This window comes from Micromonospora sp. AKA38 (assembly GCF_027925725.1).
Lineage (GTDB): Bacteria > Actinomycetota > Actinomycetes > Mycobacteriales > Micromonosporaceae > Micromonospora.
On the sequence record NZ_BNEI01000003.1, the window covers coordinates 1 to 56925 of the forward strand.

General features: G+C 72.6%; 52 protein-coding genes and 2 pseudogenes (1 of these 54 only partly in view). 15 read left to right on the forward strand and 39 right to left on the reverse strand.

Translation table 11 applies throughout. The annotated features are described in order from the left end of the window. From TPA0908_RS08385 to TPA0908_RS08395, 3 genes are all read right to left on the reverse strand, one after another. The coding region (locus TPA0908_RS08385; RefSeq protein WP_281938480.1) for an ABC transporter ATP-binding protein at positions 1 to 1324 on the reverse strand (1324 nt) is incomplete at its 3' end. Between the two features lie 117 nt (positions 1325 to 1441). Continuing rightward, positions 1442 to 2209 (reverse strand): enoyl-CoA hydratase/isomerase family protein, encoded by a 768-nt coding sequence (locus TPA0908_RS08390; protein WP_281936313.1) that lies wholly within the window; start codon positions 2207 to 2209, stop codon positions 1442 to 1444. A gap of 46 nt (positions 2210 to 2255) precedes the next feature. Further along, positions 2256 to 2483, reverse strand: a complete 228-nt coding sequence (locus TPA0908_RS08395) for a helix-turn-helix domain-containing protein (protein ID WP_007072022.1) — start codon at positions 2481 to 2483, stop codon at positions 2256 to 2258. Positions 2484 to 2665: 182 nt separating this feature from the next. On the opposite strand from TPA0908_RS08395, the gene TPA0908_RS08400 reads away from it, so the two are divergent. After that, entirely contained in the window at positions 2666 to 3268 is a 603-nt protein-coding gene (locus TPA0908_RS08400; RefSeq protein WP_281936315.1) for a cadmium resistance transporter, read from the forward strand. Positions 3269 to 3295: 27 nt separating this feature from the next. Here the strand turns inward: TPA0908_RS08400 and TPA0908_RS08405 are convergent, their stop codons facing one another. Beyond that, a complete protein-coding gene (locus TPA0908_RS08405; RefSeq protein ID WP_281936316.1) occupies positions 3296 to 4903 on the reverse strand; it encodes an ABC-F family ATP-binding cassette domain-containing protein in 1608 nt (535 codons plus the stop codon). 247 nt (positions 4904 to 5150) lie between these two features. Here TPA0908_RS08405 and ypfJ point away from each other — a divergent pair, with 247 nt between their 5' ends. Then, positions 5151 to 6068: a KPN_02809 family neutral zinc metallopeptidase gene (ypfJ, locus tag TPA0908_RS08410; RefSeq protein ID WP_281936317.1), complete on the forward strand. Its 918-nt coding sequence runs from the start codon at positions 5151 to 5153 to the stop codon at positions 6066 to 6068. Positions 6069 to 6161: 93 nt separating this feature from the next. On the opposite strand, the gene TPA0908_RS08415 is transcribed toward ypfJ, so the two are convergent. The 11 genes and pseudogenes from TPA0908_RS08415 to TPA0908_RS08465 all read right to left on the reverse strand — a co-directional run bounded on the left by TPA0908_RS08415 (position 6162) and on the right by TPA0908_RS08465 (position 15871). Then, a complete protein-coding gene (locus TPA0908_RS08415; protein WP_281936318.1) occupies positions 6162 to 7373 on the reverse strand; it encodes an RCC1 domain-containing protein in 1212 nt (403 codons plus the stop codon). A gap of 161 nt (positions 7374 to 7534) precedes the next feature. Continuing rightward, positions 7535 to 8173, reverse strand: a complete 639-nt coding sequence (locus TPA0908_RS08420; protein ID WP_281936319.1) for an acVLRF1 family peptidyl-tRNA hydrolase — start codon at positions 8171 to 8173, stop codon at positions 7535 to 7537. Between the two features lie 18 nt (positions 8174 to 8191). Further along, positions 8192 to 8824: a LysE family transporter gene (locus TPA0908_RS08425; protein WP_281936321.1), complete on the reverse strand. Its 633-nt coding sequence runs from the start codon at positions 8822 to 8824 to the stop codon at positions 8192 to 8194. 263 nt (positions 8825 to 9087) lie between these two features. Beyond that, on the reverse strand, positions 9088 to 9489 hold the full coding sequence (locus TPA0908_RS08430) for a metal-sulfur cluster assembly factor (RefSeq protein WP_281936323.1): 402 nt from the start codon (positions 9487 to 9489) through the stop codon (positions 9088 to 9090). Positions 9490 to 9560: 71 nt separating this feature from the next. Continuing rightward, a pseudogene (gene sufU / locus TPA0908_RS08435) lies at positions 9561 to 10019 on the reverse strand (Fe-S cluster assembly sulfur transfer protein SufU); the annotation flags it as partial. A 42-nt stretch (positions 10020 to 10061) separates the two neighbouring features. Next, positions 10062 to 11369, reverse strand: a complete 1308-nt coding sequence (locus tag TPA0908_RS08440; RefSeq protein WP_281936325.1) for a cysteine desulfurase — start codon at positions 11367 to 11369, stop codon at positions 10062 to 10064. An 8-nt stretch (positions 11370 to 11377) separates the two neighbouring features. After that, a complete protein-coding gene (sufC, locus tag TPA0908_RS08445) occupies positions 11378 to 12151 on the reverse strand; it encodes a Fe-S cluster assembly ATPase SufC (RefSeq protein ID WP_281936327.1) in 774 nt (257 codons plus the stop codon). Beyond that, positions 12151 to 12477, reverse strand: coding sequence for a non-heme iron oxygenase ferredoxin subunit (locus TPA0908_RS08450; RefSeq protein WP_281936329.1), 327 nt, complete (start codon positions 12475 to 12477; stop codon positions 12151 to 12153). Before TPA0908_RS08450 ends, sufC begins: the two co-directional genes overlap by 1 nt. Beyond that, positions 12477 to 13622: a Fe-S cluster assembly protein SufD gene (gene sufD, locus TPA0908_RS08455; protein ID WP_281936331.1), complete on the reverse strand. Its 1146-nt coding sequence runs from the start codon at positions 13620 to 13622 to the stop codon at positions 12477 to 12479. The genes TPA0908_RS08450 and sufD overlap by 1 nt, the downstream gene beginning before the upstream one ends. An 84-nt stretch (positions 13623 to 13706) precedes the next feature. Continuing rightward, complete coding sequence (gene sufB, locus TPA0908_RS08460) at positions 13707 to 15137, reverse strand: Fe-S cluster assembly protein SufB (protein WP_281936333.1); 1431 nt, start codon at positions 15135 to 15137, stop codon at positions 13707 to 13709. Next, the gene (locus tag TPA0908_RS08465) at positions 15134 to 15871 is read right to left on the reverse strand and encodes a helix-turn-helix transcriptional regulator (protein WP_374709187.1); all 738 of its coding nucleotides are present in this window, start codon (positions 15869 to 15871) and stop codon (positions 15134 to 15136) included. The genes sufB and TPA0908_RS08465 overlap by 4 nt, the downstream gene beginning before the upstream one ends. Positions 15872 to 15969: 98 nt before the next feature. Between TPA0908_RS08465 and TPA0908_RS08470 the strand changes: the two genes are divergently transcribed. Further along, positions 15970 to 16932, forward strand: coding sequence for a COX15/CtaA family protein (locus tag TPA0908_RS08470; RefSeq protein ID WP_374709188.1), 963 nt, complete (start codon positions 15970 to 15972; stop codon positions 16930 to 16932). A gap of 79 nt (positions 16933 to 17011) precedes the next feature. Beyond that, positions 17012 to 18679 (forward strand): right-handed parallel beta-helix repeat-containing protein, encoded by a 1668-nt coding sequence (locus tag TPA0908_RS08475; protein ID WP_281936335.1) that lies wholly within the window; start codon positions 17012 to 17014, stop codon positions 18677 to 18679. A 32-nt stretch (positions 18680 to 18711) separates the two neighbouring features. Here the strand turns inward: TPA0908_RS08475 and TPA0908_RS08480 are convergent, their stop codons facing one another. The 3 genes from TPA0908_RS08480 to TPA0908_RS08490 form a co-directional block, all read right to left on the reverse strand. Further along, positions 18712 to 19629 carry an ATP-grasp domain-containing protein gene (locus TPA0908_RS08480; RefSeq protein ID WP_281936337.1) on the reverse strand — a complete coding sequence of 306 codons (918 nt, stop codon included), beginning with the start codon at positions 19627 to 19629 and terminating at the stop codon, positions 18712 to 18714. A 13-nt stretch (positions 19630 to 19642) separates the two neighbouring features. Next, positions 19643 to 19975 (reverse strand): hypothetical protein, encoded by a 333-nt coding sequence (locus tag TPA0908_RS08485; protein ID WP_281936338.1) that lies wholly within the window; start codon positions 19973 to 19975, stop codon positions 19643 to 19645. A 270-nt stretch (positions 19976 to 20245) separates the two neighbouring features. After that, entirely contained in the window at positions 20246 to 21205 is a 960-nt protein-coding gene (locus TPA0908_RS08490) for a heme o synthase (protein ID WP_281936339.1), read from the reverse strand. Positions 21206 to 21470: 265 nt separating this feature from the next. Between TPA0908_RS08490 and tkt the strand changes: the two genes are divergently transcribed. From tkt to pgl, 6 genes are all read left to right on the forward strand, one after another. After that, positions 21471 to 23609, forward strand: a complete 2139-nt coding sequence (tkt, locus tag TPA0908_RS08495) for a transketolase (RefSeq protein WP_281936341.1) — start codon at positions 21471 to 21473, stop codon at positions 23607 to 23609. Positions 23610 to 23625: 16 nt separating this feature from the next. Next, positions 23626 to 24807, forward strand: coding sequence for a transaldolase (tal, locus tag TPA0908_RS08500; RefSeq protein ID WP_281936342.1), 1182 nt, complete (start codon positions 23626 to 23628; stop codon positions 24805 to 24807). Positions 24808 to 24884: 77 nt separating this feature from the next. Further along, positions 24885 to 26456, forward strand: a complete 1572-nt coding sequence (locus TPA0908_RS08505) for a glucose-6-phosphate isomerase (protein ID WP_281936344.1) — start codon at positions 24885 to 24887, stop codon at positions 26454 to 26456. Positions 26457 to 26506: 50 nt separating this feature from the next. Next, a complete protein-coding gene (zwf, locus tag TPA0908_RS08510; RefSeq protein ID WP_281936346.1) occupies positions 26507 to 28021 on the forward strand; it encodes a glucose-6-phosphate dehydrogenase in 1515 nt (504 codons plus the stop codon). Between the two features lie 31 nt (positions 28022 to 28052). Further along, positions 28053 to 29069 carry a glucose-6-phosphate dehydrogenase assembly protein OpcA gene (locus TPA0908_RS08515; protein WP_281936348.1) on the forward strand — a complete coding sequence of 339 codons (1017 nt, stop codon included), beginning with the start codon at positions 28053 to 28055 and terminating at the stop codon, positions 29067 to 29069. A gap of 48 nt (positions 29070 to 29117) precedes the next feature. Further along, positions 29118 to 29888 (forward strand): 6-phosphogluconolactonase, encoded by a 771-nt coding sequence (gene pgl, locus TPA0908_RS08520; RefSeq protein ID WP_281936350.1) that lies wholly within the window; start codon positions 29118 to 29120, stop codon positions 29886 to 29888. Positions 29889 to 29953: 65 nt separating this feature from the next. Here pgl and TPA0908_RS08525 read toward each other — a convergent pair whose 3' ends face one another. The 11 genes from TPA0908_RS08525 to TPA0908_RS08575 form a co-directional block, all read right to left on the reverse strand. Then, complete coding sequence (locus TPA0908_RS08525) at positions 29954 to 30298, reverse strand: RNA polymerase-binding protein RbpA (protein WP_281936352.1); 345 nt, start codon at positions 30296 to 30298, stop codon at positions 29954 to 29956. Positions 30299 to 30426: 128 nt separating this feature from the next. Further along, positions 30427 to 30687 (reverse strand): preprotein translocase subunit SecG, encoded by a 261-nt coding sequence (gene secG, locus TPA0908_RS08530; protein ID WP_091420428.1) that lies wholly within the window; start codon positions 30685 to 30687, stop codon positions 30427 to 30429. Between the two features lie 95 nt (positions 30688 to 30782). Continuing rightward, positions 30783 to 31574 carry a triose-phosphate isomerase gene (tpiA, locus tag TPA0908_RS08535; RefSeq protein ID WP_281936356.1) on the reverse strand — a complete coding sequence of 264 codons (792 nt, stop codon included), beginning with the start codon at positions 31572 to 31574 and terminating at the stop codon, positions 30783 to 30785. Next, positions 31575 to 32774, reverse strand: a complete 1200-nt coding sequence (locus TPA0908_RS08540) for a phosphoglycerate kinase (RefSeq protein WP_281936358.1) — start codon at positions 32772 to 32774, stop codon at positions 31575 to 31577. Then, positions 32771 to 33775, reverse strand: coding sequence for a type I glyceraldehyde-3-phosphate dehydrogenase (gap, locus tag TPA0908_RS08545; protein ID WP_107162499.1), 1005 nt, complete (start codon positions 33773 to 33775; stop codon positions 32771 to 32773). The genes TPA0908_RS08540 and gap overlap by 4 nt, the downstream gene beginning before the upstream one ends. Before the next feature lie 267 nt (positions 33776 to 34042). Continuing rightward, complete coding sequence (whiA, locus tag TPA0908_RS08550; RefSeq protein ID WP_018788213.1) at positions 34043 to 35023, reverse strand: DNA-binding protein WhiA; 981 nt, start codon at positions 35021 to 35023, stop codon at positions 34043 to 34045. 55 nt (positions 35024 to 35078) lie between these two features. Further along, on the reverse strand, positions 35079 to 36077 hold the full coding sequence (locus TPA0908_RS08555; protein ID WP_281936361.1) for a gluconeogenesis factor YvcK family protein: 999 nt from the start codon (positions 36075 to 36077) through the stop codon (positions 35079 to 35081). Next, entirely contained in the window at positions 36074 to 36988 is a 915-nt protein-coding gene (gene rapZ, locus TPA0908_RS08560) for an RNase adapter RapZ (RefSeq protein WP_281936363.1), read from the reverse strand. Before rapZ ends, TPA0908_RS08555 begins: the two co-directional genes overlap by 4 nt. A gap of 166 nt (positions 36989 to 37154) precedes the next feature. After that, positions 37155 to 38054 carry a hypothetical protein gene (locus TPA0908_RS08565; RefSeq protein WP_281936365.1) on the reverse strand — a complete coding sequence of 300 codons (900 nt, stop codon included), beginning with the start codon at positions 38052 to 38054 and terminating at the stop codon, positions 37155 to 37157. A gap of 65 nt (positions 38055 to 38119) precedes the next feature. Next, positions 38120 to 38314: a DUF397 domain-containing protein gene (locus TPA0908_RS08570; protein ID WP_281936367.1), complete on the reverse strand. Its 195-nt coding sequence runs from the start codon at positions 38312 to 38314 to the stop codon at positions 38120 to 38122. 23 nt (positions 38315 to 38337) lie between these two features. After that, a complete protein-coding gene (locus TPA0908_RS08575; protein ID WP_281936369.1) occupies positions 38338 to 39192 on the reverse strand; it encodes a helix-turn-helix domain-containing protein in 855 nt (284 codons plus the stop codon). Positions 39193 to 39327: 135 nt separating this feature from the next. On the opposite strand from TPA0908_RS08575, the gene TPA0908_RS08580 reads away from it, so the two are divergent. Together TPA0908_RS08580 and recQ are read left to right on the forward strand one after the other, a co-directional pair. After that, positions 39328 to 39849: a hypothetical protein gene (locus TPA0908_RS08580; protein WP_281936371.1), complete on the forward strand. Its 522-nt coding sequence runs from the start codon at positions 39328 to 39330 to the stop codon at positions 39847 to 39849. A gap of 62 nt (positions 39850 to 39911) precedes the next feature. Further along, positions 39912 to 41753: a DNA helicase RecQ gene (gene recQ, locus TPA0908_RS08585; RefSeq protein ID WP_281936372.1), complete on the forward strand. Its 1842-nt coding sequence runs from the start codon at positions 39912 to 39914 to the stop codon at positions 41751 to 41753. Positions 41754 to 41798: 45 nt separating this feature from the next. Here recQ and TPA0908_RS08590 read toward each other — a convergent pair whose 3' ends face one another. The 5 genes from TPA0908_RS08590 to rsgA all read right to left on the reverse strand — a co-directional run bounded on the left by TPA0908_RS08590 (position 41799) and on the right by rsgA (position 50047). Continuing rightward, the gene (locus tag TPA0908_RS08590) at positions 41799 to 42443 is read right to left on the reverse strand and encodes a C39 family peptidase (RefSeq protein WP_281936375.1); all 645 of its coding nucleotides are present in this window, start codon (positions 42441 to 42443) and stop codon (positions 41799 to 41801) included. Positions 42444 to 43149: 706 nt separating this feature from the next. Further along, positions 43150 to 45087, reverse strand: a complete 1938-nt coding sequence (uvrC, locus tag TPA0908_RS08595) for an excinuclease ABC subunit UvrC (RefSeq protein WP_281936377.1) — start codon at positions 45085 to 45087, stop codon at positions 43150 to 43152. A gap of 75 nt (positions 45088 to 45162) precedes the next feature. Further along, the gene (locus TPA0908_RS08600) at positions 45163 to 45648 is read right to left on the reverse strand and encodes a Rieske (2Fe-2S) protein (RefSeq protein WP_281936379.1); all 486 of its coding nucleotides are present in this window, start codon (positions 45646 to 45648) and stop codon (positions 45163 to 45165) included. 200 nt (positions 45649 to 45848) lie between these two features. Then, positions 45849 to 48791, reverse strand: coding sequence for an excinuclease ABC subunit UvrA (gene uvrA / locus TPA0908_RS08605; RefSeq protein ID WP_281936381.1), 2943 nt, complete (start codon positions 48789 to 48791; stop codon positions 45849 to 45851). A 176-nt stretch (positions 48792 to 48967) separates the two neighbouring features. Beyond that, complete coding sequence (gene rsgA, locus TPA0908_RS08610) at positions 48968 to 50047, reverse strand: ribosome small subunit-dependent GTPase A (protein WP_281936382.1); 1080 nt, start codon at positions 50045 to 50047, stop codon at positions 48968 to 48970. A gap of 187 nt (positions 50048 to 50234) precedes the next feature. Here rsgA and TPA0908_RS08615 point away from each other — a divergent pair, with 187 nt between their 5' ends. Together TPA0908_RS08615 and TPA0908_RS08620 are read left to right on the forward strand one after the other, a co-directional pair. Further along, entirely contained in the window at positions 50235 to 50951 is a 717-nt protein-coding gene (locus tag TPA0908_RS08615; protein WP_281936383.1) for a maleylpyruvate isomerase family mycothiol-dependent enzyme, read from the forward strand. Positions 50952 to 50959: 8 nt separating this feature from the next. Beyond that, a complete protein-coding gene (locus tag TPA0908_RS08620) occupies positions 50960 to 51613 on the forward strand; it encodes an MBL fold metallo-hydrolase (RefSeq protein WP_281936384.1) in 654 nt (217 codons plus the stop codon). Between the two features lie 55 nt (positions 51614 to 51668). Here TPA0908_RS08620 and TPA0908_RS08625 read toward each other — a convergent pair. Beyond that, positions 51669 to 51836 (reverse strand): annotated as a pseudogene (locus tag TPA0908_RS08625) (DedA family protein); the annotation flags it as partial. A 90-nt stretch (positions 51837 to 51926) separates the two neighbouring features. After that, on the reverse strand, positions 51927 to 52601 hold the full coding sequence (locus TPA0908_RS08630) for a class I SAM-dependent methyltransferase (RefSeq protein ID WP_281936387.1): 675 nt from the start codon (positions 52599 to 52601) through the stop codon (positions 51927 to 51929). A 179-nt stretch (positions 52602 to 52780) separates the two neighbouring features. On the opposite strand from TPA0908_RS08630, the gene TPA0908_RS08635 reads away from it, so the two are divergent. Beyond that, positions 52781 to 52984, forward strand: coding sequence for a cold-shock protein (locus tag TPA0908_RS08635; protein ID WP_091059998.1), 204 nt, complete (start codon positions 52781 to 52783; stop codon positions 52982 to 52984). Between the two features lie 50 nt (positions 52985 to 53034). Here the strand turns inward: TPA0908_RS08635 and TPA0908_RS08640 are convergent, their stop codons facing one another. The 3 genes from TPA0908_RS08640 to TPA0908_RS08650 form a co-directional block, all read right to left on the reverse strand. Next, complete coding sequence (locus TPA0908_RS08640) at positions 53035 to 54336, reverse strand: MFS transporter (RefSeq protein ID WP_281936390.1); 1302 nt, start codon at positions 54334 to 54336, stop codon at positions 53035 to 53037. 76 nt (positions 54337 to 54412) lie between these two features. Next, a complete protein-coding gene (locus TPA0908_RS08645; protein WP_281936392.1) occupies positions 54413 to 55321 on the reverse strand; it encodes a hypothetical protein in 909 nt (302 codons plus the stop codon). 166 nt (positions 55322 to 55487) lie between these two features. Beyond that, positions 55488 to 56925: the 3' portion of a CocE/NonD family hydrolase gene (locus TPA0908_RS08650; protein ID WP_374709189.1), read on the reverse strand. Its footprint extends 218 nt past the window's final position; 1438 of the gene's 1656 nt are visible here — the last part of the coding sequence; its start codon lies beyond the right edge, outside the window; the stop codon is at positions 55488 to 55490.

Below are 56925 nucleotides of genomic sequence, written 5' to 3' on the forward strand. Positions count from 1 at the left end.
CCTGGCCGTCGCTGACGTCGTAGATCCGGGAGATGAGCATGGACAGCGTCGACTTGCCGGCGCCGGACGGGCCGACCAACGCCACCATCTGCCCGGGCTCGACGGCGAACGAGACGCCCTTGAGCACCGGCTCGGTCACCGTACGGTCCAGCGTGGCGACCTCCTCCAGCGAGGCCAGCGACACCTCCGCGGCGCTCGGGTAGCGGAAGCGCACGTCCCGGAACTCGACCCGGCCGTTGCGGGGCGGCACCGGCACCGCGTCGGGCTTCTCCGCGATGGCCGGACGCAGGTCGAGCACCTCGAAGACGCGGTCGAAGGAGACCAACGCGCTCATCACGTCGACCCGGACGTTGGACAGCGCGGTGAGCGGGCCGTAGAGGCGGGTCAGCAGCAGCGCCAGCTTGACGACGGTGCCCGCGCTGACCGCGCCGGTGACCGCGAGCCAGCCGCCCACGCCGTAGGTCAACGCCTGGGCCAGCGAGGCGACCAGCAGCATCGCCACGAAGAACGTGCGCGAATACATGGCGGACTGGATGCCGATGTCGCGCACCCGCTCGGCCCGGCGGGCGAACCGGTCGGCCTCCACCTCGGGCGTGCCGAACAGCTTGACCAGCAGCGCGCCCGACACGCCGAACCGCTCGGTCATGGTGGCGTTCATCTTGGCGTCGAGGTCGTAGGACTCGCGGGTGATCTCGGCCAGCCGGCGGCCGACCCGGCGGGCCGGGATGACGAAGATCGGCAGCAGCACCAGCGCCAGCACGGTGATCTGCCAGGACAGCACCAGCATCGCCCCGGCGGTGAGCACGAGCTGGATGACGTTGCTGACCACCCCGGACAGCGTCGAGGTGAACGCGCGCTGGGCGCCGAGCACGTCGTTGTTGAGCCGGCTGACCAGCGCGCCGGTCTGGGTGCGGGTGAAGAACTGCAGCGGCATCCGCTGGACGTGGTCGTAGACCTTGGTCCGCAGGTCGAGGATGATGCCCTCGCCGATGCGGGCCGAATACCACCGCTGGGCCAGCGAGAACAGCGCGTCGGCCACGGCCAGCGCGGCGATGATCAGGGCGAGCCGGACCACGGTGTCGCGGGCGTCGGGACCGCGGCCGGCGATCGCGTCGATGACGTCACCGGCGAGCAGCGGGGTGGCCACGCCGATCACCGCGGCGACGATCACGGTGAGCAGGAAGACGACGATGTCGCGCCGGTAGGGCTGGGCGAACGCGACGATCCGCCGGGCGGTGCCCCGCTTGAGCCGGTGGGCGGACACCTCGTCGCGGTTGCGCAGGGACCGGAGCATGCTCCAGCCGCCCATGCCGCCGCCGGCCATGGGGTTGGACACTCGTCACCTCCGGGTCGTCGGGCGGCGTGAACCGCCGGAGTCAATTCTCCCGACGCCTGTGACAACCTCGCGAGTAACCCAGATCTTCCCTCGGGGTCCTTACCGCTATTCGCCGCGCCCGGCCAGGTCCCGGATCCGGCGGGTCTGGGCCTCCCGCTCGGCGCGCTGCTGCTCGGCGTGCGAGCGCTCGGCCGCGCCGGCGAGCAGCGCCTTGATCTCCACGACGGCGTCCCGGCTGTTGGCCAGCAGCCCGGCGGCCAGGTCGCGCACCGCGGCGTCCAGCTCGTCGGTGGGCACCACGAGCGTGGCCAGGCCGATCCGGTCCGCCTCGGCGGCGTCCATCCGACGGCCGGTGGCGCAGATCTCCAGGGCGCGGGAGTAGCCGACCAGCTCCACCAGGCGGCGCGTGCCGGCCAGGTCGGGGACCAGCCCGAGCGTCACCTCGGCCATCGAGAGCTTCGCGTCGGCGGCCAGCACCCGCAGGTCGCAGGCGAGCGCGAGCTGGAGGCCGGCGCCGATCGCGTGGCCCTGCACGGCGGCGATCGAGACGACGTCCGGCCGGTGCAGCCAGGTGAAGCCGGCCTGGTAGGCGGCGATCCGGTCGGCGCACTCGGACTCGGAGAGCGTGGCCAGCTCGGCGAAGGAACCCGGCCCGGAGGCACCGGCGACCGCGAGGTCCAGGCCCGCGGAGAAGGCCCGCCCCTCGCCGCGTACGACGACGACCCGGACGTCACCGGGCAGGTCCCGGGAGAAGTCGCTCATGGCGCGCCACATCGCCGGGGTCTGGGCGTTGAGCACGTCGGGCCGGCACAACGTCACCGTCGCGACCGGCCCGTCGCAGTCGAGTCGAACTCCGGTCGTCTCGGTGGTCACCGGACCACCCGGAGCGCGACGCTGATGGACGACGCTGGGGGGCGGGTCACGCCTTCTTGCGGCGCCGGGCACCGCCGCGCTGCCGCAGCTGCACCCCGGACTCGGTGAGCACCCGGTGGATGAACCCGTACGAGCGGCCGGTCGAGGCCGCCAGCGCACGAATGCTCTCACCCCCGGTGTACCGCTTTACCAGGTCTTTGGCGAGCGTCTGACGCTCGGCCCCGACGATCCGGCGACCCTTCTCAGTGCTGGTGGCTGTGCCGGTGGCTGCCATGCTGATTCCTCACGTCCCAGACTGTGCGGTTCGGATACGGTCCCACCTATTAGACCGCCTCGAACGATCATGCGCCAGATATCAACTATTCGCCAACCGACACGCTACGCAATGTCAGCTTCCCGATAGAGTGATCCTCCCGGCCGTCCGATCCGTACCGACCGGGTCGTATCGTGCCCCCGGTGACCGATCTGATCGCCGTCGCGGCCGGTGCCGCCGGAGTGTTCGCCGCCACCAATCTGGACGACGTCGTCGTGCTCACCGTGCTCTTCGTGGCGTCCCGGACCGACGGTCGGCCGCGGCCCTGGCAGATCGTCGCCGGTCAGTACGCGGGCATCGGCGCGCTGGTCGCCGTCGCGGTGGTGGCCGCCGCCGGGTTGCTGGTGGTGCCCGACCCGTGGCCGGGGCTGCTCGGGCTGCTGCCGATCGCGCTCGGCGTCCGCGCGCTGCGGAACCGGGCCGGGGACGACGACCCGCCGGTGGTCGTCGGCACCCTGTTCGGCGTCGCCGGGGTCACGGTGGCCAACGGCGCCGACAACATCGCGGTCTACGTGCCGGTCTTCCGCGCCCTCGACCCGCTCACCGGCCTGGTCTGGTTGCTGGTCTTCGCCGTGCTGGTCGCCGTGTGGTGCGCCGTCGCCGCCGCGCTCGGCGGCCACCCCCGGGTGGTGTCGCTGGTCGGCCGCGCCGGCCACTGGCTGGTGCCGGCGATCTTCATCGTCATCGGCGCGACCATCCTGCTCACCTCCGGCGTCCTCCCCCGCCTCGCCGACCTGCTCGGCTGAACCGCGCCGCCGGCCGCCGGCCCCGGGTCAGGCCAGCTCGACCAGTTCGAGCAGGTCGTCGGACCAGGCGTCCTCGTCGCCGTCGGGCAGCAGGATGGCGCGGTCCGGCTTGAGCGCGCTGACCGCCCCCGGGTCGTGGGTGACCAGCACGATCGCGCCCGGGTAGCGGGCGATCGCGTCGAGCACCTGCTCCCGGCTGACCGGGTCGAGGTTGTTCGTGGGCTCGTCCAGCAGCAGCACGTTGGCCCCGGAGCAGACCAGCGTGGCCAGCGCCAGCCGGGTCTTCTCGCCACCGGAGAGCACGCCGGCCGGCTTGTCGACGTCCTCGCCGGAGAACAGGAACGCGCCGAGGATCTTGCGCAGGTCGGTGTCGGTCTGGTCGGACGCGGCGCTGCGCATGTGCTCCAGGATCGTCCGGTCCACGTCCAGCGTCTCGTGCTCCTGGGCGTAGTAGCCGAGCCGCAGGCCGTGCCCGGGGCGCACCTCGCCGGTGTCCGGCTCCAGCAGGCCGCCGAGCATCCGCAGCAGCGTGGTCTTGCCGGCGCCGTTGAGCCCGAGGATGGCCACCCGGGAGCCCCGGTCCACCGCGACGTTCACGTCGGTGAAGATCTCCAGCGACCCGTACGACTTGGACAGGCCGCTGGCGGTCAGCGGCGTCTTGCCGCACGGCGCCGGGTTGGGGAAGCGCACCTTGGCCACCCTGTCGGCGACCCGGACCTCGTCCAGGCCGGAGAGCAGCCGTTCGGCGCGGCGGGCCATGTTCTGCGCGGCGACCGTCTTGGTGGCCTTGGCCCGCATCTTGTCCGCCTGCGCCATCAACGCGCCGGCCTTCTTCTCCGCGTTGGCGCGCTCCCGGCGGCGGCGGCGCTCGTCGGTCTCCCGCGCCTCCTGGTACGCCTTCCAACCCAGGTTGTACGTGTCCACGACGGCCCGGGTGGCGTCCAGGAACCAGACCTTGTTGACCACGGCCTCCAGCAGCGACGCGTCGTGGGAGATCACGATCAGGCCGCCCTTGTGGTTGGCGAGGAAGCCGCGCAGCCAGGTGATCGAGTCCGCGTCGAGGTGGTTGGTGGGCTCGTCGAGCAGCAGGATGCCGCCGCCGTTCTCGCCGGCGTCCCGGAACAGGATCCGGGCCAGCTCGATGCGGCGGCGCTGACCGCCGGAGAGCGTGCCGATGGTCTGCGCCAGGGCGCGGTCGGGCAGGCCGAGGTTGGCGCAGATCCGGGCCGCCTCGGCCTCGGCCGCGTAGCCGCCCAGCGAGGCGAACTGGTCCTCCAACGCGCCGTAGCGGCGGACCAGCCGCTCGTCGTCGGCGCCCTCGGCGAGCTTGTCCTCCAGCTCCTTCATCTGCGCCATGAGCACGTCCAGGCCGCGTGCGGAGAGGACCCGGTCCCGGCCGGTGACCTCCAGGTCGCCGGTACGCGGGTCCTGCGGCAGGTAGCCGATGGCGCTGCGCCGGTCGAGCTGCCCGGCGTACGGCTGGCCCTCCCCGGCGAGCACCTTCAGCGTGGTGGTCTTGCCGGCGCCGTTGCGGCCGACCAGGCCGATCCGGTCGCCCGGCTGCACCCGCAGGGTGGTGTCGGACAGCAGGATCCGGGAACCGGCGCGCAGTTCCAGGCCGGTGGCAGTGATCATTTCGGAGTACTCGCTCTCGGGGTCCGGAAGGGCTGACTCAGGGCACGCGAAAGCGCCGGCGGGTCTCGTTCTCCCGTCGGCGCGGGGCCGTTCAGCCTTCGCAGCGCAGCACGGTTCCAGTGTACCGGGCGCGCCGTGGTCGTCCCGCCGGATTACCGCACAAGATCATCGGGTACCGAATTCGCCGTCCGGACCCGGTCCGGTACCGCAACCACCACACACGGACAGATCGGTGATCGGGGTCAACATGGAGCTGAATGAGAACGCGCGGGTCGACACCAGCCAGGTGGACGACCGGCGAGGGTCCGGCGGGGGAGGCGGGATGGGCATCCCGATCCCGACCGGCGGCGGTCGTGGCGGGATCGTGGGCATCATCATCGCCGTGCTGGTCGCCCTGGTGGGCGGCGGCTTCGGCCTCAACGCGGCCACCAACGGCGGCGACGACCCGGCGCAGGGCGACAACACCTCGCTGGAGCAGAAGTGCTCGGCGGACGACGCGTTGAAGCAGCTCGACTGCCGCAACGCGCTCTACGTCAACTCGATCCAGGCGTACTGGCGCACCGCCATGCCGGAGGTGTTCGGCGAGCAGTACAAGCCGTCCAAGACGGTCTTCTTCAGCCAGAACGTCAGCACCGGCTGCGGCGCGGCCGACTCCGGCGTCGGCCCGTTCTACTGCCCGGCCGACGACCTGGTCTACATCGACCTCACGTTCTACCGCCTGCTCGCCGACCAGCTCGGCGCCGAGGGCGAGTTCGCCCAGCCGTACGTGCTGGCCCACGAGTACGGCCACCACGTGCAGGACCTGCTCGGCACCGAGGCGCAGATGCGCCGCCAGCAGCAGCGCGACCCGGAGAGCGCCAACGCGCTCTCGGTGAAGCTCGAACTCCAGGCCGACTGCTACGCCGGCGCCTGGGCCAAGAACGCCACCGGCACCGCCGACGAGCAGGGCCAGAAGATCTTCACGAGCATCACCGACCAGGACATCCAGCAGGCGATCGACACCGCCGAGAAGATCGGCGACGACGCCATCCAGCAGCGCTCCGGCCGGCCGGTGAACCCGGACGAGTTCACCCACGGCAGCTCCGAACAGCGCAAGCAGTGGTTCACCAAGGGCTTCTCCACCGGCGACCCGAAGGCCTGCGACACCTTCGGCGCCGGCAAGTAGACCGCACCGCCGCTTCCCCCGCCGGGCCGTCGGCCGGCACGCTGGAACACCCAGCGGCGCCGGCCGACGGCCCGACGTCGTGTTTCCGGCGGATCAGGCCGGCAGCGTCACCTCGGCCGGGCTGGACCGCTCGACCGTGGTGCCGTCGCCCAGCTGGCCCCCGCTGTTGTCGCCCCAGCACCACAGGCCGCCGTCGGTCCGGATGGCGCAGCTGTGGTCGGTGGCGGCGAGGCCCCCCGTCCAGGTGGTGGCGGTACCGACGCGGGTCGGCGCGGACCGGTGGGTGGTGGTGCCGTCGCCCACCTGCCCGGTCGCGTTCTTGCCCCAGCACCACAGGCTGCCGTCGGTGCGGGACGCGCACGTCGCGTCACCGCTGGCGGCGACCCGGCTCCAGGTGGCGGCGGTGCCGACCTGCACCGGCGCGGTCTGGTAGCTGCCGCTCACGCCCAGTTGCCCGTACCCGTTCTCACCCCAGCACCACAGCGTGCCGGACCGGACGCCGCAGGTGTGCGCGTACCCGGTCGTGACGCCGGTCCAGGTGGTCGCGGTGCCGACCTGCGCGGGCGTCGTCTGGGAGCCCAGCGTGCCGAGACCGAGCTGACCGTCCGAGCTGAGCCCCCAGCACCACAGCGTGCCGTCGGTGCGGACACCGCAGGTGTGCGCGAAGCCGGTCGAGACGCTCGCCCAGTTGGTCGCGGTGCCGACCTGCAACGGGGTGGTCGCGGTGTACGGCGAGGTGCCGACGCCCAGCTGCGAGGTCCGGTTGAAGCCCCAGCACCAGAGCGTGCCGTCGGTCCGGACGCCACAGGTGTGCGCCGGGCCGGCGTCCACCCGGGCCCAGGTGGTGGCGGTGCCGACCTGCACCGGGGTGCTGCGGCTGGTGGTGGTTCCGTCACCGAGCTGGCCCCGGAAGTTCGAGCCCCAGCACCACAGCGTGCCGCCCGTCCGCACCGCGCAGGTGTGGCCGGTGCCCGCGTCGACGCCGGTCCAGGTGGCGGTGCCGACCCGCGCCGGGGTCCCCCGGTTCGTGGTGGTCCCGTCACCGAGCTGGCCGCTGTAGTTGGAGCCCCAGCACAGCAGCGCCCCGTCGGCACGGATCGCACACGTGTGCGCGCCGCCCGTGGTGACGCTGGTGGCCGCGGCGCCGGCCAGCGCGACGCGTTCGGTGGGGCCGGCGGATGCCGGGCCCGTGGTGAGTGCGGCGGTGAGCACGACGCTTCCGGTGCACATCGCCGCCGCGGCGGCGAGAAGCCTGGTGGCACTGCGCCACCGGGCCCGCAGCCGGCCGCCCTGATGTCCGTTCATGAAATGCCTTCTCCTGACGATGTCGGTGCGTGAACGGCGTAGGCGAAGCTGCCCTGGGGTCGCCCGGAGACCCACCACTTCGTACACCGACTTTATGCATCGAGTCGATTCGATGCACTAGGGGCGCGCGGGATTGACCGTCTTGATGTGATCTTTCCCGTTCACCGGACCAGGATGTGGACCGCCCGGGCGGCGCTGACGGCCGCGACCAGGACGGCGTGCCGGGGCTCGGGCACGTCGAGGAGGCGACCGGCGCGCAGCGCCGCGAGCGGGGCCAGCCGCCGGTCGGCCAGCACCGTGTCCACCGCGCGCCGGTCGCCGCCGCAGACCACCACCGTGAGCGTGCCGGCGGCCGGCAACAGCAGGCGTACGGCGAGATCAGCGGCGTCGCCCAGCGCCGCCTTCGCCTGGTTGTCGCGCCGCCTGGCGAACCGCTGCTGGGACCAGCCCCCCGCGGCCGTGCGGCCCTGCACGTACCGGGTGTCGACCTTGGAGGTCACCAGCTCGGCCCCGTCGGCCACCCCGACCGCCACCGCGCCCTTGCGAGCCAGCAGCAGGCCGATCCGGCGCGGCGCGGCGGCGACACCGGCGAACGCGGTCAGGTCCGGTGTGGAACGCGCGCCGGGCGGGGTGTGCAGCTCGGCGGTGGCGCCGTCCGGGGCGGTGAGCAGCAGCCCGTAGCCCTGAACGGTGGTGACGGGTGGGCCGTGCCGGTCGGCGAAGCCCTCGACCCAGCGGAGGACGCGGCCCGGATCGACCTCCACCCACCGGCCACCCCCGGCTGCGGGTCGGCTGCTCATGCCACGACGGTACGCGGTTCAGCCGGACAGCAGGGTGGCCGCCGCCAGGGCGGCGATCAGCGCGCTGGAGACCAGCCCGGTGACCAGCCGACCGCGCGGGCCGGCCAGCACGCGCCCGACCATCGACCCGCCACCGGCCACCAGCAGTTGCCAGCTCGCCGACGCCAGGAACGCGCCGGTCACGAACGACGCGGCGGCGGTCGGGTCCGGGTCGGCGGCATCCCGGCGGCCGAGCACCAGCGCGGCGAAGTAGAGCACCGTCGCCGGGTTGAGCAGCGTCAGCCCGAGCAGCGCCGCGTACGCCCGGGCCGGGGTGTGCAGGCCACGCCCGGACGGCGTCTCGGCGACCTCCCGGGCCCGCCGGCCGGACCAGGCCCGCCACAGGCCGTGGGCGGCGATGCCGAGCAGCACCAGCGCGGCGACCACCCGCAGCGGCCCGGCCACCGGGGCCAACACGCGGGCCAGTCCGGCCCCGCCCAGCGTGGCCAGCGCGGCGTAGAGCCCGTCCGCGGTGGCCACCGCGAGCGCCGCGGCCACGCCGACCCGGAACCCGTGACGGGCGCTCAGCCCGAGAATGAGGATCGCGATCGCGCCGACCGGCACGGCGACGCCGTAACCGGCCAGCAGACCGGCGAGGAACGCCCCGGTCACGACGGTGGACGGGGACGCGAGGCGACCCGCCGCGCGGTGCGCTGTCGACGCGCGGTGGTGGCCGCACGGACAGGAACCTGCTTCGGGTACGCCTCGATCACCCGCTCATCCTTCCCCCCATCCCACCACCCCCACCACCCATTTCCAGAAGGGCCTCTTTCCGTGAATCTGCGGGCCGGAGAGGTGGGGGTGGGGTGGAAAGGCGAGGGCGCGGCGCCCCGAAAGGGGGTGCCGCGCCCTCGCCTGGTGACCCGTGGAACGGGTCAGACGTTGAAGCCGAGTGAACGGAGCTGGTCCCGCCCCTCGTCAGTGATCTTGTCGGGGCCCCACGGCGGCAGCCACACCCAGTTGATCCGGATGTCGTTCACCAGACCGCCGCCCGGCCCGGTGGTCAACGCCTGCCGGGTCTGGTCCTCGATCACGTCGGTCAGCGGGCACGCCGCCGAGGTCAGCGTCATGTCCAGCGTGGCGACGTTCTCGTCGTCCACGTGCACGCCGTACACCAGACCCAGGTCGACCACGTTGATGCCCAGCTCGGGGTCGACGACGTCCTTCATCGCCTCCTCGATGTCGCCGACAGCGGCCTTGCCGTTGGCCGGCGTCACCGGGCTGTCGGTCGCCACCGCGCCGGTCTCCGGCGTCGTGGTGGTCTCGTCCTCGCTCATGCCGCCCCCTCGCTTCGCCCGGCACCGGCCTGGGACGCCGCCGGGCTGTATTGATGATTCGCCTTCGCCTCGGGGCCCACGCCCACCCCGGCGCGTGCCGCGGCGTCCTTGAACGCCATCCACGACAGCAGCGCGCACTTGACCCGGGCCGGGTAGCGCGCGACACCCGCGAACGCCACCCCGTCGCCGAGCACGTCCTCGTCCGGCGTGACCTGGCCCCGTCCGGACATCAACTCGACGAACGCCTCGTGCACCACCGTGGCGTCGGCCGCGGCCCGGCCGCGCAGCAGTTCGTGCAGGATGCTCGCCGACGCCTGGCTGATCGAGCAGCCCATCCCGTCGTAGGAGATGTCGGTGAACACCGTGCCGTCGGTCGCCACCCGTACGGTGATCTCGTCACCGCAGGTCGGGTTCACGTGGTGCGCCTCGCCGACCCGGGCCGCCGGGTCCGCCGCGTCCCGCAGGCCACGGCCGTGCGGGTGCTTGTAGTGGTCCAGGATGATCTCCTGGTAGAGAGAACTAAGTTGCATCACGCTGAACTCCCGTCGATTCGCGGGCTCCTGCGTCGCCGCTCACGCGAACACCTTCCGCACCTGCTCCAGACCCGCCACCAGGGCGTCGATCTCCGTCGTGGTGGTGTAGAGGTAGAACGACGCCCGCGTCATGGCCGGCACCCCGAAGCGGGTGCACACCGGCTTGGCGCAGTGGTGGCCCACCCGCACCTGCACGCCGAGCGAGTCGAGCACCTGCCCGACGTCGTGCGGGTGCACGTCACCGAGCGCGAACGAGATCGTCCCGCCCCGGCCGACCGGCACCGACGGGCCGAAGATCCGCAGCCCGGGCACGGTGGCGAGGGCGTCCAGCGCGTACGCCGTCAGCTCCTTCTCGTGCCACTGGATCGCCCGCATCCCGACGCCGCTGAGGTAGTCCACCGCCGCGCCGAGCGCGACCGCCTCGGCGATCGGCGGCGTGCCCGCCTCGAACCGGGCCGGCGGCGCGGCGAACGTCGACCGCGCCATCGTCACCGTCTCGATCATCGAGCCGCCGCCCAGCACCGGGGGCATCGCGGCGAGCAGCTCGCCCCGGCCCCAGAGCACGCCGATGCCGGTCGGACCGCACATCTTGTGGCCGGTGAAGACGATGAAGTCCGCGTCCAGGTCGACCACGTCGATCGGCTGGTGCGGCACCGACTGGGAGCAGTCGAGCAGCAGCAACGCGCCGACCTGACGGACCCGCTCGGTGATCCGAGCGGTGGCGTTGACCGTGCCGAGGATGTTCGACGTGTGCACCAGCGAGACGATCTTCGTGCGCTCGGTGACCAGGTCGTCCAGGCCCGACTCGTCCAGCCGGCCGCCGTCGGTCACCGGGAACCAGCGCAGCGTCGCGCCGGTGCGCTCGGCGAGGAGCTGCCACGGCACGATGTTCGAGTGGTGCTCCATCTCGGAGATCACGATCTCGTCACCCGGACCGATGCGGAACCGGGGGTCGGCGTCCGCACGCAGCGACGCGTTGGAGAACGCGTACGCCACCAGGTTGATCGCCTCGGTGGAGTTCTTGGTGAACACCACCTCGTCGACGCTGGGCGCGTGGACGAACGCGGCGATCTTCGCCCGCGCGCCCTCGTACGCCTCGGTCGCCTCGGTGCCCAACGTGTGCACCGAGCGCGACACGTTGGCGTTGTGCCTCGCGTAGTGCTCGGTGAGCACGTCGAGCACCTGACGCGGCTTGTGCGAGGTGTTGGCGCTGTCCAGGTAGACCAGCGGGTGGCCGTTGACCTCCCGATCCAGGATCGGGAAGTCGGCCCGCACCGCCGCCACGTCGAAGCGCGGCACGTCGTCGTACTGCGGCATGCCCGCCGGGATCGCGATCGAGGAGGTCATGTCGAGACTCAGGCCCGCGCCGCGCCGGCTCCGGCGACGTACCGCTCGTAGCCCTCTTCCTCGAGCTTGTCGGCCAGCTCCCGACCGCCCTGCTCGACGATCCGGCCGGCGACGAAGACGTGCACGAAGTCCGGCTTGATGTAGCGCAGGATCCGGGTGTAGTGGGTGATCAGCAGCATCCCGGTGTCGCCGGTGTCGCGGACCCGGTTGACGCCCTCGCTGACCACGCGCAGCGCGTCCACGTCGAGGCCGGAGTCGGTCTCGTCGAGGATGGCGATCTTCGGCTTGAGGAGTTCGAGCTGCACGATCTCGTGCCGCTTCTTCTCGCCGCCGGAGAAGCCCTCGTTGACGTTGCGCTGGGCGAACGCCGGGTCCATCTGGAGCTTCTCCATGGCGCCACGCAGCTCGCCGGCCCAGGTGCGCAGCTTCGGCGCCTCGCCGTCGATGGCGGTCTTGGCGGTACGCAGGAAGTTGGCCACCGACACGCCGGGGACCTCGACCGGGTACTGCATGGCCAGGAAGAGGCCGGCGCGGGCCCGCTCGTCGACGGACATGGCGAGCACGTCCTCGCCGTCGAGCGTCACCTCGCCGCCGGTGATCTCGTACTTCGGGTGGCCGGCGACCGAGTAGGCCAGCGTCGACTTGCCGGAGCCGTTCGGGCCCATGATCGCGTGCGTCTCACCGGAGCGCACGGTCAGGTCGACCCCGTGCAGGATCGGCTTGAGCTCACCCTCGGGCAGCTTGACCGACACCTTCAGGTCGCGGATCTCCAGGGTGCTCATTATCGCGTCACTCCATTGCTCGGCGTCATGCTGACGTAGATCTCGCCGTCGCGGACCTCGACGGGGTAGACGGGTACGGGTTCGGTCGCGGGCAGCCCGGTGGGCTCACCGGTACGCAGGTCGAAACGGGATCCGTGCAGCCAGCATTCCAGCGTGCAACCGGAGACCTCGCCCTCGGAGAGCGCCACGGCGGCGTGCGAGCACTCGTCGCGTACGGCGTAGAACGCGTCGTCCTCGCCGTGCACGACCGCGATCTGCACACCGTCCACGTCGGCGCTGATCACCGCGCCCTTCGGCACGTCCTCGGTCGAACAGATCCTGATCATCAGGCGCCGGCCTTCGTGAGGCGGGCCTCGATCGCGTCACCGAGGCGCTCGCGCAGGTCCTCGACCGGGATCTTGTTGATCAGCTCGGCGAAGAAGCCGCGCACCACCAGGCGCCGCGCCTCGGACTCCGGGATGCCGCGGGCCATCAGGTAGAACAGCTGCTCGTCGTCGAACCGGCCGGTCGCGCTGGCGTGCCCGGCACCGGCGATCTCGCCGGTCTCGATCTCCAGGTTGGGCACCGAGTCGGCCCGGGCGCCGTCGCTGAGCAACAGGTTCCGGTTGATCTCGTACGTGTCGGTGCCGGTCGCCTCGGCCCGGATCAGCACGTCGCCGACCCAGACGGTGTGCGCGTCGTCGCCCTGGAGCGCGCCGCGGTAGCCGACGTTGCTGCGGCAGTCCGGCACGGTGTGGTCAACGAGCTGCCGGTGCTCCAGGTGCTGGCCGGAGTCGGCGAAGTAGAGGCCGTACAGCTCGGCCTCGCCGCCGCGCTGGGTGTACTCCACGGTGGTGTGCTGCCGGACCAGGTCACCGCCGAGGCTCACCTGCACGTGCACGACCTTGGCGTCGCGGCCCAGCCGGACCTTCAGGTGCTGCGCCTGGACCGCGTCGTCGGCCCACTCGGCGAGCGTGACGAGCGTCAGCTTCGCCCCGTCCGCCACCGTCACCTCGACGTTGTCGGCGAGCGTGGCGGACCCGACGTGCTCCAGCACCACCGTCACCTCGGCGAAGCGGCCCACCTCGACGAACGTGTGCCCGAACGCCAGCGCCCCGGCGTCCTCGCCGACCACCCGCAGGCGCACCGGCGCGTCCACCACGGCGTCCCGGGCGACGGTCACCAGCAGGGCGTCCTCGGCCGCGCCGTAGGCCAGCGCGCTGACCCGGTCGAACGGCGTGAGCACGCTGCCCACCCGCGGGTCGTCCCGGCCGATCCGGTCGACGGCGACGCCCTCGGGCAGGTCGCCGTGCTCGTGCCGGACCGTGCCGCGCGCCACCCCGGAGCCGTCACCCGCCAGGCCGCGGAGGCGCTTGAGCGGGGTGAAGCGCCACTCCTCCTCCAGGCCGGTCAGGGCCGGGAAGTCGGCGACGTCGTACGAGCGGAGCGCCTGCGACTTGGTCGTGGGCGGCGCGGAAGCCTGGGTAGTCATCTCTTCCTTGGTCTGTTCAGCGACGGCGGTGTCAGTGGAACCGGAGACGGGCCGGGCACGAGGCCCGGCCCGACGCGGGCGGCGTCAGCCGACCGCGCCCTCCATCTGCAGCTCGATCAGGCGGTTCAGCTCCAGCGCGTACTCCATCGGAAGCTCCTTGGCGATCGGCTCGATGAAGCCGCGCACGATCATCGCCATCGCCTCGTCCTCGCTCAGACCGCGGCTCATCAGGTAGAAGAGCTGGTCGTCGCTGATCTTGGAGACGGTCGCCTCGTGCCCCATCGACACGTCGTCCTCGCGGATGTCGACGTACGGGTAGGTGTCGGAGCGGGAGATGGTGTCGACCAGCAGCGCGTCGCACTTGACCGTGCTGCGGCTGCTGTGCGAGCCCTCCAGCACCTGCACGAGACCGCGGTAGGAGGTGCGGCCACCGCCCCGGGCGATCGACTTGGAGATGATGGTCGAGGAGGTGTGCGGCGCCGCGTGCACCATCTTGGCGCCGGCGTCCTGGTGCTGGCCCTCGCCGGCCATGGCCACCGAGAGCACCTCGCCCTTGGCGTGCTCGCCGGTCATGTAGACCGCCGGGTACTTCATGGTGACCTTGGAGCCGATGTTGCCGTCGACCCACTCCATGGTCGCGCCCTCGTGGCACACCGCGCGCTTGGTGACCAGGTTGTAGACGTTGTTCGACCAGTTCTGGATGGTGGTGTAGCGGCAGCGCGCGTTCTTCTTGACCACGATCTCCACGACCGCGCTGTGCAGCGAGTCGGAGGAGTAGAGCGGCGCGGTGCAGCCCTCGACGTAGTGCACGTACGCGCCCTCGTCGACGATGATCAGCGTCCGCTCGAACTGGCCCATGTTCTCCGTGTTGATCCGGAAGTAGGCCTGCAGCGGGATCTCCACGTGCACGCCCTTCGGCACGTAGATGAACGAGCCACCGGACCAGACGGAGGTGTTCAACGCGGCGAACTTGTTGTCGCCGACCGGGATCACCGTGCCGAAGTACTCCTTGAAGATGTCCTCGTGCTCGCGCAGCGCGGTGTCGGTGTCGAGGAAGACGACGCCCTGCTCCTCGAGGTCCTCACGGATCTTGTGGTAGACGACCTCGGACTCGTACTGCGCCGCGACGCCGGCGACCAGCCGCTGCTTCTCCGCCTCCGGGATGCCCAGCCGGTCGTAGGTGTTCTTGATGTCCTCCGGCAGGTCCTCCCAGCTGGTGGCCTGCTTCTCGGTGGACCGGACGAAGTACTTGATGTTGTCGAAGTCGATCCCGGTGAGGTCCGCGCCCCAGGCCGGCATCGGCTTGCGGCCGAACAGCCGCAGGCCCTTCAGCCGCAGGTCGAGCATCCAGGCCGGCTCGTTCTTCTTGGCCGAGATGTCCCGCACCACCGCCTCGTTGATGCCGCGCTGGGCGGACGACCCGGCGACGTCGGGGTCGGACCAGCCGTACTCGTAACGACCGAGGGCGGCGAGCTGCTCCTCCTGGGTCAGGGGCTGGACGATCTGCTCGGTCATCTATCTGTCCTCACAGTGGTGACGGTGGAACCGGACTGGGCGGGAATGTGCGTGGTGCACACGCCGTCGCCGTGCGCGATGGTGGCCAGGCGCTGCACGTGGGTGCCGACCAGGCGGGAGATCACCGCGGTCTCGGCCTCGCACAGCTGGGGGAACTCGGCGGCCACGTGCGCCACCGGGCAGTGGTGCTGGCAGAGCTGGCCGCCGGAGGCGATCGTGGACGCGTTGGCAGCGTAACCCTCGGCGGTCAGCGCCCCGGCGAGCGCCTCGGCCCGCGCGAGCGGGGCGTCACCGGCGTCCTCCATGGCGGCCCGGCAGCGGTTCTCCAGCGCGGCGACCTGGTCGGCCGCGAACTCCGCGACCGCCTCGGCGCCACCGGTGCGGGCGATCCACCGCAGCGCGGCGGTGGCCATGTTGTCGTAGTGGTGGGTGCCGCAACGCACCCGGGCCGCCTCGGTCAGCGCGAAGACCTTGGCCGGCCGGCCCCGCCCCCGGCTGCCGCGCACGGCCTGCTCCCGGGCGAGCACGTCACCGTCAGCGAGCATCGCGTCGAGGTGGCGGCGGATCGCGGCCGGGCTGAGGCCGAGCGCCGAACCGAGCTGCGCGGCGGTGGTCGCGCCCCGCTCCAGCAGGAGCTGGGTGACCCGGTCCCGGGTCGACAGGTCGGCAGCGGCCGGCGCGCCGACGACCGTACCGGTCACCGGCCCCTCGGACAGCGCTGCCGCGTTTTTCACAACAGCAACGTTACGTAATTCGGCCGGGGCCCGCAAACCCGGGGTCCGGTGATCCCGAACACCGCAGCGGCGGAGTCGCCCGATCGTGGTCCACTACGGTGCGTAGGATTCGCCGGGTGAAGCGTTCCGTCCGGTTCCCGGTCTCCCCCACGCTGCTGCGTCGGCTCGCGTACACCTCGATCATCGCGAACGTGGCGATCGTGGTCACCGGCGGGGCGGTCCGGCTCACCGCGTCCGGCCTCGGCTGCCCCACCTGGCCCCGGTGCACCGACGAGTCCTACACCACCACGTCCGAGATGGGCGTGCACGGGGTGATCGAGTTCGGCAACCGGCTGTTGACGTTCGCGGTGGGGATCATCGCGCTCGCCGTGGTGCTGGCCGTGCTGGCCCAGCGCCCGCGCCGGCGGGGACTGCTGCCGCTGGCCCTCGGCGTGCTGTTCGGCATCCCGGCCCAGGCGGTCATCGGCGGGATCACCGTGCTCACCAACCTCAACCCGTGGGTGGTCGGGCTGCACTTCCTGGCCTCGATGGTGGTGATCGCCGCCGCGTACGCGCTCTGGCGGCGCACCGTGGAGCCGGACGGGCCGGTGACGCCGACCGTGCCGGCGCCGCTGCGTACCCTCGCCCGGATCACCGTCGTGGTCGGCGCGGCCGTGCTGGTGGTCGGGACCTGGGTGACCGGCAGCGGACCGCACGCCGGCGACCACGGCGCGGCCCGCAACGGGCTCGACCCGGAGGCGATCTCGCAGGTGCACGCGGACGGCGTCTTCCTGCTGATCGGCCTCTCGGTGGCGCTGCTGTTCGCGTTCCGGGCGGTGGGCGCGGCGCGGGCCGCGCGGGCCGCCGGGGTGCTGCTCGCGGTCGAGCTGGGCCAGGGCCTGATCGGCTTCGTCCAGTACTTCACCCACCTGCCGGCGGTGCTGGTCGCCGCGCACATGCTCGGCTCCTGCCTGGTGCTGCTGGCCACGCTGGGCGTGCTCTGGGCCACCCGGGAGCGGCTCCCGGCCGCGCCGGAGACACCGGCGGCGTCCGCCGCCGAGCCGGTGGGCGTCGCCGCCTGAGGCCGGACCGGGCGTTACCGCCCGGCGGGAGCGGGAATGCGGTCCGGACGACGGACCGTACGCCCGAGGGGAGCCGCCGGTGTCGCGCAAGGGGCTTGCCACGTCCACGCCGCAGCGGCTGACGCCGGTGGCCGGCGCGCCGTTGTGGTGCGACGCCCGCGAGCACGGCCTCACCGGGGACGGGGTCACCAACGACCAGCCGGCCCTGGCCGCGCTGGTGGACCGCCTCGGCGCCGGCTACGACGCCGACGGCCGGGCCCGGGTCATCCACTGCCCGCCCGGCCTCTACTCGATCCGTGACGCCGGCACGGTCTGGCGCAGCGGGGTGTCCCTGATCGGCGCCGGCTCGGCGGCGACCCGGTTCCTGCTCAGCAACGAGGGCAACCGCGCCGCCCCGGTGCCGCTCGCCTACTGGACGACCGTGCAGCACGGCGCGGACCGGGACCGGCACATCGCCGACTGCACGTTCGCCGACTTCGAGATCGACGGCTCGGGCGTGGGCCTGGCCGAGTACGACTACCTGGCCAAGGGCCTGGGCCTGCAGTACGTGGTGCGGGGCGTGTTCCGCAACCTCTACATCCACCACACCGGCGCCACCGGTCTCGGCTGCGACTTCCTCCAGGACAGCCTGATCGACGGCGTGGTCGTGGTGGGCTGCGGCCGGCTGGACAACGGCCAGCAGATGGGCGGCGCCGGGATCGGGGTCGGCATCGGCGGCTGGGGCGCCGTGGAGCGCCTCACCATCGCCAACTGCACCACGGTCGGCAACGGCACCAACGGGATCTTCCTGGAACTCCAGAAGGACCACTGGGACCCGCCGCGCGGCATCCGCATCATCGGCTGCCACAGCCAGGCCAACCGGTTCGGCATCTCGGACTGGGGCGCGGACGGGCTGATCGTCTCCGGCTGCACCATGACCAACAACCTGGAGGCCGGCTTCGACGTCTCGGCCAACGGCACCGCCGGGGTCGCCGGGCGGGGCGGCCTGCTCACCGGCAACGTGATCGACTGCAACGTCGGCGACGGCATCAGCATGGGCAACACTCCCGGCCCGTACGCGGTGCAGGGCAACCGGATCAGCAACAACGGCGGGTACGGCTACCACGAGCACGACCTCGGCCACGGTTACCGGGGCGCGGCGGCGGACGTGGTGATCCAGGACAACGACATCCGGGAGAACGCGCTGGACGGCATCCGGATCGACCGGCCGATGCTGGACGCGTCGATCGTCGGCAACCGCATCCGGGACAACGGGCAACGGTCCGCGCCCGCCCACCGGGGTTCGGGCGACGCGGTGCGCTACGGCCCACGCGAGGTCACCGACGCCCACGCGGACTGGCCGCCCGGCGGGCACCGCGGGAAGGTCGTCCGGGTCGGCACCCGGGGCGCGGTGGTCGCCGACAACACCGCCGACCGGCTCTCCCTGGCCGAGGTGCGCCCGGACGGCGCCACCGGCTGGAACGAGGCCACCCCGGCCCCGGGCTCCGCGTACGAGCTGCCCGCCGGGCCGCCGGCCTGCGCCGGGATCACCGTCGCCGCCCCGTTCGACTCGGCCACCGTGCGCGACAACCGGATCTGGCACCGGGACGCCGACACCCAGGCGTACGGGCTGTGGATCACCGAGGCGGGTAGCTGCGTGTCGTGCGCGGTCGAGGACAACGACCTGGCCGGCACGGTGGCCGCGGTGCGGCTGGACACCCCGCCGATCGGCGGACGCTGGGACCGCAACCACACCGACCGCGACTGACGTCCCCGCTCAGCCGGCGGGCGGTGGCGCGGTCAGGGGCGGCGGCTCAGGTGGGACGTGACCGCGTCGGCGAGCCGGTCGGGCGCGCCCTCGGCGTACCCGACGAACAGGCTCGGCTCGGTCAGCTCCAGCTCGACCAGCACGGGCGCGCCGTCCGGGCCGGGGATCAGGTCGACCCGGGCGTAGAGCAGCCGGTCGGCACCGCCCGGGACGGCGGCCAGCGCCTGCTCCGCGACGGCCCGCTGCGCCGGCGTCGCGGTCCGGGCGTCGATCCGCTCCTCCTTGTAGAGCGCGGCCTCGCCCCGGTCCGGGCCGGTCAGCATCGGGCCCTTGCGGATCGCGTGGCTGAACGCCAGGCCGTCGCGGCCGGCCAGGAAGAGCAGCGCGGTCTCCCCGGCGGTGTCCACCGCGTCGAGGTACGGCTGGACCATGGTGACCCGCCCGGCGGCACCGAGCCGCCGCACGTGCGCCGCCGCCAGCTCACGGTGCTCCGGGTCGGCCAGGTCGTACCGGCCGGTGTCCTGACTGCCGGCGCTGACCGCCGGCTTGAGCACGAACTCGCCGTCGCCGGGCGCCACCCAGCTCTGCCCCGGCGCGAGCCAGGTGGTCGGCACGGTGGGCACCCCGGCGGCGGAGAGCTCGGCCAGGTAACGCTTGTCGGTGTTCCAGGCGACCGCGTCGGCCGGGTTGAGCAGGGTCGGCACGCCACGTGCCCAGGCGACGAACTCGTCGCGGCGCAGCGCGTAGTCCCAGGGCGAGCGGAGCAGCACCAGGTCGTACCGGGACCAGTCCACGGCCGGGTCGTCCCAGACCGCGCCGTCGACGGCGACACCGCGAGCGGCGAGCGGGCCGAGCGCGAGCCGGTCGTCCGGGTCGAGGTCGGGCAGTGCGGAGCAGGTGACGAAAGCGACCCGGGGTTCCCCCCGGGTCGACTGGTGGTGGTCGGTCATGCGGTTATGTGTGTCAACGGGCCATCGTGCGTCGGGCCATCGACCGCCAGAGGTCGTTGCTCGGACGCATCTGGTCCATCAGCTCACGCTCCCAGGCGTTCTCGACGTCGACTCCGGCCTTGGCGCAGGCCTGCCGCGCGACGTCCGTGCCGTCGGCGAACTGGTCGGCCCACACCCCGTCGGAACCCACGAGGACGATCCGTGCGCCGCGCTTGCCGACGTACTCGATGACCGCCTTCGCGCCGCCGTGCCCGGCGGCGAACGACTTGATGCCCGCGACCAGGCTGTTGGAGGCCTGCTCGGCGGTCTGTTCAACCGTCAGCGTCGTATCGGAACCATCTGCCATGACGCGAAGCCTATGCAGACTTCCACCCGGATGTGCGAGAACCATGAACTGATTGTGATGCCAATTACCCGAGCGTTTAAGAAGATGCACAGGAAATTTGTCGGGACTTGCCCGCCTATTAACGGACAGAATGACCGCCGGGGATCGTCACGGTCTGTCCAGGTTGCTCCCCTGCGGGGGCACGCGGGAAGAAATTCTGATGAACCCGTCCCGCGGCGGAACAGAGCAATATCGCGGACGGGCGAGCCCCGGCCGAGGGGCGGGGCCGGCTCAGATCAGCGCGTCCAGCGCGACGGCGGCGAAGAGGATGGTGAGGTACGTGGTGGACCAGTGGAACAGCCGCATCGGCTTGACCGCCTCGCCACGCGCCGCCCGCCGGCACAGCTTGTGCGCCTCGACCACGAAGATCCCGCCGACGACCAACGCCGTCACGCCGTAGATCGGGCTCATCCCCAGCGGCCAGACCGCCAGCGACGACAACAGCGTCAGCCAGGAGAACGCGATGATCTCCACGTTGACCCGCCGGACCGACGCCACCACCGGCAGCATCGGGATACCGGCCCGCGCGTAGTCGTCCTTGTACTTGATGGCCAGCGCGTAGAAGTGCGGCATCTGCCAGAAGAAGACCACCGCGAACAGGCCCCACGCGGCCGGCGACAGCGAACCGGTGACCGCGGCCCAGCCGATCAGCACCGGCGCGGCCCCGCAGACGCCGCCCCAGAACGTGTTGGCGGCCGTGGTGCGCTTCAGCCACAGCGTGTAGACCAGGTCGTAGTAGGCGATCGCGGCGAGCGTCAGGCCGGCCGCCAGCCAGTTGGTGGTCGCCGCCATCAGCGCCACCGACACCACCGCCAGCACCAGCCCGAAGACCAACGCGTTGCGCGGCGACACGGTGTGCGCGGGCAGCGGCCGACGCTTGGTGCGCCGCATCAACTGGTCGATGTCGCGGTCGATGTAGCAGTTGAGGACGCTGGCCGCGCCGGCGGCGAGCGAGCCGCCGATCAGCACCACGGCCACCAGCCACAGCGACGGCATGCCGCCGTCCGCGAGCATCATCGCCGGCACGGTGGTCACCAGCAGCAACTCGACGATCCGCGGCTTGGTCAGCGCCACGTACGCGGCCACCACGCCGCGCACGTCCCGCCGGTCGGTCGCCGACGCCTCCGTCACCGAGCCCACCGGCGACTTCCCGGCAGGGTTGCTGACGGGGCGCTCGGTGATCATGCTCACGGATTGCCACCTTCCGGCTTCGGCAAGGGAGATCGATCGGCCCGGACCCGAGCCCGGGTCCACACACCGCCCCACACACTACGCGTCGTCGTTTTGGCTGCCCCGCAGACCCGGCAACGGTGCGGGCCGTCACACCCGGGGTTGAACGACCGGGCCGGCCGCGCCCGTAGAGAAGACCATGCCGAGATCCCCGGGCGGACGTTTAGCGCCGCTCGATAGGGTCATCAGTGAGGGTTCCGCCCATCTGCCGAGGAGCACAACCATCGTGGCTGCGAAACGACCCGAGCTTCCCGCTCTCAACTGGTCCGACCTCGACCGCAGGGCCGTCGACACGGTCCGCGTGCTGGCCATGGACGCCGTGGAGAAATCCGGCAACGGCCACCCGGGCACGGCGATGAGCCTCGCCCCGGCGGCGTACCTGCTCTTCAACCGCGTCATGCGGCACAACCCGGCCGACCCGAACTGGCCCGGTCGGGACCGGTTCGTGCTGTCCGCCGGGCACTCCAGCCTGACGCTCTACATCCAGCTCTTCCTCTCCGGCTACCCGCTGGCCCTGGACGACCTCAAGGCGCTGCGCCAGTGGGGCTCGCTCACCCCCGGTCACCCGGAGCACGGGCACACCCCGGGCGTGGAGACCACCACCGGGCCGCTGGGCCAGGGGCTCGGCAACGCGGTGGGCTTCGCCATGGCCGCGCGCCGCGAGCGGGGCCTGTTCGACCCCGAGCCGGACCGCGCCGACTCGCCGTTCCGGCACGACATCTGGTGCATCGCCTCCGACGGCGACATCGAGGAGGGCATCACCCACGAGGTGAGCGCGCTCGCCGGCCACCAGCAGCTCGGCAACCTCTGCGTGATCTACGACGACAACGAGATCTCGATCGAGGACGACACCCGGATCGCCAAGAGCGAGGACGTGGCGGCCCGCTACGAGGCGTACGGCTGGCACGTGCAGACCGTCGACTGGCGCACCGGCGACGCCGACCAGGGCGACTACCACGAGGACGTGGAAGCGCTCTACCAGGCGCTGCTGGCCGCCAAGGCGGAGACCGGCAGGCCCTCGTTCATCGCGCTGCGCACCATCATCGGCTGGCCCGCGCCGAACAAGCAGAACACCGGCAAGATCCACGGCTCGGCGCTCGGCGCGGACGAGGTCAAGGCCACCAAGGAGATCCTCGGCTTCGACCCGCAGCAGACCTTCCAGGTCGACGAGGAGGTGCTCAAGCACGCCCGCCAGGTGCTGGAGCGCGGCGCCGAGGCGCAGGCCGAGTGGGACACCCGGTTCGACGCCTGGGCGCAGGCGAACCCGGAGCGCAAGGCGCTGTGGGAGCGGATGGCCACCCGTACGCTGCCGACCGGCTGGACCGACGCGCTGCCGACCTTCCCGGCGGACGCCAAGGGCGTCGCCACCCGGGCCGCCTCCGGCAAGGTCCTGGAGGCGCTCGCCCCGGTGCTGCCGGAGCTGTGGGGCGGCTCGGCCGACCTGGCCGAGAGCAACAACACCACCATGAAGGGCGAGCCGTCGTTCGTCCCGGCCGGGCACGCCACCAAGGACTTCCCGGGCGACGAGTACGGCCGCACGCTGCACTTCGGCATCCGTGAGCACGGCATGGGCGCGATCCTCAACGGCATCGCGCTGCACGGCGGCACCCGCCCCTACGGCGGCACGTTCCTGGTGTTCAGCGACTACATGCGCCCGTCGGTGCGGCTCGCCGCGCTGATGAAGCTGCCGGTGACCTATGTCTGGACGCACGACTCGATCGGCCTCGGCGAGGACGGCCCGACCCACCAGCCGATCGAGCACCTGACCGCGCTGCGGGCCATCCCCGGCCTGGACGTGGTCCGCCCGGCCGACGCCAACGAGACGGTCTGGGCCTGGCGGCAGGCGCTGGAGCACACCGACCGGCCGACCGCGCTGGCGCTCAGCCGGCAGGCCCTGCCGACGATCGACCGCACCGAGTTCGGCTCCGCCGAGGGCACCGCCAAGGGCGGCTACGTGCTGGCCGAGGCGTCCAACGGCAAGCCGCAGGTGATCATCGTCGGCACCGGCTCCGAGGTGCAGCTCTGCCTCACCGCCCGGGAGCGGCTGGAGGCCGACGGCACCCCCACCCGGGTCGTCTCGATGCCCTGCCAGGAGTGGTTCTACGAGCAGGACGAGTCGTACCGGGAGTCGGTGCTGCCTCGCGGGGTAAAGGCACGGGTGAGCGTGGAGGCGGGCGTCGCGATGTCGTGGCGTGGCGTCGTCGGCGACAGCGGCGAGAGCGTGAGCATCGAGCACTACGGTGCGAGCGCCCCGCACACCGTGCTGTTCGAGCAGTTCGGCTTCACCCCCGACCGGATCGTGGCCGCCGCGCACGCGGCGCTGGCCCGGGTGGGCGACGTCACCGGTTTCACGACCGGCAGTTGAGGGGAGCGGGAACGGTATGACAACTGACAGGCTGAACGAACTCACCGCCGCGGGCGTGGCGGTATGGCTCGACGATCTTTCCCGGGTACGGCTGAGCTCCGGCGGGCTGGACAAGCTGCGCCGGGAGAGCCACGTGGCCGGGGTGACCACCAACCCGACGATCTTCGCCAAGGCGCTGAGCGACGCCGACGAGTACGACTGGCAGCTCCGTGACCTGGCCGCCCGCGGCCTGGAGGTCGAGGAGGCGGTCCGCATGCTCACCACGTACGACGTGCGGTGGGCCTGCGACGTGATGCGCCCGTCGTACGACGGCAGCGCCGGGGTGGACGGCCGGGTCTCGATCGAGGTCGACCCGCGCCTGGCGCACGAGACCGAGCGGACGGTCGCCGAGGCCAAGGCGCTGTGGTGGCTGGTCGACCGGCCGAACCTCTTCATCAAGATCCCGGCGACCGAGGAGGGCCTGCCGGCGATCACCGCGACGCTGGCCGAGGGGATCAGCGTGAACGTCACGCTGATCTTCGGTCTGGACCGCTACTCGGCGGTCATGGACGCGTTCCTGGCCGGCCTGGAGCAGGCGCAGGCCAACGGGCACGACCTGTCGAAGATCGGCTCGGTCGCCTCGTTCTTCGTCTCCCGGGTCGACAGCGAGGTCGACAAGCGGCTGGAGAAGATCGGCTCCGACCAGGCCAAGTCGCTGCGCGGCAAGGCCGCGGTGGCGAACGCCCGGCTGGCGTACGAGCGGTACGGCGAGGTGTTCTCCTCCGCGCGTTGGCAGAAGCTGGCCGACGCGGGCGCCCACCCGCAGCGCCCGCTGTGGGCCTCCACCTCGACGAAGAACCCGGACTACCGGGACGTCATCTACGTCGAGGAGCTGATCGCCCCCGGCACGGTCAACACCATGCCGGAACCGGTCATCCATGCCTACGCCGACCACGGCGAGACCCGGGCGGACACCATCACCGGCGCGTACGACGACGCACGGCAGGTCTTCGCCGGCCTGGAGTCCGTGGGCGTGGACCTGGCCGACGTGATCGCCACGCTGGAGCGGGAGGGCGTGGAGAAGTTCGAGGCGAGCTGGCTGGAGCTGCTGGAGGGCGTCAAGAAGTCCCTCGCCGAGGCGGCCAAGGGCACCGGTAACCCGCACCGGGCCGCCGAGGGCAACGCGCGCAACGCCCAGCAGGCCGGCGGTAACGCGTGACCGACGGCGTCCGACGCGTCCCGGGGTCCGGCCCCGGGACGCGTCCCGCCGTGCCGTGGAACGGGTGAGGTGATCACGTGGACGACCTGCTCGCCGGGCCGGCGGACGCCGCCGCCGGCCTGGCCGTGCACGGCGCGGACGCGGTGGACCGCTCCGCCCGCGCCGCGCTGGTCGCCCGCGACGTCCCCGCGCGGCTGGCCGCCCAGGACCCGACCCTCTGGGGCCCCGGGGCCGAGGCGGCGGCCCGCACCCGGCTGGGCTGGCTGGACACCCACTGCCGCAGCCGGGAGCTGCTCCCCCAGCTCGCCGAACTGACCGCCGAGCTGGGCGACCTGGACCACGTGGTGCTCGCCGGCCCCGGCGGCGTCACGTCGGCCGCCGGAGTGATCGCCGACTGCCTGGGCCGGCCGCTGACCGTGCTCGACACGGCCGATCCGGGGCCGGTCCGGGCGGCGCTGGCCGACCGGCCGGCGCGTACCGTGCTGGTGCTCGCCGGCCGGGACCTGGACCGGACCACCGACGCCCACCTGCGGGCGTTCCGGCAGTCCTGGCACGACGCCGGGCCGGAGGCGGCCCGGCACCTGGTGGTGGTCACCCCGCCCGGGTCGGCGCTGGAGGCGCTCGCCGACGAGCTGGGCGCGGTGCTGATCCCGGCCGACCCGCAGGTGGGTGGGCCCTGGTCCGCGCTCGCCGCGTTCGGCCTGGTCCCGGCCGCCCTCGCCGGCGCGCCGGTGACCGAGTTGCTGGACGAGGCGGCGGCGCTGGCCGGCGCGCTCGACCGGGAGCGGGACAATCCCGGTCTCGCGCTCGGCGCGGCGCTGGCCGGGGCGGCGGAGCACGGTCGGTCCACCGTCGCGCTGGTGCCCGACGGCACCGGCCTCGACGGGTTGCGCCACTGGGCCGGCGCGCTGCTCGCCGGCGCGACCGGCGGGCGGTTGCTGCCGGTCCCGGCGGAGTCCCCGGACGCGCCCGGCGTCGAGGGCCCGGGCGTGCTGACGATCGGCCTGGGCGGCGCGCTCGGCGCGGGCGTGGGGCCCGGGGTGGCCGCCGACGTGGCGGTCAACGGGCCGCTCGGCGCCCAGTTCCTCACCTGGGAGTACGCTGCCGCGACCGCCGCGGTGGCGCTGCGGGTCGACCCGTTCGCGGAGCCGGTGGGCACCGCCGAGGACGACGTGCCCGCGCCGGCGGACGGACCGCCGTCGTCGGTCGACGGCGCGGTCGAGGTGTACGCCCCGGCCGGCGCCCCCACCGACCTGGCCGGCGCGCTGCGGTGGCTGACCGACGGGCTGGCCCCCGACGAGCACCTCGCGGTGACCGCGTACCTCGACCGGCGGGTCGACGCGGCGGTGGCCGGGCTGCGCCCGCTGCTGGCCCGCGTCACCGGGCGGCCGGTGACGTTCGGGTGGGGCCCCCGCCATCCGGGCCACCCCGACGGGCGCGCCCGGCACCTCCAGATCACCGGTGCGGTCACCGATGATCTGGAGGTGCCGGGTCGCCCGTACACCTTCGCGGAACTCCAGGCGGCCCAGGCCGCCGGCGACCGGCGGGCCCTGACCGGCCGGGAGCGACCGGTGCTGCGACTACACCTGACCGAGCGGGCGGCCGGCGTCGCCCAGCTGCTGGATACGGCCGGACGGACACGTACGTGACGATCAATGACCTGGAATCAGTGGACCGAGATGCAGGAGGAGGTGGCCCGGTGAACCCGCTGCGCGACCCCCAGGACCGGCGGCTGCCGCGAATCCCCGAGCCGTGCGCCCTGGTGATCTTCGGGGTCACCGGGGACCTGGCCCGCAAGAAGTTGTTGCCGGCGGTCTACGACCTGGCCAACCGGGGGCTCCTGCCGCCCGGTTTCGTGGTGCTGGGCTTCGCCCGGCGCGACTGGGGCGACGGCGACTTCGAGTCGCTGGCCCACGACGCGGCCAAGAAGCACGCCCGCACCCCGTGGCGCGAGGAGGTCTGGGCCCGGCTGGTCGGCAACATCAAGTTCGTCGGCGGCTCGTTCGACGACGACGCCGCGTTCGACCATCTCGCCACCACGCTCGACGAGCTGCGCGACACGCACGGCATCCACGGCAACGCCGCGTTCTACTTCTCCATCCCCCCGGCCGCCTTCCCGGTGGTGCTCAAGCAGCTCGCCCGCACCGGCATGGCCGACAACGAGAAGTCCGGCGGCTGGCGGCGGGTGGTGGTGGAGAAGCCGTTCGGCAACGACCTGCCCTCGGCCAAGGCGCTCAACGACCTGGTCGACGACGTCTTCACCCGGCAGGACGTCTTCCGGATCGACCACTACCTGGGCAAGGAGACGGTCCAGAACATCCTGGCGCTGCGGTTCGCCAACAACCTGTTCGAGCCGCTGTGGAACTCCAAGTACGTCGACTCGGTGCAGATCACCATGGCCGAGGACGTCGGCATCGGCACCCGGGCCGCGTTCTACGACTCGGTCGGCACCGCCCGCGACGTGCTCCAGAACCACCTGCTCCAACTGCTCGCCCTGGTCGCCATGGAGGAGCCGACCAGCTTCGACGCCGACGAGATCCGGGCCGAGAAGCTGAAGGTGCTCAAGGCCATCGCCGTGCCCCGGGACGTCGCCCGGGACACCGTGCGAGGGCAGTACCTGCCCGGCTGGGTGGGCGGCGAGCGCGCCAAGGGCTACCTGGAGGAGGAGGACGTCCCGGAGGACTCCACCACCGAGACGTACGTGGCGGTGAAGCTGGCCATCCAGAACCGGCGCTGGGCCGGCGTGCCGTTCTACATCCGCGCCGGCAAGCGGCTGCCCCGGCGGGTCACCGAGGTGGCCATCATGTTCAAGAAGGCGCCGCACCTGCCGTTCAACCCGGCCGACATGGAGTCCCTCGGCGCCAACCAGCTCGTCATCCGGGTGCAGCCGGACGAGGGCGTGGTGCTGAAGTTCGGCTCCAAGGTGCCGGGCACCACCATGGAGGTCCGCGACATCGCGATGGACTTCCAGTACGGCGAGGCGTTCACCGAGTCCAGCCCCGAGGCGTACGAGCGGCTGGTGCTGGACGTGCTCATCGGCGACCGGACGCTGTTCCCGGACGCCGCCGAGGTGGAGCAGAGCTGGCAGGTGGTGGACCCGCTGGAGCACGCCTGGGAGGGCACCACGCCGGAGCCGTACCGGGCCGGCGAGTGGGGTCCCCGGGCCGCCGACGAGATGCTGGCCGACGAGGGCCGGGCATGGCGGAGAGCGTGAGCGGGCAGAGCGAGCGAACCAGGAGGCTCCGATGATCGGGCTGTGGGACACCACCGGCAACGAGGTGGTCAAGGCGCTGGCCGCCGAGCGGCGCAGCGCGGGCGGGGTGGCCAGCGGCATGGCGCTCACGCTCATCGTCGTGGTGGACGAGAAGCGGGTCCGGGAGGCCGAGGCGGCGGCCACCATCGCCGCCGCCGCGCACCCCTGCCGGCTGCTCGTGGTGGTCCGCTCCGACATCGAGCGGGACCGCAACCGGCTGGACGCGGAGATCGTGGTGGGCGGCCGGCTCGGCCCCTGCGAGGCGGTGGTGACCCGGATGTACGGCCGGCTCGCGCTGCACGCCGAGTCCGTGGTGATGCCGCTGCTGGTGCCGGACGTGCCGGTGGTGACCTGGTGGCACGGCGAGCCGCCGGAGGAGATCGCCACCGACTTCCTCGGCGTGGTGGCCGACCGGCGGATCACCGACTCGGCGCAGGCCGCCGACCCGATCGCCGCGCTGCGGCAGCGGGCCTGCGACTACGCGCCGGGCGACACCGACCTGGCCTGGACCCGGATCACCCCGTGGCGCACGCTTGTCGCCGGCGCGTTCGACACCACCCAGGCCCGGGTCACCGAGGCGACGGTGGTGGCGCCGCGCACCGACCCGACCGCGGCGCTGATGCGGGGTTGGCTGACCGCACGCCTCGGCATCGAGCCGGCCTGGGAGCACATCGACGGGTTCCCGCGCATGCGTGAGGTCCAGCTGCGCTGCGCCAACGGCGACGAGCTGACGCTCACCCGGGACGACAGCGTGGCCCGGTTCCGGCGTACCGGGCAGGAGGACCGGACGCTGCCGCTGGTCCGTCGGCCGCTCGGCGACGAGCTGGCCGAGGAGTTGCGCCGGCTCGACGCCGACCAGGTGTACGCCGAGGCGCTCGGCGCGACGGCCGGGCTGACCGGGCTGGAGCAGCAGGCGGCCCAGCGGGTGCACGTGTGGAAGGATCCGGCGACCGCCCAGCGGGCCGAGGCGGGCGTGACCGCGCACGCGGGCGCGACCGCGAACGAGTGACCGCCCGGACCGGGCGACCGGACACACAGAGACACGAGGGCACGACGGATGACTGAGGCGAGTGTCGCCGTACACGCCGACCCCGACCTGCTGGCGCAGGCGGTGGCGGCCCGGCTGGTGGTGAAGCTGCTCGACGCGCAGGCCGAGCGCGGTCAGGCGTCGGTGGTGCTGACCGGCGGGCGGATCGCCGCGGCGGTGTACCGGGCGGTCGGCCAGCTCCCCGCGCGGGACGCCGTGGACTGGTCGCGGGTCGACGTCTGGTGGGGTGACGAGCGGTTCCTGCCGGCCGGCGACCCGGAACGCAACGAGACCCAGGCCCGGGCGGCGCTGCTGGACGCGGTGCCGCTGGACCCGGCCCGGGTGCACCCGATGCCGGCGTCGGACGGGCCGGCCGGCGACGACCCGGAGGCCGCCGCCGCCGGGTACGCGCGTGAGCTGGCCGCCGCCGCCCGGCCGGGGCACGCCACGCTCCCCCACTTCGACGTGCTGATGCTCGGCGTCGGTGAGGACGGGCATGTGGCGTCCGTGTTCCCGGAGCACCCGGTGCACCACGACAGCCGCCCGGTCAGCGCGGTACGCGGCAGCCCGAAGCCGCCGCCGGTGCGGACCACGCTGACGTTGCCGACGATCAACACGGCCGAGGAGGTGTGGCTGATCGCCGCCGGGACGGACAAGGCCCGGGCGGTGGGCATGGCGTTGGCCGGGGCCGGGTCGGTGCAACTGCCGGCGGCCGGCGTGCACGGCGTCTCCCGTACCCTCTGGCTGCTCGACCGCGCCGCCGCGACCAACGTCCCACCCCGCGCCCGCAGCCTCCGCTGAGGTGTAAGGAGGGGCCCCTTCTTAACGTTTCCGGTAGAGAAGGGGCCCCTTCTTGACGCCTCGGGTCAGGCGCGGCCTCGGCGGTGGCGCAGGGCGGCCAGGGCCTCGGCCAGCAGCGCCTCGCCCTCCTCGGGGGTACGCCGCTCCTGCACGTACGCCAGGTGGGTCTTGTACGGCTCGGCGCGGGTGCGGCCCGGCGGGTTGCCCGGGTCGGGACCGGCGGGCTCGCCGCAGCGGGGGCAGTCCCACGACGCCGGCGTCTCCGCCTCGGCGGCGATCAGGAACTCGACCCGGTGCTCGTGGCGGCACCAGTAGACGACCGGCCGACGCGGCGCCGGCTCGGCCCGCTGGTCGAAACGCTCAGGGGCGGACCCGATCCGGGTGCCGCGGATGACGTTGTTGCTGGGCACGTTGCGCGCTCCCTGTCGTCGGAGGGGCCGCCGCCGGAAGGGGTCGGCGGCGGGCGACGGGCGGCGGAACAAAACTGCGCGCGGTCCGTGACGGACCGCGCGCAGATTGTACGCGTAGACGCGCTCGCTCAGGTGCCGCTGGCCATCTGGAGGCGCAGCCAGAGGCCGAGCCCGACGATGCACGCGAACCAGACGATCCCCACCAGAACGGTGTAGCGGTCGAGGTTCTTCTCGGCCACGGAGGAACCGGCCAGGCTGGAGCTGACGCCGCCGCCGAACATGCTCGACAAGCCGCCGCCCTTACCGCGGTGCAGGAGGATCAGCAGGGTGAGCAGCACGCTGGTGATGACCAGCAATGTGATCATCGTGTAGGCGAACCAGATCGGCATGGCGGGGGTCAGTCCTCTCGTTGCGATCACTGCCCGGACCTGTCGGGCACTGCGGCACCGACCGGTGGACGGGCAGCGTCAAGGATAGCGAGCGATCAGCGGGCCGTGTGCTCCGGGAACCGACAGATCCGCGCGAACTCCTCCGCGTCGAGGCTGGCGCCCCCGACCAAGGCCCCGTCCACGTCCGGCTGGGCCATGATCGCGGCGACGTTCGACGACTTGACCGACCCGCCGTAGAGGATCCGGACCTGCTGGGCGGTGGACTCGTCGTAGGTCTCCACGAGCCGCTTGCGCACCTCGCCGCAGACCTCCTGCGCGTCCTCCGGCGTCGCCGTCTTGCCGGTGCCGATCGCCCAGACCGGCTCGTACGCGACGACGACCTGGGTGACCTGCTCGGCGGTGAGGCCCTTCAGCGCGCCGTCGAGCTGGTCGCAGCAGTGCGGCACCTGCCGGAGCTGCTCCCGCACCTCCAAGCCCTCACCGATGCAGAGGATCGGCGTGAGCCCGTTCGCCAGCGCCGCCGCCACCTTCGCGTTGACAAGCGCGTCGTCCTCGCCGTGGTACTGCCGCCGCTCGGAGTGGCCGACCACCACGTACCCGCAGCCCAGCTTCGACAGCATCGGCCCGGCGATGTCACCGGTGTACGCCCCGGACGGGAACGGCGACAGGTCCTGCGCGCCGTAGCCGATCAGCAGCTTGTCGCCGTCCACCGCGGTCTGCACCGTGCGCAGGTCGGTGAAGGGCGGCAGCACCACGCACTCGACGTCGGTGAGCTGCTTCTCGGTCAGGCTCGCGGCCAGCTTCTGCACCAGCAGGTTCGCCTCGAGGTGGTTGAGGTTCATCTTCCAGTTGCCGGCCATCAGCGGCCGGCGGGTGGTGCTCGCCATTCAGTTCTCCAGAGCCGCGATGCCGGGGAGGGTCTTGCCCTCCAGGTATTCCAGGGAGGCGCCGCCACCGGTGGAGATGTGCCCGAACGAGGACTCGTCCAGACCCAGGGCGCGCACCGCCGCGGCGGAGTCACCGCCGCCCACCACGCTGAACGCGTCCGTCTTGGTGATCGCCTCGGCCACCCCGCGGGTGCCGTTGGCGAACGCCGCCATCTCGAACACGCCCATCGGACCGTTCCAGAAGATCGTCTTCGCCTGGGACAGCGCGGCGGCGAAGCCGGCCACCGTCTCCGGGCCGATGTCCAGCCCCAGCCGGTGGCTGGGGATGCCGTCGGCCGGCACGGTGTCGTGCGCGGCGTCCGGGGCGAAGGCGTCCGCGGCCACCACGTCGACCGGGAGCATGATCTTGCCGGCGGAGCGCTCCAGGAGGTTCCGGCAGGTCTCCACCATCTCCTCCTCCAGCAGCGACGTGCCCACCTCGTGGCCCTGGGCCTTGAGGAACGTGAAGCACATCCCGCCGCCGATGAGCAGCCGGTCGACGGTGGGCAGCAGCGCCTCGATCACGGCCAGCTTGTCGGAGACCTTCGAGCCGCCCAGCACCACCACGTACGGCCGCTCGGGCGCCCCGGTCAGCTTGCTGAGCACCTCCACCTCGCGCAGCACCAGGCGGCCGGCCACGTGCGGCAACCGGGCCGGCACGTCGTGCACGCTGGCGTGCTTGCGGTGCACCGCGCCGAACGCGTCGTCGACGTACGCGTCACCGAGCGCCGCGAGCTGGTCGGCGAACGCGCCCCGCTCGGCCTCGTCCTTGCTGGTCTCGCCCTTGTTGAACCGCAGGTTCTCCAGCAGCGCGACCTGACCGTCGGCCAGGTCGGCCACGGTCGACTGTGCCGAGTCGCCGACGGTGTCCTCGGCGAAGTGCACCGGGGCGCCGAGCAGCTCACCGAGCCGCCCGGCGACCGGGCGGAGGCTGAACTGCGGGTCCGGCGCGCCCTTCGGACGGCCCAGGTGCGAGCAGACGACCACCTTCGCACCGGCCTGTACCAACGCGCTCAGCGTCGGCAGCACGGCGCGGATGCGCCCGTCGTCCGTGATGTCACCGGTCTGCTTGTCGAGCGGGACGTTCAGGTCGGCGCGCACCAGCACGCGCCGACCTGACACCCCCTCGGCGAGCAGGTCGTCGAGGTTACGAATCGTCACAGCGAGGAACCCACCAGCTTGACCAGGTCGACGAGGCGGTTGGAGTAACCCCACTCGTTGTCGTACCAGCCGACGACCTTGACCTGGTTGCCGATCACCTTGGTCAGCGGCGCGTCGAAGATGCACGACGCCGGGTCGGTGACGATGTCGGCGGAGACGATCGGGTCCTCGTTGTAGACCAGGACGCCCTTGAGCGGGCCCTCCGCAGCGGCCTTGATCGCGGCGTTGACCTCGTCCACGGTGGTCTCCCGGCCGACCTCGACGGTCAGGTCGGTGGCCGAACCGGTCGGGATCGGCACCCGCAGCGCGTAACCGTCGAGCTTGCCCTTCAGCTCCGGCAGCACCAGGCCGATGGCCTTCGCGGCGCCGGTCGAGGTCGGCACGATGTTGAGCGCGGCGGCCCGGGCCCGGCGCAGGTCCTTGTGCGGCGCGTCCTGCAGGTTCTGGTCCTGCGTGTACGCGTGGATGGTGGTCATCAGGCCCTTGGTGATGCCGAACGTGTCCTGGAGGACCTTCGCCATCGGGGCGAGGCAGTTGGTGGTGCAGGACGCGTTCGAGATGATGTTGTGCTTGGCCGGGTCGTACTGGTCCTGGTTGACGCCCATGACCACGGTGACGTCCTCGTTCTTCGCCGGCGCGGAGATGATGACCTTCTTGGCCCCGCCGTCGATGTGCGCCTTCGCCTTGGTGGCGTCGGTGAAGAACCCGGTGGACTCGATGACGACGTCGACGCCGACCTCGCTCCACGGCAGCTTGCCGGGGTCCTTCTCCTCGAACACCTTGATGGCCTTGCCGCCCACGGTGATCTCGTCGGCGCTGGCCTTCACCTCGTGCGGGAGGCGACCCAGGATGCTGTCGTACTTGACAAGGTGGGCGAGCGTCGCGTTGTCGGTCAGGTCGTTGACCGCGACGATTTCGATGTCGGCGCCGGACGCCAGCACCGCCCGGAAGAAGTTACGGCCGATTCGGCCGAAGCCGTTGATGCCAACCCGGATGGTCACAGGTCCCATCTCCTCGCGTTCTGGTCCGCCGGCGTCAGACCACAGCCGGCGGAGGTGTGTGCGCCGACCGTTGGAGCCGGCCGTTGACGATGTCATCTCGGCCACCCCGCCGCGGTCCGTTCCAGACCTGACCGCCCGAGGCGGTGAGTGCGGCGAGGAGTGCCTGTGCCGGCCCCCTTGCCGTACGCAGCGACCCTATCCGAGCGCGTGGCGGCGCGCTGCGGCGGGTGGTGATCCCGGTCGCGTGACGTCGCCCCCTCCGTCCTATCAGACCACGAGCATGTCCGGCGTGACGGCCGCTTCCGTATCCGGGATGCCGAGGTCACGGGCCCGCTTGTCGGCGAGCGCGAGCAGCCGGCGGATCCGGCCGGCGATGGCGTCCTTGGTCAGTGGCGGCTCGGCGAGCGCGCCCAGCTCCTCCAGCGACGCCTGGCGGTGCTCCAGCCGCAGCCGGCCGGCCGAGGTCAGGTGGTTGGGCGCGTCGTCGGCGAGGATCTCCAGCGCCCGGGTCACCCGGGCGGCGGCGGCCACCGCGGCGCGTGCCGAGCGGCGCAGGTTCGCGTCGTCGAAGTTGGCCAGCCGGTTGGCGGTGGCGCGCACCTCGCGGCGGACCCGGCGTTCCTCCCAGGCCAGCACGCTGGAGTGCGCGCCGATGCGGGTGAGCAGCGCGGCGATCGCGTCGCCGTCCTTCACCACCACCCGGTCCACGCCACGCACCTCGCGGTTCTTGGCGGTGATGCCGATCCGGCGGGCGGCGCCGACCAGCGCGAGCGCCGACTCCGGGCCGGGGCAGGTGATCTCCAACGCGCTGGAGCGGCCCGGCTCGGTCAGCGAGCCGTGCGCCATGAACGCGCCGCGCCAGGCGGAGACCGCGCAGCAGACGTTGGCGGCCACCACGTGCGGCGGCAGGCCCCGCACCGGGCGACCCCGCACGTCCAGCAGGCCGGTCTGCCGCGCGAGGGCCTCGCCGTCCTTGACCACCCGCACGATGAAGTGGCTGCCCTTGCGCAGGCCGCCCGAGGCGAGCACGTGGATCTCACTCGGGTAGCCGTAGACCTCGGCGATCTCCCGCCGCAGCCGGCGGGCCACCGCGCCGGTGTCCAGCTCCGCCTCCACCACCACGCGCCCCGACACGATGTGCAGGCCGCCGGCGAAGCGCAGCAGGGCAGCCATCTCCGCCCGCCGGCAGCAGGGCTTGGGCACGTCGACCCGACTCAGCTCGTCCTTGACCGCAGCCGTCATCGCCATTCCAGCGCCCCCTCACGGACCGGTTCCGGCGTGTCGCCGGTGATTACGTACGTGTCTAACGATCGGCGCCCAGGACCGGCACCAGTGCGGCGCCCAGGGCGGCCGGATCATGACGGGGCGTGCCGTCGACGACGGCGACGGGGGCGAGGACCAGCCGGGCACCAAGCGATTCTGCCGCACGTTCGACCGCCGCGGGATCACCCACCGCCGTCGAGTCGGCGAGCACCATGTCCACCTTCAGCTCGGGCAGATAGCGCCGCAGGGTGTCCAGATGGTCGGGCAGGGAGAGCCCGGAGGTCTCCTTCTCGGCCACCAGGTTCAGCGTCACCAGCCGCCGCGCCGGGCTGGACACGATCGCGTCGGCCAGGCCGGGCACCAGCAGGTGCGGCAGCACGCTGGTGTACCAGCTCCCCGGTCCGAAGATCAACCAGTCGGCGGCGCGTACCGCGGTCACCGCCTCGGCGCACGCGGCCGGCGCGGCCGGAGTGAGCCGCAGCGACTCCACCATGCCGGTCGTGACCGCGACCTGGTGCTGGCCGCGCACCGTGCGTACCTCGTCGGGGTGCACCGGGTCGACGCCGCGGACCCGGGCCTCGATGCCCACCGGCTGGCGGGACATCGGCAGCACCCGGCCGACCGCGCCGAGCATCGCCCCGGCGTGGTCAAGCGCGGCCACCGGATCGCCGAGCAGCTCGGTCAGCCCGTGCAGCAGCAGGTTGCCGACCGCGTGGCCGGCGAGCGGGTCACCCACCGCGGCGGGCGGCGCGCCGAGCGCCGGCGCGGGCGTGGCGGCGGCGAAGCGGTGCTGGAACAGCGCCGCGCTGCGCCGGGTCGCGGGATGGTCACCGGAGAGCGCGACGAGCGCCTGCCGCAGGTCACCCGGGGGCAGGCCGCCGCGCTCGGCGCGCAGCCGGCCGCTGGAGCCGCCGTCGTCGCCGACCGTGACCACCGCGGTGATGTCCAGGTCCAGTCCGGGTACGCAGTGCCGCAGCGCCCGCAGCGACGCGGACAATCCGTGCCCGCCGCCGAACGCGACCACCCTGGTCGGGGTCATTCCCGCCCCAGGTCCCGGTGCTGCGCGTTGGCGGCGATGCCGGACGCGCGCAGCCGCACGGCCAGCTCCTCGGCGATCGCCACGCTGCGGTGCTTGCCGCCGGTGCAGCCCACGGCCACGGTCAGGTAGCGCTTGCCCTCCCGCTCGAAGCCGGCCGTGGTGGCGTTGACCAGGTCGGCGTAGCCGGCGACGAACGCGTCCGCGCCCTCCTGCCCCAGCACGTACGCGCTGACGGCCTCCTCCCGGCCGGTGTGCTCACGCAGCTCCGGCACCCAGTACGGGTTGGGCAGGAAGCGGGCGTCCATCACGAAGTCGGCGTCCGGCGGGAGGCCGTACTTGAAGCCGAACGAGAGCACGGTGATCCGCAGCCGGCGGGCGTCCTCGCCGCCGAACAGCTCCTCGACCCGGCGGCGGAGCTGGTTGACGTTCAGGTGGCTGGTGTCGATGATCACGTCGGCCTGGTCACGGGCCTCCTCCAGCAGCGCCCGCTCCACCGCGATGCCGTCGGCCAGCCGTCCGTCGCCCTGCAACGGGTGCGAGCGGCGCACGCTCTCGAACCGGCGGATCAGCACCTCGTCGTCGGCGTCGACGAAGACCACCCGGGGGGAGAAGCCACGCTCGCGCAGCTCCCGGATCGCGCCGGCCAGGTCCGTGGAGAACGCGCGCGACCGCACGTCCAGCACCATCGCCGTACGCCGGGCCGCGCCGCCGGCCTTGAACGCCAGCTCGGCCATGTCCAGCAGCAGCGCCTGGGGCAGGTTGTCGACCACGTAGTAGCCGACGTTCTCCAGCGCCCGCGCCACCGTGCTGCGCCCACCGCCGGAGAGGCCGGTCACCACCACCAGGGACGTCTCCGCCTCGGTCGGCGCCGGCCGCCCCACCGCTGTCTCCGCCGTCCGCGCCTCGCTCACCCGATGTACCCCCAAGCCGTGGCGCCGCGGCCGGTCGGCCGCGCATGGTCAGTCGACGACTCTAACGGCTGCGACCCCGGGCGGGATTCCACGGGGTGACCCCCGGAACACCTGCTCGTCCGTCTCCCCGCGCTCCGTCTCCCCCGCTGGGGACCGGGTCGGAGGGTCAGTGGCGACGGATGAGCGCCTTGACCCGTTGACGGCCGAGCGCGGCGAGGTAGTCCCATGGCTCGTCGAGACAGGAGTCGACCTCGGCCGCCGCGATGATCTCGGCAAGCCGGGCCGCCAACTCGTCGGGATCCGGCTGCACCTGCTCGCAGAGGCGGACGTGGACCGCCCGTAGCGCGCCGCCGATCTCGGCCGGTTCCTCCTCGTACGTCTCCCAGGCGTCGTACAGGTAGCCGGAGAGGCCGTCCCAGGCGCGGGCGGCCCGCTCGACCAGCAGCAACGCCTCCTCCGTCGGTGGCCGCTGGGCGAGCACCTCGATCTCCTCGACGATCGCCCGGCCGGCCTTCTCCACGTCGTGCAGATCCCATTGCTGGCCGCTGGTCGCCTCACCGGCCAGGTCGTCGATCGTGCGACGGACCTGGGCCAACTCGCCGGCGGTGAGCGCCTCCAGTTGGCCGGCCTGCGCCCGCAGCCCGCTCTCCAGGACCCGATCCGTGGCCGCCCACTCGGCGACCAGCAACGCCAGCCGCCGCACCGGGATGCTCCGCGCGAGTGCGGCCAGTTCAGCGACCCGGGGATCGACGGCCACGGCTGACGGCGGGGTGGCCGCCGAGGCCCAGGACAACCCGCTCTCCAGGGCAAGGAGGGTCAGGGCGACCGCGTGGGCGCACAGCCGCGCGCCGGGCGAACACTCGCACTCGGCGGTGAAGCCGTCCGCCGTCACGCCCACCCAGACCTCGATCGGCGGCTTCCCGACCTCCCGGATCACGCCGGACGCTCCCCCGCCGACCGGCACGAACTCTGCCGGCTGACCGGCGGCTCGCCACTCGTCAGCCGTGGCACAGGCCACCGACCCGGCCACGTCCCGCAGGGCGTCGATGTCGATTTTCACCGCCATCCGGTCATCCAACCGGACAGGGGCGATGCCGCCGGCATCGGGGCAGCGAGCCGAGCCGCGATCGATCAGCCGCGCCGCAGGCCGACGACGAACGACGACCAGGCTCCCCGGTCGAAGAACAGCACCGGGCCGTCCGGGTCCTTGGAGTCCCGCACCACCGACACACCGGAGAGGTCTGCCACCTCGACGCAGTTCGAATCGTTCGCACCGCTCCGGCTGCTCCTACGCCACACAGCCTGTGCCAGATCCGAACGGTCCATCGGTTGCGCTCCAACGGTTGGAGTCAGTCCGGCACCTCGGCGGCAACCCGGGTGAGGAGGTCCGCAGACCGGTCAGGGTCGAGCGCCTTGGCCCGAAGGTGGTCGAACATGAGTCTATAGCGCGCCACCTGTCGGCTCTCCTCCAGCAACAGCGTGCTGGTGTCGTTGCTGAGGTAGACGACCGCCGGGTCGAGCACCGGATCGTCGTAACTCAGAAGGGTGAAGGCTCCGCCCATCGCCGCGTGCGCTCCGGCGGTGAACGGCAGGACCTGGATCTCCACCGTTGGCATCTCACACGCCTCGACCAGGCGCGCGAGCTGAGCCCGCATCACCATCGGGCCCCCGACCATCCGCCGGAGCACCGCCTCGTCCAACACAACCCACAACGAGGGCGGCAGGTCCCGGAACAGCAGAGACTTGCGAGCAAGCCTCGCCGCCACCACCCGGTCGGTCTCGTCCTGGTCGGCGGTGCTGCGGCCGGCCCGGACGATGGCGCGGACGTACTCCTCGGTCTGCAACAGGCCGGGCACGTACAGGCTCTCGAACGCGCTGATCGACGTGGCCTCCGCCTCGAAGCCGACGTAGTCGTCCGGCAGCACGTCGCCGTAGGCGCTCCACCAGCCCTTCTGCCGGGACTGGCGAAGCAGCGCGGTCAGCGACTCTCGCTCGGACTCGGACGCCTCGTAGAGGTCGAGCAGCGGTGGCATGTCCTTCGGCATCACCCGGGAGTGCCCCTGCTCCATCCGGATGACCTTGGTGCGGTGCCAGCCGAGGATCTTGGCCACCTCCTCGGCGGTGCGCCCGGCGCGATCCCGCAGGCGACGCAACTCCCGTCGCAGCCGACGGGCTCTGATCGTCGGGCTCGGCACCTGTGCCATCACCACCCCTTCCACCGTGAGTAGTCGATTCTTCTCCCCTCGCAGTCAAGAATGCAAGAGAAGTGCGACGTTGTGTTTTTTGGTGGCATGGCCCACGCTCTTAGCAATCACACGCCTACGGAGAGGTAGAACTCGGTGACTGACGATCGACCGCTGCGGCGGGACCGGCCCGAGCCCGACTTCCACCAGGAGCTGGCCGCCATGCTCGACGGTGCCGACGTGTCCGAGCGGGTCCGCGCCGCCATCGCCCACGCGCTGTCGAAGGCCGATCCGCTCTCCCCGTACCTCAATGGTCTGCTCGCGTGGGCGACCGGGCGCGAGCGGCGGTCGGGCCGCAACGGGGCACCCGCCGGCGCCTACCGGATGCCGCGCCGCTGGACGCTGCACCTGACCTACCTGGCGGCCGACGCGCAGGAGGCCCGCGACCAGGCCGTCGTCTACACCGAAGGGCTGACCATCCTGCGGCCGGAGGTGCCCGCGACCGGCGCGCTGCTGTCCCGGGCCGACGCCTGGAACCACATCGAGCCGGTCTTCTGCGGCCGGGTCGGCCCCGACGACGAGGTCTGCGCGGACGTCACCGGGCACCCCGGTTTCCACCGCGCGGCCGGCCTCGACGGGCTCCGGTGGGGCGACGGGGACACCGAAGGCGGGCGGTGACGGCCCCGCCACGCCCCTCCGGTGGTGCGGGCCGTGTCGGCGGGCGCTCGTAGACTGCGCGGATGGTCTCCCCCACCGAGCAACGGGTCGAGGGCGCGCTGGACGTGTTGCGCCGGGTCTTCGGTTACGACGCGTTCCGCGGTGTCCAACAGGACATCATCGAGCACGTGGTGGCCGGCGGCGACGCGCTGGTGCTGATGCCCACCGGGGGCGGCAAGTCGCTCTGCTACCAGATCCCCGCGCTGGTCCGCGACGGCGTGGCGGTGGTCGTCTCGCCACTGATCGCGCTCATGCAGGACCAGGTCGACGCGCTCACCGCGGTCGGCGTGCGGGCCGGGTTCCTCAACTCGACCCAGGACGCGGCACAGCGCCGCCGGGTCGAGGCGGCCTACCTCGCCGGCGAGCTGGACCTGCTCTATCTCGCCCCGGAGGGGCTGGCCGTGCGCTCCACGCTCGGCCTGCTGGAACGCGGCAGGATCGCGCTGTTCGCGATCGACGAGGCGCACTGCGTCTCCCAGTGGGGGCACGACTTCCGCCCCGACTACCTCAACCTGTCGATGCTGCACGAACGCTGGCCGCAGGTGCCGCGCATCGCGCTGACCGCCACCGCGACGCGGGCCACCCGCACCGAGATCGCCACCCGGCTCCAACTCACCGACGCCCGGCACTTCGTGGCCAGTTTCGACCGGCCCAACATCCAGTACCGCATCGTGCCGAAGCGGGAACCGCGCCGGCAGTTGCTGAGCCTGCTGCGCGACGAGCACCCGGGTGACGCCGGCATCGTCTACTGCCTGTCCCGCGCCTCGGTGGAGAAGACCGCCGAGTTCCTGGTCGCCAACGGCGTCCCGGCGCTGCCCTACCACGCCGGCCTGGACGCGGCGACCCGCGCCGCCAACCAGCAGCGCTTCCTGCGCGAGGACGGGCTGGTCATGGTGGCCACCATCGCGTTCGGCATGGGCATCGACAAGCCCGACGTACGCTTCGTCGCCCACCTCGACCTGCCCAAGTCGGTGGAGGGCTACTACCAGGAGACCGGTCGTGCCGGCCGTGACGGGCTGCCGTCCACGGCCTGGCTGGCGTACGGGCTCCAGGACGTGGTGCAGCAGCGCAAGATGATCGAGACGTCGGAGGGCGACCTGGCGCACCGGCGCAATCTCGCCGCCCACCTCGACGCGATGCTGGCGCTCTGCGAGACGGTCCGCTGCCGCCGGGCCCAACTGCTCGAATACTTCGGTGAGACCGGGGCGTCGAACTGCGGCAACTGCGACACCTGCCTGGACCCGCCGGAGTCCTGGGACGGCACGGTCGCCGCGCAGAAGCTGCTCTCCACCGTCTACCGGCTCGACCGGGAGCGCAACCAGCGGTTCGGCGCCGGGCACAGCATCGACATCCTGCTCGGCAAGCACACCGACAAGATCGACCAGCACGGGCACGACGCGCTGAGCACGTTCGGCATCGGCACCGAGCTACGCGACACCGAGTGGCGCGGCGTGGTCCGGCAACTGCTCGCCGAGGGTCTGCTCGCGGTCGAGGGCGACTACGGCACGCTGGCGTTGACCGAGGCCAGCGCGGACGTGCTCGGCCGGCGGCGTACGGTCACCCTGCGCAAGGAGCCGGAGCGGCCGCTGTCCGGCCGGGCCGCGAAGCCACGGGGTGCGGCCACCGTCGTCGCCGACCTCTCCCCCGCCGCCGCACCGGTCTTCGAGCGGCTCCGCGCGTGGCGGGCCGCCACCGCCAAGGAGCAGGGCGTCCCCGCGTACGTGGTCTTCCACGACGCCACGCTGCGTCAGATCGCCGCCGAGCCACCGACCTCGCTGGCCGAGCTGTCCCGGTTCAACGGCGTGGGCGAGAACAAGCTCGCCAAGTACGGCGAGGCCATCCTCGCCGTACTCGCGGAGGGGTGACAAAAGGGCCGACCCCACTGTCGGGGCCGGCCCTTCGGGTGTTGCTCAGCTGGTGCTGTAGCCGCGGGTGGCGATCCAGTCGGCGAGGTTGTCGACGCTGATGCGGTAGGAGGCGGTGTTCGGGTTGGCGCTGTCGGCGATGGTGACGGTGGTGCCGTTGTTCTGGTAGCCGACGACGCTGATGTAGTGGCCGCCTTCGAAGGAGTGGGTGGTGCCGTCGGTGTCGGTGGCGGTGCCGGCGATGTTGGCGACCACGGCGCGGCCGTCGTCGACGGTGCGGACGATGTCGGCGCGCAGCTTGTCGGTCTGCTTGTCGTCGGCCTTGCGGTCCTTGATCTCGACGGAGCGGTAGGGCTTGCCGGTCTCCTTGTTCAGGACCGGGGTGATGTCGTTGATGCTGTTGGTGCCGTTCTCGGTGGTGCCCATCTCCTTGGCCATCGCGTGCACGTCGATGTTCTTGCCGAGCACGCTGATGGCGTTGCGGGCGGCGGCGGGGCCGCAGTAGTAGAAGTTCGGCTGCGCCTCGTAGCGCACGTCCAACTCCCGCTCGCCGCTCTTACGGTCGGCCACCACGGTGGCCTTGTCGGCGTGGGCGGCGTGGGCGGCGATCGCGGGGCCGGCGATCCCACCGGCGGTCGCGGCGATACCGGCAGCGGTCAGCACAGTCTTACGCAGCACAGTGGTAGCCATGATGATGCCTCCCAGGGGGGTGGGGGATACGCGGGCGCGGGGGACGCCTGCGTGCGGGGGAAGTGTGCGGTGGGCCCGGCGGCCGATCAGGTGGCCTGCTCAGGGGCCCGGCGCGACCGGGGCCACACGGGGTGGCCGGGTCGGCGGCTCGGGGGATGTAACGACGGCCGGTGGCCGGTCATTCCGACCGGGGCTGCCAGCTGCCCGGGGGCCGGGCTCCACGCGGTCTGCCAGGTATAACACCCCGCCCCCGGCCCCGATTCCCCCGAGCCGGTGACCCCGACCACCCCACACCGACCCAAACCCGACACCCCCACCCAGACGGCCCCCCTGGGTGAGCCTGCCCGAACCGAGCGCCGGGAGATCTTGGTACCGAACGGCCCCTCCGGGGGCCGAAACGCTCCAAGATCTCCACCGTTCCCGCCATTCAGAACAATCATCCCATAAAGCGAGAATCTCCCGAATGAAGCATCCACACCCCACCGGGTTACCCCGTCGATCATGAAGTTGGCAGGCCGACATGCCGACAGCACGGCAGCCAACTTCATGATCACCGGAGGACCGGGTTGCCGAGCCGGGCACAGGTGGGGCCGGCCCGGACACGGGCAGGCCGGGCGGGGTGCGGCCGTGATCAAGGGGTTGGTGTGCCAGCCGCTCGCCGCGGTGACGTCAACCCCTTGATCAACAGGCTGTGGGAGGGCGGCGGTCAGGACGGGGCGGTGGCGGGGTCGCTGTCGAGGGCGGCGAGGATCGCCTCGGCGGTACGTCGGCCGACGCCGGGCACCTCGGTGATCTCCTCGACCGTGGCCCCGGACAGCCGCTTCAGCGAACCGAAGTGCCGCAGCAGCGCCTTGCGACGGACCTCGCCCAGGCCGGGGACGTTGTCGAGCGCCGACTCGGTCATCCGCTTGGAACGCCGCTGGCGGTGGAACGTGATGGCGAAGCGGTGGGCCTCGTCGCGGACCCGTTGCAGCAGGTAGAGCGCCTCCGAGGTGCGCGGCAGGATCACCGGGAACTCGTCGTCGGGCAGCCAGACCTCCTCCAGCCGCTTGGCCAGCCCGCACAACGCCACGTCGTCGATGCCCAGCTCGGCGAGAGCCTTCGCGGCGGCGGCCACCTGCGGCGGGCCGCCGTCGACCACCACGAGCTGCGGCGGGTACGCGAACCGGCGCGGTCGCCCGGTGGTCGGGTCGATGCCGGGGCGGTCGGGGTCGGCGGCGGTCTCCTCGCCCAGTTCCCCGGTCTCGGCGCGGGCGTCGAGGTAGCGGGCGAAGCGCCGGCGCAGCACCTCGGACATGGCGGACAGGTCGTCGGTGGCGCCGCGCACGATGAATCGGCGGTACTCGTTCTTGCGGGGCAGCCCGTCCTCGAACACCACCATGCTGGCGACCACGTCGGTGCCCTGGATCTGGGAGACGTCGAAACACTCGATGCGCAACGGCGACGTCCGCATGTCGAGCGCTTCGGCGATCTCGTCGAGGGCCTGACCGCGGGTGGTCAGGTCACCGGCGCGCTTGAGCTTGTGCCGGGTCAACGCGTCCTTCGCGTTGCGCTCGACGGTCTCCAGCAACGACCGCTTGTCGCCGCGCTGGGGCACCCGCAGCGAGACCCGGCTCCCCCGGCGGGTGGAGAGCCAGTCGGCGAGCGCGTCGGCGTCACCGGGCAGCTCGGGGACGAGCAGCTCCCGTGGGACGTCGGCCTCGCCCTGCTCGCCGCCGTAGACCTGGGTGCAGAAGTGGTGCACGAGGTCGCCGGTGGTCAGCTCCTCGGTCTTCTCCACCACCCAGCCGCGCTGGCCGCGCACCCGGCCGTCGCGGACGTGGAAGACCTGCACCGCGGCTTCGAGGGGGTCGTCGGCGAACGCCACCACGTCGGCGTCGGTGCCGTCGCCGAGCACCACTGTCTGCTTCTCCATGGCCCGGCGCAGCGCGGCCACGTCGTCGCGCAACCGGGCGGCGCGCTCGAACTCCAACTGCTCGCTGGCGTCGAGCATCTCCTTCTCCAGCCGGCGGACCATGGTGTCGGTCCGGCCGGCCATGAAGTCGCAGAAGCCGGTGACGATCTCCCGGTGCCGTTCGGCGGTGACGGTGCCGACGCACGGCGCCGAGCACTTGCCGATGTAACCCAGCAGGCAGGGCCGGCCGACCTGGCCGGCCCGCTTGAACACCCCGGATGAGCAGGTGCGGGCCGGGAAGACCCGGAGCAGCAGGTCGAGCGTCTCGCGGATGGCCCAGGCGTGCGAGTACGGCCCGAAGTAGCGCACCCCCTTGCGCTTCGCGCCGCGCATCACCTGGAGGCGCGGGTATTCCTCGTCGAGCGTGACCGCGAGGTAGGGGTAGGACTTGTCGTCGCGGTAGCGGACGTTGAACCTCGGGTCGTACTGCTTGATCCAGGTGTATTCCTGCTGGAGCGCCTCCACCTCGGTGGCGACGGTGATCCAGTCGACCGACTCGGCGGTGAAGACCATCTGCCGGGTGCGCTGGTGCAGGTTGACCGGATCGGCGAAGTAGGAGTTGAGCCGGCTGCGCAGGTTGCGCGCCTTGCCCACGTAGATCACCCGGCCGGTGCCGTCGCGGAACCGGTAGACCCCTGGTGACTCCGGGATGGTGCCGGTCGCGGGACGGTAGGTCGAGGGGTCAGCCACGCGCCAAGCGTAGTCCGCACCCCCGACACCCCACCGTCGCCGCGCCCCGCCCGGCCGGCGGGGCGCGACGCCCGGTCAGGCCAGCGTGATCTGGTCGCCGCTGACCTTGATCTCCTTGGCCGCGAGCGGCTTCGTGGCCGGGCCCGCCTTCACCGACCCGTCGCTGATCGAGAACCGGCTGTTGTGGCAGGTGCAGTTGATGGTGCCGCCGTCGACGTTCGACACCGGGCAGCCCTGGTGCGTACAGATCGGGTCGAAGCCCTTGAACTGGCCCGCCTCGGGCTGGGTGATCACCACGCCCTTGCTGGCGTACACCGCGCCGCCGCCGACCGGGATGTCGGTGGTGCGGGCCAGCGGACCGCTGCTGTCCCGGTTGCCGCCGCCGGCGTCGCCGGTGGCGCTGGCGCCGGGCGGTCCGCCGCTGGTCGGGGCCGCTCCCGGGGTGGCGTCGTCGTCGCCGCAGCCCGCCAGCACCACGGCCGCGCCGACCGCGCCGGCGCCCGCGAGCAGGGCCCGACGGCTCTGGGTGACCGGTCCGGTCGGCACCTGGTCGTCAGTCATCTCCGGCCTCTCTCTCGGCTGTCGCCACCGGTTCATGATCCGTGGCCACACTGCGGTACACGCACCAGGGTGGCGCGCGGTTCATACCGGCGCGTCACGAACCGCGTATCCCGCGACCGGACCAGCCGTGGCGGCCCGTCCGGGCCCGCGTCGGCCAGCACGGACGGGCCGGGTCCGGCCCGTCCGCGCGTACGCGTCGGTCAGCGTGCCCCCGCCGGCACCTTACGGGCCCGCGACTTGGTGGCGCCGTTGGCCTTGGCCGCCCGGGTGGTGGCCGCCTTGGCGCCCTTGGCGTCGCCGGCCAGCTTGAGGATCGGCCGCAGGAACTCGCCGGTGTGGCTCTCGGACACCTCGGCGACCTCCTCCGGGGTGCCGGTGGCGAGAACCGTGCCGCCTCGGTGACCGCCCTCCGGGCCCATGTCGATGAGCCAGTCGGCCGTCTTGATCACGTCGAGGTTGTGCTCGATCGTGATCACCGTGTTGCCCTTGTCGACCAGGCCCTCCAGCACCATGAGCAGCTTGCGGATGTCCTCGAAGTGCAGGCCGGTGGTGGGCTCGTCGAGCACGTAGACCGTCCGCCCGGTGGAGCGCTTCTGCAGCTCGGAGGCGAGCTTCACGCGCTGCGCCTCGCCGCCGGAGAGCGTCGGCGCGGGCTGGCCGAGACGCACGTAGCCCAGGCCGACGTCGACGAGCGTCTTGAGGTGCCGGTGGATGGCCGGGATGGCGGAGAAGAACTCGGCCGCCTCCTCGATCGGCATGTCCAGCACCTCGGCGACGGTGCGGCCCTTGTAGTGCACCTCGAGCGTCTCGCGGTTGTACCGCGCGCCCTTGCACACCTCGCAGGGGACGTAGACGTCCGGCAGGAAGTTCATCTCGATCTTGATGGTGCCGTCGCCGGAGCACGCCTCGCAGCGCCCGCCCTTGACGTTGAACGAGAACCGGCCCGGACCGTACCCCCGGACCTTGGCCTCGGTGGTCTCGGCGAAGAGCTTGCGGACGTGGTCCCAGACGCCGGTGTAGGTGGCCGGGTTGGAGCGCGGGGTGCGCCCGATCGGTGACTGGTCCACGCCGACGACCTTGTCCACGTGCTCCAGGCCGGTGATCCGGGTGTGCCGGCCGGGCACCAGCCGGGCGCCGTTGATCTGGTTGGCGAGGACCGTGTAGAGGATGTCGTTGACGAGCGTCGACTTGCCCGAGCCGCTGACCCCGGTGACCGCGATGAGCTGGCCCAGCGGGAAGCTGACGGTGAGGTTGCGCAGGTTGTGCTCGCGCGCGCCGTGCACCACCAGCTCCCGGCCCGGCGTCTGCGGACGGCGGGTGGCCGGCGTCGGGATGGCCCGGCGACCGGCCAGGTAGGCGCCGGTGACCGACTCCTCGTTGTCGAGCAGCGCCGGCACCGAGCCGCTGTGCACGATCTTGCCGCCGTGCTCGCCCGCGCCCGGGCCGATGTCGACGATCCAGTCGGCCACCCGGATGGTGTCCTCGTCGTGCTCGACCACGATCAGCGTGTTGCCCAGGCCGCGCAGCCGCAGCAGCGTCTCGATGAGCCGGTGGTTGTCCCGCTGGTGCAGGCCGATCGACGGCTCGTCGAGCACGTAGAGCACGCCGACCAGACCGGAGCCGATCTGGGTGGCGAGCCGGATGCGCTGCGCCTCGCCGCCGGAGAGCGTGCCCGCCGGCCGGTCCAGGGACAGGTAGTCCAGACCGACGTCGAGCAGGAACTTCAGCCGGGCGTTGATCTCCTTGAGCACGCGCTCGGCGATCATCTTCTGCCGGTCGGTCAACTCGATGCCGGCGAGCAGGTCGGCCGCCTCGCCCACGGAGAGGTTGCAGACCTCGGCGATGCTCTTGCCGGCCAGCGTGACCGCGAGCACCTCCGGCTTGAGCCGGGCGCCGCCGCAGGCCGCGCACGGCACGTCCCGCATGTACCCCTCGTACTTGTCGCGGGACCACTCGGACTCGGTGTCGGTGTGCCTGCGCTCGATCCACTGCACCACGCCCTCGAAGCCGGTGTAGTAGGAGCGCTCCCGACCGTACTTGTTGCGGTAGCGGACGTGGACCTGGTCGTCGGAGCCGTGCAGGATGGTCTTCTGCGCCCGCGACGGCAACGCGCGCCACGGCGTGTCGACGTCGAAGTGCTGGCTCTCGCCGAGCGCCTCCAGCAGGCGCAGGAAGTATTCCAGGTTGTGCCCGGTGGCCCAGGGCTGGATCGCGCCCTCGCGCAGCGTGCGCTCCGGGTCCGGGATGATCAGCTCGGGGTCGACCTCCTTCTTGGTGCCCAGGCCGGTGCACTCCGGGCAGGCGCCGTAGGGCGCGTTGAAGGAGAAGACCCGGGGTTCCAGGTCCTCGATCGCGAGCGGGTGGTCGTTCGGGCAGGCCAGGTGCTCGGAGTAGCGGCGCTCCCGGGCCGGGTCGTCCTCGGCCAGGTCGACGAAGTCGAGCAGCACCAGGCCGTCGGAGAGGCCGAGCGCGGCCTCGACCGAGTCGGTCAGCCGCTGCTTGGCGCTCGGCTTCACGCTGAGCCGGTCGATGACCACCTCGATGGTGTGCTTCTCCTGCTTCTTGAGCTTGGGCGGCTCGGTCAGCGGGTGCACCACGCCGTCGACCCGGGCCCGGGCGTAGCCCTTGGCCTGGAGTTCGGCGAAGAGGTCGACGTACTCGCCCTTGCGACCCCGCACCACCGGCGCGAGCACCATGAACCGGGTGCCCTCGGCCATCGCGAGGACCCGGTCGACGATCTGCTGCGGGCTCTGCTTGGAGATCCGCTCGCCGCAGACCGGGCAGTGCGGCTCGCCGATGCGGGCGAAGAGCAGCCGGAGGTAGTCGTAGACCTCGGTGATGGTGCCGACGGTGGAGCGCGGGTTGCGCGAGGTGGACTTCTGGTCGATGGAGACGGCGGGGCTGAGGCCCTCGATGAAGTCGACGTCGGGCTTGTCCATCTGGCCGAGGAACTGCCGGGCGTACGACGACAGTGACTCGACGTAACGGCGCTGCCCCTCGGCGAAGATGGTGTCGAACGCCAGGCTGGACTTGCCCGAGCCGGAGAGCCCGGTGAAGACGATCAGGGCGTCCCGGGGCAGGTCGAGACTGACGTCACGCAGGTTGTGCTCGCGCGCGCCACGGATGATCAGACGGTCGGCCACGGTGCGTGTGCTCCCGGAAGAAGAATGTGAGGCGGATCTGTTCACCAGACGACGGGTCTGGGTGGATTTCACGAGGTGTCTGGGTGATTTCCCCAGTCACCGAAGCGCAGGGAAAGCGCCCCGGCAACTCTAGCCCCGAGGTGTGACAACTTCCGGTGCGCGGACATTCCCCCAGTTCAGAGGGCGCCGGGAGTGGGCGGCGTCGCCGGACGCCCGGTGCGTCGCCGCCCACCGCGCCAGCCGCCCCGCCGCTCGGCGGCCACCCGGGCCGCGCGACGACCGCTCTCGTACGCCAGCTCCCGCTGCAACCGGCGCCAGCTCTCCCAGCGGCGGGCCGGCAACGCGCCGCTGTCCAGCGCGTCCCGCACCGCGCAGGCCGGCTCGGCGTCGTGCGCGCAGTCGGCGTACCGGCAGCCGGTGGCCAGCTCGGCGATGTCGGCGAACGCCCGGTCCAGGCCGGTGGCGCCGTCCAGCAGGCCGACCGCCCGGACGCCGGGAGTGTCCAGCACCGCGCCCCCGCCCGGGACCGGCACCAGTGCCCGCCAGGTGGTGGTGTGCCGGCCCTTGCCGTCCACCCGGCGGATCGCCTGGGTGGGCATCACGGCAGCCCCGGCCAACGCGTTGACCAGGCTCGACTTGCCCGCCCCGGACGGGCCGAGCAGGCCCAGCGTGCGCCCCGGCGCGACGTGCCGGCGCAGCGGCGCCAGGCCGGTGCCGCGCTCGGCGCTGACCGGCAGCACCGGCACCCCCGGGGCCAGCTCGGCGAGCTGCCGGGCCACCGCGGCCGGGTCCGCGGCCAGGTCGGCCTTGGTGAGCACCACCAGCGGCTCGGCGCCGGACTCGTGGACGAGGGAGAGCAGGCGCTCGATCCGGGCGGCGTCCGGCGCCGGGTGCACCGCCTCGATCACCGCGGCGGTGTCGAGGTTGGCGGCCAGCACCTGGCCGCTGGCGTCCTTGCCGGCGGTACGCCGCACCAGCGCGGTGCGCCGCGGCAGCACCGCCTCCACGGTGACCGGGCCGTCCGGCCAGGTGGCCAGCAGCACCCAGTCACCGGCGCAGGGCAACGCGGTCAGGTCACGGGCCGCGGCGGCGAGCACGCCGCCGCCGAGGCTCGCCCGTACCGGCCCCTCCGGGCGCAGCACGGTGCACACGCCGCGGTCCACCCGGGCCACCCGCCCGGGTCGGTGGTCGGCGCGTCGATCGAGGTGGGTCGCCCAGTCGGCGTCCCAGCCGAGGGCGGTCAGGTCGAGGGTCATGGCGTCCTCATCGGGGTCGTGGGATCAGGGCGGACACACGCGCGGGGACCGGCATGCGCACCACCTCCCTCCGACTCCCGGCGTCACGGCGTGAAGCCGTCGGCCCCGACGGTAGGACGCGCGGCGACGCGCCGAAAGCGATTTCCCCGGCGGCGCGGCGCGGGCCGGGCCGCTACTGTCGAACCCGATGACGACTGACCCCCTGCTGCTGACCGGCGAGCTGGCCGAGGCGAACGACCGGCTGCTGCGTACCGTGACCGACCTGGCCGCCGCGGACGTCGCGGCGCCGTCGTTGCTGCCGGGGTGGACCCGCGCGCACGTGCTCACCCACCTGGCCCGCAACGCCGACGGGTTCGTCAACCTGCTCACCGCCGCGCGCACCGGCGCGGACATCCCGATGTACGCCTCGGTCGAGGCACGGAACGCCGACATCGAGGCGGGCGCCGGGCGCGGCCCGGCCGACCTCCTGGACGACCTGCGTCGCAGCGGCCAGCGCTTCGACGTGGCGGTGGCGGAGATGCCGCCCGGGGCGTGGGGCGCCACGGTGCAGACCCGGCGCGGGCCGTGGCCGGCGGCGCTGCTGGTCTGGGCCCGGCTGCGCGAGATCGAGGTGCACCACGTCGACCTGGCTGCCGGCTACCGGCCGGCGGACTGGCCGGAGGCGTTCGCCCAGCGGCTGCTGCACGAGGTGGCCACCGGGCTGGCCGACGACCCGACCGCGCCGGCCATGCTGCTGCGGCCCGACGGCCCGGCGCGCGACCTCGTCGTGGGCGACCCCGAGGGCGCGCCCACGATCACCGGCCCCGCGCCGGAACTCGCCGCCTGGCTGACCGGCCGGGGCACGGGCGAGCTGCTCACCGTCGATCCCGACGGCCCCCTGCCGAACCCACCGGAATGGATCTGAACCCCGTCATGACCTACACCGGAGACGTCACGCCCGGCGGCCCGCCGGCCGTGCGCGAACTCGACCGGCTCACCGTGACCAAGCTGTCGGTGGGCCCGATGGACAACAACGCCTACCTGCTGCGCTGCCGCGCCACCGGCGAGCAGGCGCTGATCGACGCCGCCAACGAGGCGCCCCGGCTGCTGGAGCTGGTCGGCGACGGCGGGCTGGCGACGGTGGTGACCACCCACCGGCACATGGACCACTGGGTCGCGCTGGAGGAGGTGGTCGCGAAGACCGGCGCCCGCGCGCTGGTGCACGCCGACGACGCCGAGGGCCTGCCGATCGCCGCCGAGCCGCTGCACGAGGGCGACACGGTCCGGGTCGGCGACTGCGAGCTGGAGGTGATCCACCTGCGCGGGCACACGCCGGGGTCGATCGCGCTCCTCCACCGCGACCCGTCCGGCACCCCGCACCTCTTCACCGGGGACTCGCTCTTCCCCGGTGGGGTCGGCAACACCGACCAGGACCCGGAGCGGTTCGGCCGGCTCATCGACGACGTCGAGGCGAAGCTCTTCGAGCGGCTGCCGGACGAGACCTGGTTCTACCCGGGTCACGGCAAGGACAGCACGCTCGGCGCCGAGCGGCCCGCCGTGCCGCAGTGGCGGGCCCGCGGCTGGTGACCCGCGCCGGGTCCGGCCTCCCCCGTGGCGGCCGGACCCGACCCGGTCAGCCGGTCGCCGCGCCGCCGGCCGGCCGGCCCGCGCCGACCGCCGCCAGGGTCGCGGCGTCGCCGGGCACCAGCAGCCCGAGCAGGGGTACGCCGTCCGCGAGCATCACCACGCCCAGCAGGCCCGTCAGCGGGGTGGTGGGCGGTTGCCCGAACCGGATCAGCGGGGCCGTCATGCCGAGCACGCTATGCCCGGCCGACCACCCGGCACATCGGGCGTGATCCCCCAGCCGCCCCGGAGATCATCTCCGGACGATCCCCGAGGGTCAGCGGGGGCGCAGCACCTGGACCCGGCGTACCGGGGAGTCGACCGAGGGCTCGGTGGTGGGCACCGGGTAGCTGGCCACCAGTTCCAGCCCGGCCGGCGGCAGGTGGCCCCGGTCCGGGTCGCCGACCAGCACCTCGACGCCCTGGTCCGCGCAACGTCGCAGGTAGGGCAGCATCCGCGCGGCCAGCTCGGCGTCGTAGAGGGCGTCGCCGGCGACCAGCAGGTCGACACCGGCCACCCCGTCGAGCAGGTCGTCGCCGTCGACGGCCACCCGGACCCGGTTCGCCCGCGCGTTGACGGTGACGGCGGCCACCGCGTACGGGTCGACGTCGTTGGCGACCACCCGGTCGGCCCCGGCGAGCGCGGCGGCGATGGCGACCAGCCCGGACCCGGCGCCCAGGTCGAGCACGCGCCGCCCGGCGGCGAGTTCGGGGTGGTCGAGCAGGTGCCGGGCCAGCGCCTGCCCACCGGCCCAGACCGAGGCCCAGTACGGCGGTGGGAGCGACCGCCCGGCGGCGGCCTCCATCCGCGCCCACCACAGGATCGCGTCCTCGGCCAGGTGCAGCCGCACCTCGGGCACGAACGGCGTGGCCACCAGGCGCAGGCGGTCGGGGCCCGCACCGGGCGCCGTGATCTCCCGTTCCAGGTCGGCAAGCGCCGTTGTTGTGCTCATCCGGGCAAGCATGCCGTGCCCCGGGTCGGGTCGGGGAGGGTTTCCGGTTCGCAGGTATTCGTGAGCCACGCCGGCACTTCCGCCAGCGGATCCGGGTTCGGGCGGTTACTGTCGAGGAGGTACAGGGGCGATCACCGACCGCGGGTCGGTGCTCACCCGCATTGAACAGGGAGAGACGCATGGCAACCGGCACGGTCAAGTGGTTCAACTCGGAAAAGGGCTTCGGCTTCATCGAGCAGGACGGCGGAGGCCCGGACGTGTTCGTCCACTACTCGGCCATCCAGAGCGGCGGCTACCGCGAGCTGAACGAGGGCCAGAAGGTCGAGTTCGAGGTGACGCAGGGCCAGAAGGGCCCGCAGGCGGACAACGTCCGTCCGATGTGACGTAGTGCCGGTGGCGGCGGTCGGGCTCCGACCGCCGCCGCAGCGCGTCGTCAGGCGGGTGCCGCCGGCAGCTCATGTCGCCGGCGTAGCGGCCCGATCAGCAGGATCAACGGGGTGAGCGCCAGCCAGGCGGTCATCAGCCGGATCGCGCCCGCCGGCCCCCAGGCGGCGCCCAGCATGCCGGCCAGCAGCGCGGCGAGCGGGATGGTGCCGTAGTTGAGCAGGTGCATGCTCACGGTGACGCGGCCGAGCAGCCGGTGCGGCGTGTACGTCTGCCGGAAGCTGCCCTTGACCACGTTGCCGACCGCCACGCCCAGGCTCACCAGCGCGCCGCCGAGCACCAGCCAGGCCACCCGCGCGCCGGGGCCGGCAAGTGGGATCAGCAGCGCGGGCGGCCCGGTGAGCGCGCCGGCGAGCAGCAGCGCGCGGGCGGTGCCGAGCCGCCGGGCCAGCCGGGCGGCCAGCGCCGCGCCGACGACCCCGCCGACGCTGGCCAGGCCGATCAGGAGACCGACCAGGCCGGGCGGCAGCCCGGCCGAGCGGACCAGGAAGACGACCAGCACCGCCTGGTAGCCGGTGAGCCCGATGTTGCTCGCCGCGCCGAAGACGGTCAGCACCCGCAGGTACGGGTCCCGGGTGACGAAGCGCAGCCCGTCGGCCACGTCCCGGCGCAGGGACACCGTCCCGGCGGCCCGGCGCGGATGTGGCTCGACCGCGCGGATGCGGTGCAGGCACAGCGCGGACGCCAGGAAGCTCACCGCGTCCAGCGCCACCGCGGTCACCGCGCCGGCGAGCTGGGCGATCAGCCCGGCCAGTCCGGGGCCTAGCAGGTAGCTCGCGGTCTGGGTGGCGTGCAGCCGGGCGTTGGCCGGGGGCACCTGCTCGGGCGGCAGCAGGGTGGGCAGGTAGACCTGGTCGGCGGTCTCGAAGAAGACCCGGGCCAGGCCGGCGCCGAGCGCCACGACCAGCAGGTGCCCGACGGTGAGCAGGTCGAGCAGCGCGGCGACCGGGACGCCGGCGAACAACGCGGCGGCGACCAGGTCGGCGGCGATCATCACGGGCCGACGACGGACCCGGTCGACCCACGCTCCGACCGGCAGGCCGGCCAGCAGCCAGGGCAGCCAGGCGGCGGCGGTCAGCACCGCCACCTGGAACGTGCTGGCGTCGAGCACCGCCACGGCGACCAGCGGCAACGCCACGGCGGTCATGTTGCTGCCCACCGCACTGACGGTGTGGCCGGTCCAGAGCAGCCGGAAGTCGCGGTGCCGGAACAGGCCGCCGGACGGCGCGACCGCGGGCGGCGCGGAGGCGCCGGCCGGGGCGGTCACGGCCGGGCCGGGACGCTCTGACATTCGCAAGAGCTGTTGCGCAATGACTGTTGCCGAATGCCCGACGCCGCGACGCGGCAGTCGTCGCGGCGCGGCCGGGTCAGGCGGTCAGCCGCCGGGACAGCTCGTCGGCGACGTCGCGGGCGATCTGCGGCGGGATGGCCTCGGCGATCTTCTCCGGCGGCAGCCCGGCGAGCACGCCGGTGACGATCTGCTGCTCGTCGGTGAAGTCCCTGCCGGACAGCTCGGTCACCTGCGCCACGAGCGCCGGCCAGGCCCGCAGCATCGCCAGCATCTGCTGGAGCGGGGAGTTCGCCAGCGGCGGGTTGACCAACCCGACCGTGTTGACCGGCGAGATCAGCCAGTTACGCAGGTTCTGCAGGTCGGCCAGCACGTCGCCGACCGTACGGCTGGTCGAGCCGGTGTTCCCGACGAGTTTGTCGGTCTGTTCCATGTCGTCCTCCGGTGTCACTGGGGCGATCAGCCCGATGGCGGTGAGGTAGCGGCGGAACAACGGGGTCTGGTCCCGGCCCGCCCTGGTCGAGTCGCGGAAGAAGCTGATGTGGGTGTGGTAGAGGTGGCTGCTGTCGCCGCTGGTGCGCCGACCCAGCCGGTCCCAGCGCCGCACGGTGCGGCCGTCCGCGGAGTAGATGACCTCCCGGATGTCCCGGGTGTCGGCCGCGTTCGCCGCGCACTGCGCCACCAGCCAGGTGGAGAACGTGCGCAACGTGTGGGTGGCGCCGCCGGAGCGGACCGAGAACGTGCCGACGTCCAACGCGGACGCGTACAGGGTCAGCCCGGAACGGTCCCGGGTGGACTCCACCACCGAGTAGTCGTTGGTCACCACCCGGTCCGAGCCGCAGTGGTAGCCGCCCCGGTGGCTGGGATCACCGACGATGCCGACCTCCGCCGGCTCGAGATCCTGATCCCGGACGACGTTCTTGTCGACGTTGAGGTAGGTGAGTAACAGGCTGCGGACGGCCAGCAGGTTCGCCGGAGCCGACGTCATGGCGGATCCCCTTTCGAGCGATGTCGACAAGGGAGCGATCATCACTACGTGTGATGGCTTGAGATCTGCGGACGCGCCCCTGCCGGATGGCTGCACAGCAACGGGCACTTGCGGGAAGCCTATCCCTCATTGGCAGGAATGCCCAGCTCAAAGACGTTATTGGTGACTATCCGTCGAGCCGCGCGACCGGCAGCAGCAACACCGAGGGATGCTCGGGATCATGCACCACCTCGCGCCATCCCGCACGCAGCGTGACAGCAGTGCCGAGCGGCTCCCCGGTGCCGGGATTGCGCGCCCAGCGCGGGTGGGCGCCGCCGGAGACCTGGAGGCGCAGCCGGTGCCCCGACGCGAACCGGTACGCGGTCGGCCAGAGCGTGACCGGCACCCGCACCACGCCCGACGCGCCGGCCGGGAACCGGCCCGGTTCGACGCGGACCAGGCCGTCGCAGACGTTCCAGGACCGGCCGCGCCGGTCCACGTCGCACAGCCGCACGAACACGTCCAGGTAGGACAGCTCGCTGCGCAGGTGGATCTCGGCGTGCACCGGCCCGATCACCTCGACCGGGTCGTCGAGCGGCTCACCGGTGTAGGTCAGCACGTCCGGGCGGGACTCCACCGGCCGGTTGTCCACCGCGCCCGCCCGCTGGGCCACCAGCAGCGGGCCGCCCAGCGACGGGGTCGGGTCGGCCGGGTCGTACCGGATCCGGTCCGGCGGGCCGCCCACCGGCGGGGCGGGCGACAGGCCACCACCCGGACGCAGGTGCCAGCGCGTCGGCGTGCCGGGCGGCGGCCAGTCGGGCAGGTCACGCCACCCGCCCCCGACGCCGCCCACGTGCACCCGCACCGGCGCGCGCGCCACCTCCGCGCCGGGGGACGCCGGTCGACCGGCCAGGTGCTCGTCGAACCAGTCCAGCCCCTCGCGCAGCGCCGCGACCAGCAGACCCGGACTGCCGTGGGTCCACGGGCCGACGGTCAGCCGTGGCCGGGCGCCGGTGGCGCGCAGCCGGGCGTAGTCGTCGAGCTGGGCCGGGAGGAAGATGTCCTGCCAGCCGCTGACCATCGCGACCGGCGCCCGCACCTCGGTGATCCGGTCGCCGAAGACCCGGGCTCGCCAGTAGTCCGCGCCCGGCGTGTGGTGGCGCAGCCACTCCTGGAAGAACGGCACGGTCACGCCGGTGGCCACCCGGTCCGCCTCGACCAGCGGCAAGTGGGCCAGCGCCCGGACGAGCCGTGGCTGGCCGCGCTTGAGTTCCCACTGCCGGGCCAGCCAGGGCACGGTCTGCGCCTGGAGCAGCTCCGCCCAGGTGAGCACCGTGTCCAGCGCGAACGACTCGCCCGCGTACGTCGAGTCGCGGGTGGCCGAGGCGGTCACCACGGCGACCATCGCGCGCAGCTCGTCACCGGCCTCGGCGGCCACCGCCCACTGCACGAAGCCCTGGTAGCTGGCGCCGAACATGCCGAACACGCCGGTCCACCAGGGCTGCCGGCGCAGCCAGTCGAGCGTGTCCAGACCGTCGTCGCGCTCGTGCACCAGCGGGTCGAACTCGCCGCCGGAGCCGTACGTGCCACGGCAGGACTGGATCACCACGTGATGACCGCGTTCG

Bases quoted from the DNA above. Each gene is read 5' to 3' on its own strand.
- TPA0908_RS08395 (WP_007072022.1), bottom strand. From the start codon at position 2,483: ATGGCAGCCACCGGCACAGCCACCAGCACTGAGAAGGGTCGCCGGATC.
- TPA0908_RS08405 (WP_281936316.1), bottom strand. From the start codon at position 4,903: ATGATCACTGCCACCGGCCTGGAACTGCGCGCCGGTTCCCGGATCCTG.
- ypfJ (WP_281936317.1), top strand. From the start codon at position 5,151: ATGGAGCTGAATGAGAACGCGCGGGTCGACACCAGCCAGGTGGACGAC.
- TPA0908_RS08415 (WP_281936318.1), bottom strand. From the start codon at position 7,373: ATGAACGGACATCAGGGCGGCCGGCTGCGGGCCCGGTGGCGCAGTGCC.
- TPA0908_RS08420 (WP_281936319.1), bottom strand. From the start codon at position 8,173: ATGAGCAGCCGACCCGCAGCCGGGGGTGGCCGGTGGGTGGAGGTCGAT.
- TPA0908_RS08430 (WP_281936323.1), bottom strand. From the start codon at position 9,489: ATGAGCGAGGACGAGACCACCACGACGCCGGAGACCGGCGCGGTGGCG.
- TPA0908_RS08440 (WP_281936325.1), bottom strand. From the start codon at position 11,369: ATGACCTCCTCGATCGCGATCCCGGCGGGCATGCCGCAGTACGACGAC.
- sufC (WP_281936327.1), bottom strand. From the start codon at position 12,151: ATGAGCACCCTGGAGATCCGCGACCTGAAGGTGTCGGTCAAGCTGCCC.
- TPA0908_RS08450 (WP_281936329.1), bottom strand. From the start codon at position 12,477: ATGATCAGGATCTGTTCGACCGAGGACGTGCCGAAGGGCGCGGTGATC.
- sufD (WP_281936331.1), bottom strand. From the start codon at position 13,622: ATGACTACCCAGGCTTCCGCGCCGCCCACGACCAAGTCGCAGGCGCTC.
- sufB (WP_281936333.1), bottom strand. From the start codon at position 15,137: ATGACCGAGCAGATCGTCCAGCCCCTGACCCAGGAGGAGCAGCTCGCC.
- TPA0908_RS08480 (WP_281936337.1), bottom strand. From the start codon at position 19,629: ATGACCGACCACCACCAGTCGACCCGGGGGGAACCCCGGGTCGCTTTC.
- TPA0908_RS08485 (WP_281936338.1), bottom strand. From the start codon at position 19,975: ATGGCAGATGGTTCCGATACGACGCTGACGGTTGAACAGACCGCCGAG.
- tal (WP_281936342.1), top strand. From the start codon at position 23,626: ATGACAACTGACAGGCTGAACGAACTCACCGCCGCGGGCGTGGCGGTA.
- TPA0908_RS08515 (WP_281936348.1), top strand. From the start codon at position 28,053: ATGATCGGGCTGTGGGACACCACCGGCAACGAGGTGGTCAAGGCGCTG.
- pgl (WP_281936350.1), top strand. From the start codon at position 29,118: ATGACTGAGGCGAGTGTCGCCGTACACGCCGACCCCGACCTGCTGGCG.
- secG (WP_091420428.1), bottom strand. From the start codon at position 30,687: ATGCCGATCTGGTTCGCCTACACGATGATCACATTGCTGGTCATCACC.
- tpiA (WP_281936356.1), bottom strand. From the start codon at position 31,574: ATGGCGAGCACCACCCGCCGGCCGCTGATGGCCGGCAACTGGAAGATG.
- whiA (WP_018788213.1), bottom strand. From the start codon at position 35,023: ATGGCGATGACGGCTGCGGTCAAGGACGAGCTGAGTCGGGTCGACGTG.
- TPA0908_RS08555 (WP_281936361.1), bottom strand. From the start codon at position 36,077: ATGACCCCGACCAGGGTGGTCGCGTTCGGCGGCGGGCACGGATTGTCC.
- TPA0908_RS08565 (WP_281936365.1), bottom strand. From the start codon at position 38,054: ATGGCGGTGAAAATCGACATCGACGCCCTGCGGGACGTGGCCGGGTCG.
- TPA0908_RS08570 (WP_281936367.1), bottom strand. From the start codon at position 38,314: ATGGACCGTTCGGATCTGGCACAGGCTGTGTGGCGTAGGAGCAGCCGG.
- TPA0908_RS08575 (WP_281936369.1), bottom strand. From the start codon at position 39,192: ATGGCACAGGTGCCGAGCCCGACGATCAGAGCCCGTCGGCTGCGACGG.
- recQ (WP_281936372.1), top strand. From the start codon at position 39,912: ATGGTCTCCCCCACCGAGCAACGGGTCGAGGGCGCGCTGGACGTGTTG.
- TPA0908_RS08590 (WP_281936375.1), bottom strand. From the start codon at position 42,443: ATGGCTACCACTGTGCTGCGTAAGACTGTGCTGACCGCTGCCGGTATC.
- TPA0908_RS08600 (WP_281936379.1), bottom strand. From the start codon at position 45,648: ATGACTGACGACCAGGTGCCGACCGGACCGGTCACCCAGAGCCGTCGG.
- rsgA (WP_281936382.1), bottom strand. From the start codon at position 50,047: ATGACCCTCGACCTGACCGCCCTCGGCTGGGACGCCGACTGGGCGACC.
- TPA0908_RS08615 (WP_281936383.1), top strand. From the start codon at position 50,235: ATGACGACTGACCCCCTGCTGCTGACCGGCGAGCTGGCCGAGGCGAAC.
- TPA0908_RS08620 (WP_281936384.1), top strand. From the start codon at position 50,960: ATGACCTACACCGGAGACGTCACGCCCGGCGGCCCGCCGGCCGTGCGC.
- TPA0908_RS08630 (WP_281936387.1), bottom strand. From the start codon at position 52,601: ATGAGCACAACAACGGCGCTTGCCGACCTGGAACGGGAGATCACGGCG.
- TPA0908_RS08635 (WP_091059998.1), top strand. From the start codon at position 52,781: ATGGCAACCGGCACGGTCAAGTGGTTCAACTCGGAAAAGGGCTTCGGC.
- TPA0908_RS08640 (WP_281936390.1), bottom strand. From the start codon at position 54,336: ATGTCAGAGCGTCCCGGCCCGGCCGTGACCGCCCCGGCCGGCGCCTCC.
- TPA0908_RS08645 (WP_281936392.1), bottom strand. From the start codon at position 55,321: ATGACGTCGGCTCCGGCGAACCTGCTGGCCGTCCGCAGCCTGTTACTC.